Source organism: Moritella sp. JT01, assembly GCF_001574435.1.
Classification (GTDB): domain Bacteria; phylum Pseudomonadota; class Gammaproteobacteria; order Enterobacterales; family Moritellaceae; genus Moritella.
On record NZ_LOCN01000001.1, the window covers coordinates 72,445 to 130,115 of the forward strand.

At 39.4% G+C, this 57,671-nt stretch carries 42 protein-coding genes and 1 pseudogene (2 of these 43 only partly in view); 24 read left to right on the plus strand and 19 right to left on the minus strand.

Going from position 1 to position 57,671, the window contains the following annotated elements:
• The 4 genes and pseudogenes from AKG98_RS00335 to AKG98_RS22615 form a co-directional block, all read right to left on the minus strand.
• Nucleotides 1-895, minus strand: the 5' end (the start) of a protein-coding gene (locus tag AKG98_RS00335; RefSeq protein WP_083543841.1) for a discoidin domain-containing protein. It extends 1,055 nt beyond the left edge of the window; the window shows 895 of its 1,950 coding nt (coding positions 1-895); it begins with the start codon at nt 893-895; its stop codon lies beyond the left edge, outside the window.
• A 250-nt stretch (nt 896-1,145) separates the two neighbouring features.
• Entirely contained in the window at nt 1,146-4,250 is a 3,105-nt protein-coding gene (locus AKG98_RS00340) for an efflux RND transporter permease subunit (protein ID WP_067039649.1), read from the minus strand.
• Complete coding sequence (locus AKG98_RS00345; RefSeq protein WP_067039652.1) at nt 4,250-5,413, minus strand: efflux RND transporter periplasmic adaptor subunit; 1,164 nt, start codon at nt 5,411-5,413, stop codon at nt 4,250-4,252. Before AKG98_RS00345 ends, AKG98_RS00340 begins: the two co-directional genes overlap by 1 nt.
• A 281-nt stretch (nt 5,414-5,694) precedes the next feature.
• A pseudogene (locus tag AKG98_RS22615) lies at nt 5,695-5,968 on the minus strand (thioredoxin-dependent thiol peroxidase); the annotation flags it as partial.
• 363 nt (nt 5,969-6,331) lie between these two features.
• Between AKG98_RS22615 and AKG98_RS00350 the strand changes: the two are divergent.
• From AKG98_RS00350 to AKG98_RS00360, 3 genes are all read left to right on the plus strand, one after another.
• The gene (locus AKG98_RS00350) at nt 6,332-6,808 is read left to right on the plus strand and encodes a response regulator (RefSeq protein ID WP_228140163.1); all 477 of its coding nucleotides are present in this window, start codon (nt 6,332-6,334) and stop codon (nt 6,806-6,808) included.
• A gap of 374 nt (nt 6,809-7,182) precedes the next feature.
• On the plus strand, nt 7,183-8,214 hold the full coding sequence (locus AKG98_RS00355) for an HD domain-containing phosphohydrolase (RefSeq protein ID WP_067039655.1): 1,032 nt from the start codon (nt 7,183-7,185) through the stop codon (nt 8,212-8,214).
• 23 nt (nt 8,215-8,237) lie between these two features.
• Nucleotides 8,238-11,453 (plus strand): hybrid sensor histidine kinase/response regulator, encoded by a 3,216-nt coding sequence (locus AKG98_RS00360; RefSeq protein ID WP_228140164.1) that lies wholly within the window; start codon nt 8,238-8,240, stop codon nt 11,451-11,453.
• A gap of 89 nt (nt 11,454-11,542) precedes the next feature.
• Here the strand turns inward: AKG98_RS00360 and bcp are convergent, their stop codons facing one another.
• A complete protein-coding gene (gene bcp / locus AKG98_RS00365; RefSeq protein WP_067039658.1) occupies nt 11,543-12,052 on the minus strand; it encodes a thioredoxin-dependent thiol peroxidase in 510 nt (169 codons plus the stop codon).
• A 144-nt stretch (nt 12,053-12,196) separates the two neighbouring features.
• Between bcp and AKG98_RS00370 the strand changes: the two genes are divergently transcribed.
• The 6 genes from AKG98_RS00370 (at nt 12,197) to AKG98_RS00395 (ending at nt 19,223) form a co-directional block, all read left to right on the plus strand.
• Entirely contained in the window at nt 12,197-12,682 is a 486-nt protein-coding gene (locus tag AKG98_RS00370) for a DUF6314 family protein (RefSeq protein WP_067039660.1), read from the plus strand.
• Between the two features lie 113 nt (nt 12,683-12,795).
• Entirely contained in the window at nt 12,796-13,689 is an 894-nt protein-coding gene (locus tag AKG98_RS00375) for a PLP-dependent cysteine synthase family protein (protein ID WP_067039663.1), read from the plus strand.
• Nucleotides 13,686-14,111: a M67 family metallopeptidase gene (locus tag AKG98_RS00380; protein WP_067039666.1), complete on the plus strand. Its 426-nt coding sequence runs from the start codon at nt 13,686-13,688 to the stop codon at nt 14,109-14,111. Before AKG98_RS00375 ends, AKG98_RS00380 begins: the two co-directional genes overlap by 4 nt.
• 1 nt (nt 14,112) lies before the next feature.
• Nucleotides 14,113-15,537, plus strand: a complete 1,425-nt coding sequence (gene moeB, locus AKG98_RS00385; RefSeq protein ID WP_228140165.1) for a molybdopterin-synthase adenylyltransferase MoeB — start codon at nt 14,113-14,115, stop codon at nt 15,535-15,537.
• A gap of 229 nt (nt 15,538-15,766) precedes the next feature.
• Complete coding sequence (locus tag AKG98_RS00390; RefSeq protein ID WP_067039669.1) at nt 15,767-18,286, plus strand: M9 family metallopeptidase; 2,520 nt, start codon at nt 15,767-15,769, stop codon at nt 18,284-18,286.
• Nucleotides 18,287-18,659: 373 nt separating this feature from the next.
• Nucleotides 18,660-19,223 carry a PepSY domain-containing protein gene (locus AKG98_RS00395; RefSeq protein WP_067039672.1) on the plus strand — a complete coding sequence of 188 codons (564 nt, stop codon included), beginning with the start codon at nt 18,660-18,662 and terminating at the stop codon, nt 19,221-19,223.
• A 70-nt stretch (nt 19,224-19,293) separates the two neighbouring features.
• Here AKG98_RS00395 and AKG98_RS00400 read toward each other — a convergent pair whose 3' ends face one another.
• Nucleotides 19,294-19,833, minus strand: coding sequence for a glycine cleavage system protein R (locus tag AKG98_RS00400; protein WP_067039675.1), 540 nt, complete (start codon nt 19,831-19,833; stop codon nt 19,294-19,296).
• A 189-nt stretch (nt 19,834-20,022) separates the two neighbouring features.
• Here AKG98_RS00400 and dapA point away from each other — a divergent pair, with 189 nt between their 5' ends.
• Complete coding sequence (gene dapA, locus AKG98_RS00405) at nt 20,023-20,901, plus strand: 4-hydroxy-tetrahydrodipicolinate synthase (RefSeq protein WP_067039678.1); 879 nt, start codon at nt 20,023-20,025, stop codon at nt 20,899-20,901.
• 27 nt (nt 20,902-20,928) lie between these two features.
• Nucleotides 20,929-22,053, plus strand: a complete 1,125-nt coding sequence (bamC, locus tag AKG98_RS00410) for an outer membrane protein assembly factor BamC (RefSeq protein ID WP_067039681.1) — start codon at nt 20,929-20,931, stop codon at nt 22,051-22,053.
• Nucleotides 22,054-22,184: 131 nt separating this feature from the next.
• Here bamC and AKG98_RS00415 read toward each other — a convergent pair whose 3' ends face one another.
• From AKG98_RS00415 to AKG98_RS00425, 3 genes are read right to left on the minus strand one after another with little or no spacing between them, the layout of a single operon-like run.
• The gene (locus AKG98_RS00415; protein WP_067039684.1) at nt 22,185-22,442 is read right to left on the minus strand and encodes a DUF2897 family protein; all 258 of its coding nucleotides are present in this window, start codon (nt 22,440-22,442) and stop codon (nt 22,185-22,187) included.
• A 59-nt stretch (nt 22,443-22,501) separates the two neighbouring features.
• Entirely contained in the window at nt 22,502-23,212 is a 711-nt protein-coding gene (locus AKG98_RS00420; RefSeq protein ID WP_083543843.1) for a M15 family metallopeptidase, read from the minus strand.
• A 3-nt stretch (nt 23,213-23,215) separates the two neighbouring features.
• Complete coding sequence (locus AKG98_RS00425; protein WP_067039687.1) at nt 23,216-23,503, minus strand: SelT/SelW/SelH family protein; 288 nt, start codon at nt 23,501-23,503, stop codon at nt 23,216-23,218.
• Between the two features lie 215 nt (nt 23,504-23,718).
• Between AKG98_RS00425 and AKG98_RS00430 the strand changes: the two genes are divergently transcribed.
• Nucleotides 23,719-24,399 (plus strand): TIGR01621 family pseudouridine synthase, encoded by a 681-nt coding sequence (locus tag AKG98_RS00430; RefSeq protein ID WP_067039690.1) that lies wholly within the window; start codon nt 23,719-23,721, stop codon nt 24,397-24,399.
• Nucleotides 24,400-24,596: 197 nt separating this feature from the next.
• Here AKG98_RS00430 and tal read toward each other — a convergent pair whose 3' ends face one another.
• Nucleotides 24,597-25,544, minus strand: a complete 948-nt coding sequence (gene tal / locus AKG98_RS00435; RefSeq protein WP_067039692.1) for a transaldolase — start codon at nt 25,542-25,544, stop codon at nt 24,597-24,599.
• Nucleotides 25,545-25,828: 284 nt separating this feature from the next.
• On the opposite strand from tal, the gene AKG98_RS00440 reads away from it, so the two are divergent.
• Both AKG98_RS00440 and tyrA read left to right on the plus strand, forming a co-directional pair.
• Nucleotides 25,829-26,896: a 3-deoxy-7-phosphoheptulonate synthase gene (locus tag AKG98_RS00440; RefSeq protein WP_067039695.1), complete on the plus strand. Its 1,068-nt coding sequence runs from the start codon at nt 25,829-25,831 to the stop codon at nt 26,894-26,896.
• Nucleotides 26,897-26,957: 61 nt separating this feature from the next.
• On the plus strand, nt 26,958-28,091 hold the full coding sequence (gene tyrA, locus AKG98_RS00445; RefSeq protein ID WP_067039698.1) for a bifunctional chorismate mutase/prephenate dehydrogenase: 1,134 nt from the start codon (nt 26,958-26,960) through the stop codon (nt 28,089-28,091).
• Between the two features lie 126 nt (nt 28,092-28,217).
• Here the strand turns inward: tyrA and AKG98_RS00450 are convergent, their stop codons facing one another.
• Nucleotides 28,218-29,384 (minus strand): chorismate mutase, encoded by a 1,167-nt coding sequence (locus tag AKG98_RS00450; RefSeq protein ID WP_067039701.1) that lies wholly within the window; start codon nt 29,382-29,384, stop codon nt 28,218-28,220.
• A 215-nt stretch (nt 29,385-29,599) separates the two neighbouring features.
• Nucleotides 29,600-29,986, minus strand: a complete 387-nt coding sequence (hpf, locus tag AKG98_RS00455) for a ribosome hibernation-promoting factor, HPF/YfiA family (protein ID WP_067039704.1) — start codon at nt 29,984-29,986, stop codon at nt 29,600-29,602.
• Nucleotides 29,987-30,238: 252 nt separating this feature from the next.
• Here hpf and AKG98_RS00460 point away from each other — a divergent pair, with 252 nt between their 5' ends.
• The 7 genes from AKG98_RS00460 to AKG98_RS00490 all read left to right on the plus strand — a co-directional run bounded on the left by AKG98_RS00460 (nt 30,239) and on the right by AKG98_RS00490 (nt 40,765).
• Nucleotides 30,239-32,086: a bifunctional diguanylate cyclase/phosphodiesterase gene (locus tag AKG98_RS00460; protein ID WP_228140166.1), complete on the plus strand. Its 1,848-nt coding sequence runs from the start codon at nt 30,239-30,241 to the stop codon at nt 32,084-32,086.
• A gap of 168 nt (nt 32,087-32,254) precedes the next feature.
• Complete coding sequence (locus tag AKG98_RS00465) at nt 32,255-34,078, plus strand: extracellular solute-binding protein (RefSeq protein ID WP_067039710.1); 1,824 nt, start codon at nt 32,255-32,257, stop codon at nt 34,076-34,078.
• A gap of 4 nt (nt 34,079-34,082) precedes the next feature.
• Nucleotides 34,083-35,174 (plus strand): microcin C ABC transporter permease YejB, encoded by a 1,092-nt coding sequence (locus AKG98_RS00470; RefSeq protein WP_067039713.1) that lies wholly within the window; start codon nt 34,083-34,085, stop codon nt 35,172-35,174.
• Nucleotides 35,174-36,223, plus strand: a complete 1,050-nt coding sequence (locus AKG98_RS00475) for an ABC transporter permease (RefSeq protein ID WP_067039721.1) — start codon at nt 35,174-35,176, stop codon at nt 36,221-36,223. The genes AKG98_RS00470 and AKG98_RS00475 overlap by 1 nt, the downstream gene beginning before the upstream one ends.
• Nucleotides 36,223-37,821, plus strand: a complete 1,599-nt coding sequence (locus tag AKG98_RS00480; RefSeq protein WP_067039723.1) for an ABC transporter ATP-binding protein — start codon at nt 36,223-36,225, stop codon at nt 37,819-37,821. The genes AKG98_RS00475 and AKG98_RS00480 overlap by 1 nt, the downstream gene beginning before the upstream one ends.
• Nucleotides 37,822-37,930: 109 nt before the next feature.
• Nucleotides 37,931-39,376: a methyl-accepting chemotaxis protein gene (locus AKG98_RS00485; RefSeq protein WP_067039725.1), complete on the plus strand. Its 1,446-nt coding sequence runs from the start codon at nt 37,931-37,933 to the stop codon at nt 39,374-39,376.
• Between the two features lie 417 nt (nt 39,377-39,793).
• Entirely contained in the window at nt 39,794-40,765 is a 972-nt protein-coding gene (locus AKG98_RS00490; RefSeq protein ID WP_067039727.1) for a hypothetical protein, read from the plus strand.
• Here AKG98_RS00490 and AKG98_RS00495 read toward each other — a convergent pair.
• The 7 genes from AKG98_RS00495 to gltB all read right to left on the minus strand — a co-directional run bounded on the left by AKG98_RS00495 (nt 40,702) and on the right by gltB (nt 52,247).
• Nucleotides 40,702-42,141 (minus strand): polysaccharide export protein, encoded by a 1,440-nt coding sequence (locus tag AKG98_RS00495; RefSeq protein WP_067039729.1) that lies wholly within the window; start codon nt 42,139-42,141, stop codon nt 40,702-40,704. The genes AKG98_RS00490 and AKG98_RS00495 overlap by 64 nt on opposite strands.
• A gap of 181 nt (nt 42,142-42,322) precedes the next feature.
• A complete protein-coding gene (locus tag AKG98_RS00500) occupies nt 42,323-43,189 on the minus strand; it encodes a cobalamin-binding protein (RefSeq protein ID WP_067039732.1) in 867 nt (288 codons plus the stop codon).
• A gap of 37 nt (nt 43,190-43,226) precedes the next feature.
• A complete protein-coding gene (locus AKG98_RS00505) occupies nt 43,227-44,138 on the minus strand; it encodes a cobalamin biosynthesis protein (RefSeq protein ID WP_228140167.1) in 912 nt (303 codons plus the stop codon).
• Nucleotides 44,139-44,166: 28 nt separating this feature from the next.
• Nucleotides 44,167-44,862, minus strand: a complete 696-nt coding sequence (gene mtnN, locus AKG98_RS00510; protein WP_067039749.1) for a 5'-methylthioadenosine/S-adenosylhomocysteine nucleosidase — start codon at nt 44,860-44,862, stop codon at nt 44,167-44,169.
• A 74-nt stretch (nt 44,863-44,936) separates the two neighbouring features.
• Nucleotides 44,937-46,106, minus strand: a complete 1,170-nt coding sequence (locus AKG98_RS00515; RefSeq protein ID WP_228140168.1) for a YdiY family protein — start codon at nt 46,104-46,106, stop codon at nt 44,937-44,939.
• A 256-nt stretch (nt 46,107-46,362) separates the two neighbouring features.
• A complete protein-coding gene (locus tag AKG98_RS00520) occupies nt 46,363-47,775 on the minus strand; it encodes an FAD-dependent oxidoreductase (RefSeq protein ID WP_067039751.1) in 1,413 nt (470 codons plus the stop codon).
• A gap of 8 nt (nt 47,776-47,783) precedes the next feature.
• Complete coding sequence (gene gltB / locus AKG98_RS00525; protein ID WP_067039753.1) at nt 47,784-52,247, minus strand: glutamate synthase large subunit; 4,464 nt, start codon at nt 52,245-52,247, stop codon at nt 47,784-47,786.
• A 521-nt stretch (nt 52,248-52,768) separates the two neighbouring features.
• Between gltB and AKG98_RS00530 the strand changes: the two genes are divergently transcribed.
• The 3 genes from AKG98_RS00530 to cls all read left to right on the plus strand — a co-directional run.
• Nucleotides 52,769-54,631: a diguanylate cyclase domain-containing protein gene (locus tag AKG98_RS00530; protein WP_067039755.1), complete on the plus strand. Its 1,863-nt coding sequence runs from the start codon at nt 52,769-52,771 to the stop codon at nt 54,629-54,631.
• A gap of 69 nt (nt 54,632-54,700) precedes the next feature.
• Nucleotides 54,701-57,049 carry an aerobic respiration two-component sensor histidine kinase ArcB gene (arcB, locus tag AKG98_RS00535; RefSeq protein ID WP_067039757.1) on the plus strand — a complete coding sequence of 783 codons (2,349 nt, stop codon included), beginning with the start codon at nt 54,701-54,703 and terminating at the stop codon, nt 57,047-57,049.
• Nucleotides 57,042-57,671, plus strand: the 5' portion of a protein-coding gene (cls, locus tag AKG98_RS00540) for a cardiolipin synthase (RefSeq protein ID WP_067039759.1). 843 nt of this gene lie beyond the right edge of the window; the window shows 630 of its 1,473 coding nt (coding positions 1-630); the start codon lies at nt 57,042-57,044; its stop codon lies off the right edge, out of view. Before arcB ends, cls begins: the two co-directional genes overlap by 8 nt.

Sequence of the window (57,671 nt, forward strand, 5' to 3'; positions counted from 1 at the left end):
TATAATACCAATACACTTTGGCATCTTCGAGTGGCATAACATCATCAACTATTTCGTTATTGGCTCTTAAGTCAATCACATAGTTCTGTACATAGTCATCCCAGCCATAAGCCATACCACTGCTATGACTAAAACCATTGGAGTGTGCGCGCTCGTGAGAAAGAATACGGTATACGCCAATTTGACTTCTATCTGCATTAAACCTAGGCAAAGGCCAGTTGATTGATAGCCAGGTATTACTCGCAACCCCAGCAGACCCTGATTGGTTAACCCTATATTCTAATTGTTCCTCGGTAGTCACGACTCTACGCCATTTATCATAAGCGGATTCAGGAGCCTCACCACGGATGTATTTGAAGTAACCAAAATAATCGTGTTTAGTTTGTTTTTTACTGTAAATTTTTCTTAAGCCCGTTTGCATCAAGGTATAGCTGTAAATATCTTCATCGGTAGCATCATCTGTATATCTAGACACATTTGGCTGATACAAAGTCACAGGGTCTAGAAAAACCACTACATCAGTTTGGCTTAGTTCGTCGAGTGCAACATCGATCGAATGAAACGGTAAAATTGTTTGTGAAATGGAGTTAGGCGTATCATTAATTAGCACGGCTAATTGCGTTAAACTGCGCGGAGTTGAGTTGTTAATACGCAAAAATGGAGTCGGATAAATTGCAGTGTCGGTAATAATCTCGACTGTAATGTCTGAAAATTTATATCCGTTTCGTGCAGTGAAAATTTCACTATTAGATAATGTCTGAAAGCTTACCGAGTCAATAACTTGGGTGTGTATTTCTCCTGCCACATCAAGCTTATTGGCTGAGTTAGCTAAGGCATCAAAACAGAAGAGTGGTAAGGTCAGTAACAGAGTTCCGACTTCAAATTTTTTCATCATTAAATTCCTTTTTTCATGATATAAATGAGTGACGTTTATATCGTCATGTATTCATATGGTAGTACCTATTATTGGATGTGGTTGTGTATTATTTCTAATTCACTAAAATAGAGATGCCTTGCCGTTGGTTTGTGATTAGTGTCACTTTAGTAGTACCTAACAGCGTGAAATATCACTTTACTTATACAAGCCCTGTGCATAAGAAATAAAAAAGGTCGCGAATGCGACCTTTTTTATTAAATTATTTCTTTTATTTTAACTGCTTTTTCCCACCAAAAAACCTGACGACTAGCACAAAAAACATAGGTACAAATAGTGTTCCTATGAATGTTGAAACCAGCATACCACCAAGTACAGCAGTACCAATTGAGTGCTGAGCAACAGAACCAACTCCAGAAGCAATAACCAGTGGCACAACCCCTAAACCAAATGCCATTGACGTCATAATAATCGGTCTTAATCTTAATTTAACCGCTTGCGCAACTGAAGCAATCAGATCGCCGTTTTCTTCATACTGTTGTTTCGCAAATTCAACAATCAAAATCGCATTTTTTGCCGTTAATGCCATTGTCGTTATAATGGCAACTTTGAAGAATAAGTCATCATTAATTCCCCTTAGCCATATTGCAACAAAAGCACCTAATACACCAAAAGGCACCGCTAATATAACTGAAAAAGGAATAGTCCAACTTTCATATAGCGCTGCTAATACAAGGAATACAAATAATCCAGAGAGTGCATAAAGCCATATAATTAAAGAACCAGACTCTTTTTCTTCTAAGGCACTCCCTGTCCACTGAACGTCATAGCCAGGTGGTAATTGAGCAAGTATATCTTCAACTGCTTTAATAGCCTCTCCGGAACTATATCCATCCCCAACCTGAGTTGATATTTCAAGTGCTAATTTACCATTAAAATTAACATAGGTTGATAGTGCACTGGTAAACTTACCTGAAGTAAACTCTTTAAAAGAAACCATTTCACCAAGGGTGTTTTTAACGTACCACTGCATGAGCCCATCGGGATCCATTCTATAATCGCTTTCTCCCATTACAATAACAGGACGTATTTGATTATGATCTAGATAGTCATTCACTCTCAAGCTAGCTTGTACAATATTAATCGTTGAATCAATACGACTTATCGGAATATTTAATGCGTTCAACTTATCTTGATCTAGAGTGATTTGATAAATATTATCTTTTTGGTCTCCACCACTACTCACTCGTAGATCCTGAAGCGCAGGATAATTAGCAGCCAGGTCAAAAAATTGCTGTTTAGCATCCAACAATCTGTCTGGCCCTTGTCCACTAGAATCAACTAATGCGAATTCAACACCATCAGATGATCCACCAAGGTCAAGTTCTGGGAGGGTAAATGCAAAAACATTGGCATTTTTAATCGATGCACCAAATGTCATAATCCGTTGTACTACAGCCTCCGCTTTTAGATCATCAGAGTTTCGCTGCTTAATATCTTTGAGCTTGATATAGGCTAATGCAGAAGTACCATTAAATCCCGTTAAATCCCCGAAGTCCGCTACCGCTGGATCTTGAGAAATGAATTCCCCCAGTTTTGCTGATACTTCTCGCGCTTGTGCTATCGTGGTGTTCGGTTTCATATTACCAATAGTAATAATGGTATCCGATTCTTCATTTTCGATGAGCGTACTTGGTATCGTATTAGCAAAATAAGCACTGAGTCCGATACACAATAAAAATAATAATGAAAAAACACCACTACGTTTAATCATTGTAATAGTCATTGCTTCATATTTTTTGCTTAACGTATTAAATCCTTTATTAAACCAACCGAAAAACCCTTTGCTATGATCACCTGTTGATGGTTTTAGTAAAGTTGCACACAATACGGGGGTCAATGTCATCGCAACAACCACGGATAAAAGCATCGCTGTTATCAACGTGATTGAAAATTGCTGAAAAATAACCCCGACACTACCGGGCATAAAGGCCATCGGCATAAATACGGCTGAAATAGATAAACCAATACCGATTAATGCTGAGGATATCTCGTCCATTGATTGTTTCGTTGCTTGATATGGTGTTAGCTGTTGTTCATGCATCAAACGTTCTACGTTTTCAACAACGACAATAGCATCATCAACTAACAAACCAATCGCAAGTATTAATGCATACATGGTAAAAGTGTTTATTGAGAAGCCCAATAAATAAATAATTGATAAAGTACCAAGTAATACGATTGGTACGGCAATCGATGGAATTAACGTTGCTCTTACACTTTGTAAGAAGAGGTACATGACTAGAAAAACTAAAACGACGGCTTCAACTAAGGTACTTAATACATTACCTAATTGCGCTTTAATTTTAGGCGAGTTCTGTTTAAGGAATGTAAGCTCCATCCCTTGGGGCAATTGAGGTTGTAATCGTTCGACTAAGACCTTAAGTTTAGCCTCCATATCTATAATATTGGTCCCATTTTCAGGATAAACCATCACGACACCCATAGGTTTACCCTTAGGTGTTGTTTTTCTAAATAAACGGAGCTGGTTAATGTAATTATCATAACCAACTTCGATACGAGCCACATCTTTAAGTTTTACTTGCCCACCTTTCTTATCATTTTTAACGACTATATTACCGAATTCAGCAGGCGTTTTTAATAAATTCCGAACATTCACTTTTATGAGTAACTGTTGATCTTTCTTTGCTGGTGACTCACCAAAATAACCCGATGCAACTTGGCTATTCTGTGTTTGTATATGGGACACAATATCAGATGGAGATAATTTGAAACGAGCAAGTTTTAAAGGGTCTAACCAAATGCGCATTGCATGCTTAGGAGATACTCCATGTACACGGGCAACACCCGGTACCCGACTAATATCGTCGATGAGCACTGTATTGATGTACTTACCAATATCACCATAGCTATTTTCTGTGGTTGATGTTAATGCTAATAGAGTAGAAAAAGATTTACCCGTTTGACTAACATTAATCCCTTCACTTCTGACACTATCAGGTAGCTGATATGCAATACCTTGGACTTTATTCTGTATGTCCATATAGGCTTTTTCGGGCTCAACGCCAACGTTAAAATAAACTGCAATGTTTACATTACCATCATTAGTAGAGGAGGAACTAAAATATCGCATTCCCTCAATACCCGTTAAGTTCTGCTCTATTTTTGACGTGACACTATTTTTAACCGCATCCGCAGAAGCACCGCGATATTGGGTTGATATAGTGATAACTGGCGGGTTTAGTGACGGATAAAGAGTAACCGCCAGCTTATTAAAGGCTAATAGGCCAAGTAACATTATAAGTATGGAAATAACCCAAGCAAATACCGGTCTGTCTAAGAAAAAACGAGCCATTATTTAGCCTCTTCTTTTTCTGTTGTGGCTGTATTTTGGGGTAGTTCACTAATAACCACCTTTGAACCGGACCTAATTTTGACAAGGCCATTCACAATTACTTTATCATTTTCTTTCAATCCTGATGTTACCCGCCAATGATTATTGATCGATTGCGCGACTGTAATCACTCGCTGTTCAGCTTCGGATGCATCGTTAACAACATACACTGCCGGTCGGCTCTGAGAATCAAAAAATACGGCTTTCTGTGGTACTAAAATCGCTTGGGGATCTGTACCCACATTTAATAATGTATGGACAAACATACCCGGAAGAATATTTTTATTGGGGTTATCAAACTTAGCTTTTAAGTGAACAGTACCTGTATTTTGATCGACGAATATATCAGAGAAAAGTAGCACTCCTTTTTCCATATAAGGGGTGCCGTCACTGAGTACAATGTCAACGGTGGCATTTTTATTTAATTTTAATTTACCACTCGCAATCTCGCGCTTAAACTTTAAAAATTCATCACTCGATTGACTCATTGTTACTTTAATTGGATCGATTTGTTGAATAATAGCTAAAGGTTGCGCCTGATTAAGCTGAACTAGTGCCCCTTCAGTAAAATAAGATTCTCCAATAATGCCTGATATTGGCGCTTTAACTTGCGTATAAGCCAGCTGTATTTGTGCTCTATTCACATTGGCTTTTTGTACATCAACATTCGCCTGCGCTTTTTTATAATTAAGTAATGCTGAATCGTAATCTTTTTTACTTGTGACGCTTTTCGTTAGCAACAATTTTTGCCGCTTGTATTCATTGAACGCAGTGTTCATCGATGCTGTCGCACTTTCTAAATTAGCATTTGCACTGGTTAATTCTGCTTGATAAATACCGGAGCGAATAGTATATAAAGAATCACCTGCTGTGACCTTACCACCTTCTTTAAAGTTCACAGATTCAATAATGCCACCGACTTGGGGGCGAACTTCTGAAATCTTATTCGCTTGGCTACGGCCAGGTAATTGAACTTGAATAGCTTGTTCTGTCGGCTTAATTGTAATGATATCGACCGCGATAGGTGGCGGTGTAGACTGATCTGGAGATCGCGTCTTATCATTACAGCCTAAAACAAAAATGCTAAGCACTAACGCTGCTAATAGGTTACGCGTTTTAGTCACTATGTACTCCAGTTATTTTTTATTATGTATTAAATTACGAGGTTGAAAATGAGCGGTAAACGATTAAACCTGCTACAGCGGTATCCATACCTTCAAGGCTGGTTGGATAGTATTAAAGGCAATTAGTTCAGGAGCTGATAGAATTTAGTACCTTAGTTAGGTAATAACGTAAGGTTAAGTATACCTAAATGATAAAAAGCCAATAAACAGGAGTCATTATATCCTCAATATCTATTGGCTTTGTATTGTTTTGTAAACTAACCGTAGATTAGATTAACCGATTATTTAGCGGCTAAATAATCCAATACTACTTGGTGATGGTCTTTAGTCTTAAATTTGCTGTAGTCACCTTCTAATGGTACAGCTTTTAGCGATGCAGAAGTGAATACATGTTCAATAACACCTTGTTCATCGATTAAGAAAGACAGTGAATACCATCAAATACCTGACCCATTAATTTTTTCAGGCCCCCAGATACCAAATTCATCACGGGGCACTGAATTTAGTTAGGCGAACCACTTCATCTGGGCTGATGCTAAGTGCTTCTACATTTAAGGCATATGATATGCTCACGTAATTTTTGCGCTTGTTTAATGAAGCCTGGTATTTGGTATAGATTAGAGGGAAGCTGTCTGCGACTATTTTCTTATAAGTAAAGTATTGATCTTATAAACATACTTAGTTTAGTGTTACCGTTTCCTTCCTTTTTTCTAGTTAATATAGGCTGAACCTTTTCGGATTTCGGGGGGATTTGAATTGTAGCGGGTAATCATTCATGTTATTTATGTAGGCAGTTGGATTCATCTGTCTGGGCATGATCTAGTCGATAAATTAATTTTTACTGTGGATTTAAAGTCGAACGGTATCAGATTATTCTGATTATTGACTTTAATGAAGCTTAGCTAAAGCCAAAAATATATGAATATAACACCCCCATTACGTTCTATCTTACTCGTAGACGATATAGCAGAAAACATTCACATTTTGAAAGGTGTTCTTAATGAAGAATATAAGATATTTGCCGTAACAAGTGGTCATAAAGTATTAGCTATTGCAAGGCAAGCCCCTCAGCCAGATATGATTTTACTTGATGTAATTATGCCTGAAATAGATGGGTTTGAAGTTTGTCGTTTACTAAAAAAAGATCCTGTAACTAAGCATATCCCTATAATATTTGTGACCTCAAAAAATGAAGCTGTAGACGAGTTATTAGGGTTTGAATTAGGTGCCGTCGATTATATAACTAAACCTTATAACCCTGCTATTGTAAGATCAAGAATTAAAGCCCATTTATCTTTATCGGTACAGAATAATAATCTAGAAGACTTAGCTAAAATGAATCACGATAATATTATTAGTCGTGAGGAAATGATAGCCTTAAATAATATATTTTAGGGTGGTGCTAGTTGTAGATATATGTTGAATACACTCCAAAGCTACGCTCATAAAAATAATACTAATGTGAACGATGATGTCGCATCTATAATAATACAAAAATTTTCATCATTGAATAATACAGATAAACAGTAAGTGACTCATATCATCGAAATACTCAATATTGGAAATGACGATGAAAATTAACAATATCGGATTTTTTCGGTTTAAATTATATAAAATGAGTATATTTTAATATACAAACTTAATGGCATGAGAGTCTTGCACATATGGTGCTATAGAGCTATTAATCTAAATCAAAGGCTCTTTTCAGCAATACATTTAAGATTATAATCGCTAATCTTAAATTAAAGTGACTACAATAAGAAGATTTTATGCATATAGAAACCCCATTACGTTCTATTTTGATTGTGGATGATATAGCTTGTAACATCCAAATATTAAAAGATATTCTGAATGTAGAATATAAAGTTTTCGCAGCAAAAAATGCTAATAAAGCATTAGCTATTGCACTGCAGTATCCCCAGCCAGATATGATTCTACTTGATGTTATGATGCCTGAAATAGATGGGTTTGAAGCTTGTCGATTACTAAAAAACAATCCTGAAACTAATCATATCCCTATCATTTTTGTTACCGCTAAAAGTGAAATTGTAGATGAATCATTAGGGTTTGAGTTGGGCGCTGTTGACTACATAACTAAACCATTTAACCCCGCTATTGTAAAAACTAGAATTAGATCACAACTTTCTTTTTCGGATCAAAATCATCACCTTGAAAATTTAGTTAAAGTAAGAACACATGAGCTAGAGAGTACTAGGAAAACAATTATAAATATGCTAGGTAGAGCGGCCGAATATAAAGATAATGATACAGGTATGCATATTGTGAGAATGGCTTTATATAGTAAATTACTTGCAGAACAAACCAGTGGTGATAAAGAATGGGCTGATTTATTATATAATGCCGCACCTATGCATGATGTGGGTAAAATTGGCATTCCAGATGCTATTTTATGTAAAGGAGGGAAACTTGATGCGCAAGAATGGGAAATAATGAAAACTCATGCGGTGATCGGTGCGAGTATATTAGGCGGAGAAGACAGCAGCTTATTATTATTAGCAAAAGAGGTAGCCTTGAATCATCACGAGAAATGGAATGGCTCCGGTTATCCCAATGGCTTATCTAGAGAAAAAATCCCCCTGTCTGCTCGTATAGTGGCTCTCGCCGATGTTTTTGATGCTTTAACTAGTGATCGCCCCTATAAAAAAGCTTGGCCAATTGAAAAGGCTGTTAAATTTATTCAAGAGGAATCTGGAGAACACTTTGATCCGAGTTTAGTTGTTCAATTTTTAAAGTTGCTACCCAAATTTGAAGAAATAGCAAAAAACCATCGTAACTTATAATATATTTATTAGAGGCCATTAAAGTGCCTAAATTATTAATAGAATCAAATAACAGTCGCATTATGCTCGGTTTTTTAATAACCATTTGTCTTCTTGTTGCTATTGGTTTAGCGAGCGGTTTCAATTTTATAAAATTAGTTACCGACGAGGAACGCTTCTCAGAAGCAGGACAGTTATTGATTGAACTCGATAAAACTCGTATTGCAGAGCTTATTTATGTTCGAGATGGCTTAGAGAATCATGAAAAAAAAGTGATTGCTCAGACTGAAGTTGTAAAATCATTAATTAAAAAACTCATTAATAATTCTGGACGATTATATATTGGTGGATTGTTAAAAATATTTCATCAATATCAAGTATTTTTTGAGCGTTATGTCTTGCTGAATGAAGAATTGCATAAAAAATACAAGGATATGAAAAATTCAGAAATATTAACAAATGATAGTGTCGAAGCTTTGAAGGTATTGCAAAAAAAGCATATCGACTACGATAAGCAGATAATGATGAAATTTAGGTTAGAAGCAGATGAGATAGTAGGAAATATAAAAAAAATACATCAGTTAGAAAGCGTCCTTAAAGAAATCGCAAGTATTAAAAAACGACCACATATAAATCGTAATTTAGTCCCTTTTGGGGAATATTCTCATAAAATCACCTATCTGAGCAAAGCTTTTAAAATATCCACTAAAACCCCTGAAAACGTAAATAAACTAATGAAGTTAGAGTTTCAAGTAGTAAAATTGAAAGCTCTTTTTAAACGATTAGAAAATCTAAATAACGATGATGATCTAACAAGTAATACTCCATTAGTTATTGATATGGAGAGACAAGCGTTACTGCTTAGAACGTTGATTTTTGATTTACGTACTAGCGAGCTAAAATCCCTTGATGCAATTATTGCACTGCGTGAAAAATCTCAACAATTAATGTCGATAAGAGCAGAGTTTCATGAACACATTGATACTTTATTAGATGATATAAGTACTGTTAGGGGATTTGACCATGAGCTTTCGTCAGTGCAAGAGCAAAAAAAATGGTATTTATTGTTTAGTAAAATTCAACAGTTACTAGTTTTAACAAAAGCCGAAGCTAAAAATATTCCGCCTTCACTTGTAGGAAAAAATAATAAAAGTGCTTTCAATGAACTTTTATCAAATCTTGATCTTTACCTCAATAACCTTTTATCAGTAGCGAATTTAAAAGAACAAAGGTTGCTGCTTAGAAATGAACTGAATGATACGGCTATGAATGCTGATGATATTTTGTCTAGTTTTCGTGAGTATCGATTTAAAGACATGGCTGAATCACGTCGTTTAGCTAACGACATGTTTATGCTTTTTACTTTTTTTTTAATTAGTATCGTATTACTTAGCTACTTTATTTACCGCTCGCAAACATTGCTTACAAATTTAATTCGGCGATTAGGTATTGCAGTAGAGCAAGTAAAAAGTGCAGACCAAGCCAAATTGGATTTCTTAGCTAATATGAGTCATGAAATAAGAACCCCGATGAATGCTATTATCGGCATGAGCTATTTAGCGCTAGACACAGAATTAAATCCTAAACAGCACAACTATATTAGTAAAGTAAACCGCTCTGCTAATGATCTATTAAGAATAGCTAATGACATTTTAGATGTCTCTAAAATGCAAGCCGGTAAACTATTGATTGAAAAAATTGAATTTAATATTTTGGAAGTGTTAGATGAAGTTCGCGATATTATTGGCCTAAAAGCAGAAGAACAGGGCTTAGCATTACTATTTGATATTGATAGTGATTTACCGCTTAATTTCGTTGGTGACCCATTAAGGCTGAAGCAAGTACTCGTCAATTTAGGTAGTAATGCGATTAAATTTACTAGAGAAGGAGAGATCAAATTAAGCTTCAGATGCAAAATACTCGAAGAAGATAAAATTGAACTGATGTGTGAGGTTCGAGATACGGGGATAGGCATGTCACAAGAACAAATGGAACACTTATTTTCTGCATTTTATCAAGCGGACACCTCAACGACACGAAAATATGGTGGTACAGGTTTAGGTTTGGCAATTTGTAAACAATTAACGCAATTAATGCAAGGTGACATATCAGTAACCAGCGATCTTGATGTCGGTAGCTGTTTTTCATTTTACGTGACACTTGACCGTGAAAGACACAGTTCAAATAATGCGCGAGAAACCTTAGACTTTGATGTAATGATGCCATCAGAATATAAATTAGTAGTTGAACGGCAATTACGTGGAGCTAATTTTTTATTAGTTGAAGATAATGAGATTAACCAAGAGCTTGTTTATGAAATATTAACAAATAAAGGTGCTCACGTAACCATTGCCAATCATGGAAAGGAGGCTATTGAATACTTAGATCATCAAACTTTCGATTGTGTACTTATGGACTGTCAAATGCCAATAATGGGTGGTTATGAAGCTACAGCAATAATAAGAATGGATGAACGATTACAGCGGTTACCTATTATTGCAATGACGGCTAATCTCATGGAAAAAGATTTGGAAAGAGTTAAAGAGAGTGGCATGAATGACATCATAGGAAAACCAATCAATATTGTTCATATGATGAACACACTTGCGAAGTGGGTCGATATAAAACAGCCCCGTATACTGAATGAATCGGAGCTGGTACTTAGTACTCCACCTGCTAAAATTCATATAGCAAGCACGATTAATATTGCAGGTCTAGATGATGCGATGGGTTTATCTTGTACTAATAATGACCTCGTACTTTATTATAAATTACTAGGTAGATTTTATAAACGATATATGAAAAAAAATAATGCTTTAATTTTATCTGAGCTAAATTTAGAAGAGAAAAATTTCTTTGTTCATACTTTAAAAGGCCTAGCTGGAAATTTAGGTTTTTTAGATATTTACAAACTTTGTCATACTATCGAAAAGAGTACTGTAAAATCAACGAATAATGATCTGTTGCAGTTACTTGAGCAAATGCTAGCAGATGCATGTGTAGCATTAGAACAATACTTTCAAGCAAGTGATGTTAATGTTACAGGTGATCCCACTAATCAAGTTGGACACCAAACTAAGATCCTGTCGGTTGTAGAAAGCATAAAACAAGCGTTAATGCATTCAGATACCGCTGTTGTCGATTTAATAGAAAAATATTCAGCGAATGAAATCGGCTTATCTATGTCTGATTATGAAATAGTAATAGAACATGTGAATAATTTTGATTTTGATGAAGCATTAACTTTTTTTGATGGCTAATTATTGTTTCACAACAAAAAGCCAACAAACCTGAGTCATTAAATACTTAAACATGTTGGCTTTGTTTTTCTTAAATAAATAAGAAACGATTATTTATTGGCTAAATAATCCAATACTACTTGGTGATGGTCTTTAGTCTTAAATTTGCTGTAGTCACCTTCTAATGGTACAGCTTTTAGCGATGCAGAAGTGAATACATGTTCAATAACACCTTGTTCATCGATTAAGAAAGACAGACGGTGAATACCATCAAATTCCTTACCCATGAATTTTTTAAGGCCCCAAACGCCGAATCCGTCTGCGACTGCATGGTCTGGATCTGAAAGTAGGCTAAAGTTTAATTCATCACGGTCACTGAATTTAGTTAGGCGAACCACTTCATCTGGGCTGATGCCAACGACTTCTACATTTAGCGCTGTTAATGCTGTGATATGATCACGTAGTTTTTGTGCTTGTGTTGTGCAACCCGGCGTCATTGCTTTTGGATAGAAATAAGCTAAGACTTTTTTGCCTGCGAATGAATCAAAAGAAATGCTTTCATTATGTTGGTTAAGCAGAGTAAACGATGGTGCTTTATCACCAGACTTTAAAGTTTGCATGAATATGAGTCCTAACTATGAATAAATCGTATGTGGCTATTGTGCGGGAGTTTTTGCATCTCGACAAGGGACTATTAGCAATTGACATTAATGGACATGAGTACATTAATAAAACAGTGATAAATATTATTTAAAGAGGTAACAGTGCAAACATTGACGCAATTGTGGGATCTGCTTAATCGTTTGAACCGGTTTAGTTTTAAAGTTAACGCTGACAATGAATCTGTCACTGGCTGGCAAGGTGAAGGGCTAGGCTTAATTAAGCGTCGCGCTAGTTGTACTGAAATAGATGTTAGTCAGCCGGAATCGGGAGCCATTGTTGAAACTATCGAACGTGGACATTACTATGTATCAGCCAATCGTAACGTACCTATGCACAATCAATATTTGTGGCAGTTCGGAGGCGATCATATTCGTTTAACCCATTTACGCTTTGGCTGGGATAAACCGGTATTTTTGTTTGATATTATTGAAGATGGCCAAGGTGAATTAGTCACGCGTCAGTCACATCAATGCGCGGCAGATAATTACGATGCCTCGTTTGTATTATCCCCAGACAGTCTTGTGATGCAGTGGCGTATTCAGGGGCCTAAGAAGCGTGAAGTCTTAGATTATATTTATTCGGTATAATGCGCATTGGCGCGTTTTTTGTTCTTAGGTCTATCGTCAACTATACTACCACCTACTTATAAGCACTATTCCGCACAGATAACTTTGACGTTAAATACGTTATTTGGAACGCCATGGAACTGCTGGATTTAATTGGAAATACGCCGTTAATTAACCTGAGCTTTCTAAGCCCACAGCCTGAACGTGTCAGTTTGTTTGCTAAAGCCGAGTGGCTGAATCCCGGCGGCTCGCTTAAAGACCGCTCGGTGAAACTGATCCTAACAAGCGCGATCGAAGATGGCCTGTTACAGCCAGGTAAAATAATTCTCGATTCCAGTAGCGGTAATGCGGGTATTTCTTACAGCATGATTGGCGCAGCGCTCGGCTATGCGGTCACCATCGTGATCCCCGACAATGCGAGTAATGAAAGAAAAATGCGTCTGCGAGCCCACGGTGCGCAGCTGATCGAGACCGATGCGTTAGAAGGTTACGATCAAGCCATCCGTCATGTGCATGAGTTATATGCCAACTCACCAGATAAATATTTCTTTGCCGACCAATACAGTAATCAAGCCAATGTGCTTGCGCATTATCACGGCACCGCCGCGGAGCTAATTGCGCAGGTATCCGGCCCCATCACCCATTTTGTCTGTGGTGTAGGTACTGGCGGCTCCTTAACGGGTATTGCGCAACGACTAAAAGCTAAGTATCCGGGGGTCGTTATCGTGGGGATCCGCCCCGAGCGTTGGCCGGGTATTGAAGGCCTGAAACCCTTGGGCGAAAAAGATGATATTTTACCGAAAATTTTTGATGCCTCTTTGGTTGACCGTTGGCTTGATGTGAGCGCCGATGAAGCCAAAAATATGTGTCTTACTATGGCTGGTCATGGTTATTTTGTGGGGCAATCTTCGGGTGCATACCTTGCTGGTTGCTGCAAATTAATGGCTGAGCTGTCAGAAGGGGTGGTGGCCACCTTAATGTGTGACAGTGGCGAACGTTATTTCAGTACGGGGTTATGGCAATCATGACAATTGAAATTAATGACGCGATTAAGTCGGCGATGCTAGCGCAGGCAGAGTCTTGTTTTCCAAATGAGAGCTGTGGTTTCATTATCGGTTCAAGCAACGCAGACGTGGCCAAGGGGGATTATTATATACCCTGTAACAATGATCACGGACACAATCAGCAGCGCCGTTTTCTCATTGACCCCATAGCCTATCAATTAGCTGAAGATGAGGCGGATACCAACGGGCAAAGTATCATCAGCATTGTCCATTCTCACCCTGATCATCCGGATCTCCCTTCTGAATTTGATCGGTTACATGCCTGGCCTGGAGTCAGTTACATTATTATTGCTGTGTTTGCAGGTAAGGTACGCAGTTATCGATCGTGGCAATTGAGCGATGATCGCAATAAATTCCATCAGGAAGTCATTAATCCGGGAGATTAATATGATGACAGTGACGCTAAAAATCCCATCCCCGCTGCGGCGTTTTACCGATCATAGTCGTACCGTAGACGTTGACGCTGATAGTGTTGCAATGGCACTTGAACAGCTATTTATTCTGTATCCAGATCTGAAATTACAAGTCATGGATGAAAACGGACAGCTACGTAATTTCGTTAATTTATTTCACGACAAGGTCGATATTCGTCAGCAGCAAGGATTAAATACTCGCTTACACCAAGGCAGTGAACTGCGTATCGTCCCGGCAATCGCGGGAGGCTCTGACCCTAAACGTCGTTTGTCTGCTTTGGAGTTGGGTCGTTATAGCCGCCATATCATGTTGCCCGAAATGGGAATTGAAGGACAAGAGTCACTAAAATCTGCCAGTATTTTGATCATCGGTGCGGGTGGGTTAGGCTGCCCGTTGGGTTTGTATCTTGCCGCCGCAGGAGTTGGTCATTTAGGTATAGTGGATAATGACGTTGTCGACGAATCTAATTTGCAACGGCAAGTCTTGTATACCGTCGATGATATCGGTAAGCCGAAAGTCGATTGTGCTGCGGCGCGTCTGCGTCAGCTCAATCCTTATATTGAAATTAGCTGTTATCCCGAGTTACTGACCAGTGCCAATGCCATGCAGTTGATTGAACCCTATGATCTGGTGATTGATGGTACCGATAATTTTCCTACCCGTTATCTGGTGAATGATGCTTGTGTATTACTCAATAAACCGAATATTTACGGTAGTATCTTTCGTTTTGACGGTCAGGCAACTGTGTTTAATTATCAACAAGGGCCCTGTTATCGCTGCCTTTATCCAACTCCACCACCGCCAGGATTAGTACCGTCTTGTGCCGAAGGTGGCGTGCTTGGGGTATTACCGGCTGTGATAGCCTCAATTCAGGCTACCGAAGCGATTAAAATGCTGACCCAAATGGGTGATAGCTTATCCGGTAAGCTGCTGCTATATGATGCGCTGCAAATGGAATTTGAATATTTACAGATCGATAAAAATCCAGATTGCCCGTTATGTGGTAAGCATCCGTCTATTCATGCATTGATCGATTATCAGCAATTTTGTGGTATTACAACCAGTGCTGAACCACGCAGTTATCAGGACATAAGCCCGCAAGAGCTGAAACAGTGGTTGGATACTAAGGAGCCCTTAGTTTTAATCGACGTAAGAGAACTTTATGAGCGCGAAATTTGTAAGATAATGGAGAGCCAGCATATCCCTATGGCTCAAATTGATGCGCATATGGCGGAGTTCAAACCCGAGCAAGTACTGGTGGTTCACTGTAAGTTAGGGGGGCGCTCTGCGAAAGTGTGTCAACAGTTTACTGCTCAGGGTTATAAGCATGTTTTTAATCTCACTGGAGGCATTTTAGCCTGGACGGATGCCATCGATAATACGTTGATCCGTTATTAGTTACAGTCTATAAGAATGCACATCATTTACAATGAAACTGCCTGTCACGTATCATAAATTGAAAAAAATTATAAAATCCAATCATGCCAACACCCCTAAAGTGGTAAGTGCTATCTTTGGGGTGTATTTTAATGCTGCCGCATAACTAAATAACAAGATATTAATAACAAATTAGTTTGTTTATGTGGTTTTTTATTTTGAATTAACAGCGTTATAAATGGAGTTTGTAATGAAAAAACATTTCTTGCTAATTGTTGGTAGTTTGATGGCTGTCGGGTTTGCTCAGGCAGACGGTATAGCATCAAAAAGCCAATTATCTAGGGTCAATCATCAGCATCCACAGCTATCACAGATACAGGATGTAACCGAACGTCCCCCAATGACATTACCTGAGCTGACAACCTATCCTCGCCTAAAGCGGTTTACTATGTTGTCGGATGCAGCAATACCAAATATTAATGAAAGTTGTTCCGTAACTGAATTTACTAGCCGAACAGGCAGGAGTTTGACCGATTACGTGACTGGTGTTTCCAGCGGCTGTATCAATAAACAATTTTCTGTCACTAGCGCTGATGCTGCTAACATTTTTAATGAAAATAATATGCTCACGATTACGGACTCTTTCCGCTCAGCGAGTCGTCGTTACAAGGGTAATAAGGATGATAACATTCTTAATTTAGTACTGTTTTTAAGAGCTGGTTATTATACCCAATTTTATCAACGAGATGCTGTAGGTGAGTACTCTGATGCGATTAAACAGTCGTCCTTGATCGCATTAGATGAATTTTTCAAAAATGAACATTTTACTGATGTAACAGATGAACACGGTAAAGTGCTTTCTGAGGTATTAACGTTAGTGGACAGTTCCGGTCACAATGCCGATTTTATTTATATTGTGAAAGATATGCTGGCGCGTTTTGATAATAGCTGGAATGATTCACGCAATATGAGTGCGTCGATTAACTCGGTATTTACTATCCTATGGCGAGGCCAATGGGCAGATGATTTTGCTGAACATCTTGCAAAAGATAATAGTATTGTTGATGCCCTCAAAGTGTTTATTGATAAGCAGGATTATCTTATCGGTACAGATAATGAGTATTTAATCAACAATGCAGCGAAAGAGCTGGGGCGTATGCTTAACTATGCGCCTTCAGTACAAAATAAGGTAAAACCTTACTTACTTGAATTACTTCGTGATTATAGTATGAGTGGTCGGGGAACCGGTATCTGGTTAGCGGCTGCAGAAATGGTGGACTATTACAGTAATTGTGAAGAATACAATATCTGTGGTTATAAAAAAAAATTAGAGCAACAAGTCCTTCCTATAAGTTATACATGTAGTCCGACAATTCAGATCCGTGCTCAGTCTATGACTCAGGGTGAGCTAAAGCAGTCATGTGAGAAAATGGCGAAGGAAGAGATTTACTTCCACGCAAAACTTAATACGGGTTATCAACCAGTGACGGATGATCATAATTCGGCTCTGGAAGTCGTGATCTTCAATGATGCCACTAATTATAAACAGTACGCGGGTACTTTTTTTGGTATTAGTACTGATAACGGTGGCATGTATCTGGAAGGTGAGCCTTCTGTGCCTAATAATCAAGCGCGTTTTATTGCCCATGAAGCGGATTGGATCACAGATCGCTTTGAGGTTTGGAACCTTAAGCATGAGTATATTCATTATCTTGATGGGCGATACAATATCAAAGGTAATTTTAACGACTCAACAAAAGAATCGACGATCTGGTGGATTGAAGGACTTGCTGAGTATATATCGCACGGTGATGATAATAGTGATGCAATTGAAGTTGGTAAGAACAATAATTATCAATTAAATAAATTATTTATGAATGACTATAACAGTGGTCAAGAACGCGTTTACCGTGGTGGTTATCTAGCCGTTCGCTATATGTTTGAAAAACATGCAGCGGAAGTTAACAATATTCTGAATGAATTACGTCAAGGTAATTTCAGTAACTACGCCAGTTATATGTTATCTATGGGTGATATTTATAATGCAGATTTCAGTTATTGGTTGACTGAACTTGGTAATGATAATAACGGTGGGAATAACATCGGTGAATGTATGACTCCGGAAGAAGCGAATGGCGCTTTAAGTCTTAATACACCTATCTGTGGTCTCTCAGGTACTGATGTAGCTTATTATTACTATTATGTAGAAGAAGCTGGCACTTTGTATTTTTCTATACAGGGTGGTCGTGGTAATGCAGACCTTTATTTTAGTAACAGTGGGTGGCCAACGGATTACCGTTTTACTTTAACGTCGCAACAACAAGGGAATAACGAGTTGATCATGGCTGATGTTGCAATTGGTTGGGTATACTTGATGGTCAAAGGCGAACCTGATTTTTCAGATATAAAACTAATGGTTAGTAATATTACCCCTCAGTTACCGGATAACACTTGCATCGCTAGCGAAGACTTTGACGGTACATTAACGGCAGGCCAGGCGGTTTGCGTTACCTCTGAACACCCCGAATACTTTGCTTACTATGTCGAAGATGATTCAACGTTGTTCTTTAGTACTGAGGGCGGTGAAGGTGATGTAAATCTTTATTATAGTGGCGCTACTTGGGCATCAAAAGATAGCTATCAACAATCCTCAACCAATAGTGGTAATCGTGAAGATATTACAGTACATGCCAGTAAAGGCTGGGTATATCTCACTTTAGATGCTGTGGAAGCATACCGGAATGTGAGAGTAAAGGTTTCAACCTATTAGCATAGTCTGAGTTTTTATGTTTATGACTCCTCGATGTAATGAAGAGGAGTCTGCACATATTTTGAATATGTTTAGCCGTATGAATGATAAATTGGGAATTAAAGGTTAGGCAGATTTAAGAAATAGTTTTTTGGTGGATAAATAAGCAGGTCTAAATTTCGTATTGAGAGTATGTAGTGGTCGATATTTATATTTAAACTGAAATAAATGGTTATTTATTTTGGTAAATGTCCATTATGTAGATTTAGTTCTTTAAGTTGTGGTCTCTACCAGTCTTTCATAATACATATCTCATTGTTGTAAATAACAATGATTATCATTACACTCCTTGTTGTTTGGCATTTTAGCCTAAATCAGATAACAAGGAACGGTTATGAAAAAAGTAAATTGGAAACGAGTCAATCGTAAAACCCACTATTGGGGCGCGGCAATTATCGCGCTACCTATACTTGTTGTGCTTATTAGTGGATTATTACTGCAAGTCAAAAAAGAATTTACTTGGGTTCAACCCGCGAGTATGAAAGGTGAAGGGAAAGTGCCGCAATTATCTTTTCAACAAATATTAGATATCGCTAGCACAGTACCTGAAGCAGAGATTAATGGTTGGAAAAACGTAAGTCGTATCGATGTTAGGCCTTCGAAAGGGATTGTGAAAGTAAAGGCTAAAAACAAAATTGAAATTCAAATTGATAATATCAGCGGAAAAATATTACAAGTGGAATATCGACGTTCAGATCTAATTGAATCGTTACACGATGGTTCATTTTTTCATGAGCATGCTAAATTATGGTTATTTTTACCTGCCGCAGTGATTTTACTGATGCTGTGGATAACGGGGATATATATGTTCTTAATGCCTTATATATTAAGACGTAAAAACCGTAAGAAGTTGGAATTAAGGGACGTTAATCTGCACTTGTCATCATCGATGAATTAATATGTGATACAGGCTGAGATAATAAGATTAGGCGCGGTTAGTATATTTGCTATTAACCGCGTTTTTTCATTTAAGATGTGGTTGTCTTACTTTCAACAATGAATTGATAATCGGCATCTAAATGCTGGCATAGACTTGCAAGTTCAGCTTCTAATTGTACGAGATCGCAGCCATGTGTGGTATTTAAAGTGAAATTAGCTTTTAACACGTCCGAATTTTTATCACTGCTTAATACTTCTGAGCGTAATCCCGCTAAATTAAGATCATGCTTGGTAAAGAATAAGGTGAACTGTTCGATAAGTCCTGTTGAATCAGGAATCGTCACTTCTACTTCAATGGTATGAGCGTAACTAATCGGTTCGTGATGCTCGGTGCGTTTCATCATGGTGATTAAATCAAGCTCTTGGCTCTTTAATGGCAAGCTGGATTCAAGTTGGATCATGGCGTTCCATTCGCCAGACAGAAGCATGATTAAGGTAAATTCATTACCAAAAATAGCCAATTTGCTATCAACGATATTACAGCCGCAATTACTTACGTGTCCAATCAGTTTATGTACGATACCGGGACTGTTGCTGCCAAGGGCGGTGATAACTAAATTTTGCGTCATTTTCTTCCTGATAAATTAAGGTAAACAAGTAGAGCATGATATACCCAAGCAACTTCAAGATGCAACAATCCGTAAGCTTATCAACCAGCATATTGATGTTGTCATGCATATAGCCAAAATATGCTTGCGGCAACCGACTGGTACTATTACTATGCCACGTGTTTTATAGTTAGTTATCACAAGGCCAATATGTTAACAGGTAATATCGTCGCACTTATTACTCCTATGCTCGACAACGGAGACGTCGATCTTTGCTCTTTACAAGGTTTAGTTGAATATCATATCCAGAGCAATACTTCAGCGCTTGCAGTGTTAGGTACCACTGGCGAGTCGTGCACATTTACCCAAGATGAGCACCTTTCCGTGGTTAAAGAAGTACTGGACATGGCGCAAGGTCGTATCGCTATTATTGCTGGTTCAGGGTCAAACAGTACCCGAAACGCCATTACATTAAGTCAAGAATTACACAAACTAGGCGTAACTGCCGGACTTTGTGTCACGCCTTATTATAATAAGCCAACTCAAGAAGGCTTATACCAGCATTACAAAGCGATAACAGAAGCCTGTGATTTACCTCAGATTTTGTATAATGTACCGAGTCGTACAGGTTGTGACATTAGTGATGAGATCGTGGTTAGATTAGCGGAACTTAATGCTATTATAGGTATCAAAGATGCTACCGGTGATTTAACGCGTTTGACTCAGCTTAAGCCTTTCCTGCCGGATGATTTTTTACTATATAGTGGGGATGATGCAACGGGCTGTGAGTTTATGTTGCAAGGTGGTAACGGGGTTATTTCTGTTACCAGTAATGTGGCTGCGGATGCCATGAGCCGTATGTGCGGGTTTGCATTAGCGGGACGGCGCGAAGAAGCGACTGAAATTAATAATAAATTAATGCGTTTACACCAAGATTTATTTGTCGAAGCTAACCCAATCCCGGTAAAATGGGCGTGCAAACAGTTATCTTTGACGACAACGGCTAATTTACGGTTACCATTAATTGAATTAGATCAGCAATATCATGCTCAAGTGAGTGCGGCACTCGCGCTTGCAGTGGACGCATAAATTTTTGAATTAGGGAATATTAATACTATGACTATGTCATCAACAGGTCACCGCTTGACTGCTGCGAAGCGTTATAGCGTTATCGCGTGTGCTATTTTAGTCAGTGCTTGTTCAGGAACAGATACAAGACGTCAGGCAAATCAAGAATTTGAATATTTAAATCAAACAGTCAAACCAGAGTTGGTGATTGCAGACGGACTTGATGCGCCTTTGTATACACAGCGTTTTGATGTGCCTGAATTAGCCGAAGGGACTGAAGACTATCCTGTGGGTAGGGCTGTTGATGTGCGTTCTCCGGTACAAATATTGGCGTTATCACCATTAGTACGTGTTCAAGAAGGCAGTGAAAATGTCACGGTTTGGTTTAATAGCCGTAGTTCACAAGATGATATTTCTGCGCAGGTCTGGACATTGTTAGCGAACTTTTTAGCCGATAAAAAAGTCGCTATTGCTAAACTCGATGACGTGAATCATACGCTAGAAACGGATTGGTTAATTAACCAAGAAACGTTTGATGAATTTAGAGAAGTATCAGAATACGAATTAAAGCAGCGTTATAAGTTCACGCTATTAGCGGGGGAAAATAAACGTACTGTTGGTCTGCAAGTGGACTTGATTGACCATGAAGAACGTTTAGAAGGTACTAAGGTTGATAATGAATTAAGTAAAGGCGATAGCCGTCGTTTTGCTGTTCAAATGTTAAACTTACTTAATATCTATTACGAAATTGATCGTATTGAAGGTAACAACAAAGAGACTGAACAACAAAAAGCATCGAAACTTAAAATTGATTTTGTTGATCAGAAACACCCTGTTATTACATTGAATATTCCGTTTGATGATGCTTGGAAATTATTGCCTATGGTATTAAACAAAGTAGGGATGACGGTTGAAGATGAAGATAAACTGGCAGCCTCGATGTTAATAAGCTTTGACGAACAAACGGATGATTATTGGATTGACAATAAGATCACGCGCGTGACATTAGCGGAAGATGATTACCGCATTCAAGTCGGTGAAATTAATGGTCATACTTCAATTGCCTTCTTTGGTGAAGACAAGCAACCTTTGTCAGCTGAAGTGATGAGCCAATTATTCATTAGTTTGAAAGATGCGGCAGATGTATTACGTGCCGAGAAAGCGGCTGAATAATCGCAATGACACACCTTGCGTGGTTAGTCATGGAATAAAAAAGGGCCTATGTATCAGTACATAGGCCCTTTTTATTGCGTTTTATATTGCGACGTTATTATAGGTAATCGTGAAATAGCCGTTATTGAATGTTATTTGTCTGTGTCTTTCTTGTCGTCATCTGCCATTGGGTTTTTATCGTATTCGTTACGGTATTCATTGTTATATTCTTGCTGCTCGTCGTCATCAGTCAATGCTTTGGCATTTTTACCTGCATCAAGATGTAAGCTCTTGTTAAATTGGTGTTCAATTTCTTCTGGTATCTTCATTTTCATGTTTGCGGTGTATTTTAACGCCATGATTGACCCTATAATAAAACCTAAGGCCACTAGAATAATGAGCCAAACCATAAATCCTCCTATTGTTATGCGAGCGTTATCTAATCGTAATTGAGCATTGTTGCTCGATATTAATTAGGTGTTGAAACGTTACTTATATACTGGGTATAAATATGTTCTATATTCGTCAAAATAGCGGTTTTACCTTGAATGTCCGCATTGCGGATAGTGTCGATGACTAGCGCTAATGTGTATTCTTTTTGTGCTTCTACTGCGATGGGTAAGTAACTTAAATGCCAAGGCTCGCGTGATACGCCACCGAGATCTTGTCGATAGGGGCGATAGAAACCACAGTCGGCAATATTGTCATCTAGCCAAGCAGAAAATGACGCTAAATAGCCCCCTTCGTCATATTCTTGTGGGACCAGTTGTAATTGATAACCCTGAGGTAACGCGCTGTAGTCACACACATCTATTTCAGTACCCCAATGATGGCGACTTGCGCCGGGTAGCATCGACCAACGTAATATCGCGAAGACTTTTTCTTCTTCACTAAGTATAGCTGGATCTAATGGCTGACTGTCATGACCCAGAATGGGTCTTAGGCCACTAAATTTATTATTCCAAATATGCAGTTGTTGTTCAAAAGAGCGAAAACTCGATACTACATCGAGATTGAATCCGGCGTGTTTTGCCCGCGCTTGTAACTGTTGAAATGCCGCTAATACTTGCTGGTGGATAAGCTTAGGTTGTGACGGTAGTTCAATTACATGGCTTTGCACTTGTCCTGTTAATTCAAGTTCAGTCAATGGGGGGACGATTATTGATGGCGGTGTTGTCATTGATTATACCGTTCGGTCACTGTGGCCGAGATCGCGTTCTGGGGCGATAATGTCACGCACTCGTTGTTTTAATACTTTGGCTTCGGGGAAACCGCCGTCTTGTTTACGTTCCCAAATCAGTTGCTGATTGCAATGGATCTCAAAGCGACCGCCTGTGTCTGGGTGTAAGCTTATTTTACTTATCTCTTCACCAAAGGTATGCAGGAGCTCTTGTGTTAGCCAGGTAGAGCGCAACATCCAGTTACACTGTCGGCAATAGTAAATATCAATTTCAGCTTTGATCTCTGACACAAGTAAGGTCCTCTTTTATTAATATTACTTATCCTAGCGTACTATTACTTATCTTAACGTCAATAGTTGCTGGTGGATATGATTTTTATACCCAAGTTACTTCATGTCTTGAAGATACTCTTCATTCGATTTTCTGGTTGTGCATCTTGAAGTCGCTTGGGTATATTGCTTATTTAGGGTACACTTCGGCCTCATTTTCAGCATCGGTTTTTTTAATGTATAGCATTTTATTTCAGAATAACGATTTCTTGGTTATCAACAAAGCAGCGGGCATTGGTTTTCACGATGAAGACGGCGTTGATGGTATTTGTTCTATTGTCAGAAAGGATATTGGCAGATTAGTTTTTCCAGTACACCGTCTAGACAAAGTGACATCAGGATTGTTGTTACTGGCTAAATCATCAGAAGCGGCTGCTAAATTAGCGAAGTTATTTGAATTGCACGAGATCCAAAAGTATTACTTGGGTGTTATCGATAGCAAGCCAAAGAAAAAACAAGGTTTAGTGAAAGGCGATATGGAACGTTCACGTCGCAGCATGTGGCGTTTAACAAAAACGCTAACTAGCCCTGCTGTTACGCAGTTCTTCACGCAAAGCATCGGTGATGGTAAGCGTTTAGTAGTATTAAAACCGCATACAGGTAAGACACACCAGCTACGTGTTGCATTAAACAGCCTAGGTAGCCCTATCTGTGGCGATCCGCTATATCAAAGTGCTGATGCTTGGAAATACGATCGCGCCTACCTACACGCGTATTGCTTACAGTTTACCCTTGATGGTGAAGACTTTAGCTTTGTGGCTGACGAGTTTAGCGGTAAAGAATTTGAGACTGCTGCATGTAAAGAAGCATTAGTTGCTTATGCACAGCCAGAGACATTGGCTTGGCCAAAAGTATAATCGTTATATAACCAAGTTACAGTACAGTTGTTTGATTAAATAATAGCTTGGTTAAATAATGCATAAAAAAACGCCCAACGTAGTACTCTTTTGAGTAATGCGTTGGGCGTTTTTGTTAACGACGATACTATTTATTCAAATCAGAACAAATTATAGCCCAAGCGACTTCAAGCCGTTTGGGTATAGCCTTATTCAAATTAGAATAAGTCAGCAATCATCGTTTCTAGTTTGTTTTGGTCAATCGCGAAGTTACGGATACCTTCAGCTAGTTTTTCAACTGCCATTGGATCTTGGCTGTGATCCCAACGGAATGCTGCTTCAGTTAGTTTCGCTTTTGGTGCGACTTGTTCTGCTTCTGAGAATAGAGCTTGTGCTACAGGCTCTGAAGAGTTTTGTAGTTCTTCTAATAGCTGTGGTGCGATTGTTAGACGGTCACAACCAGCAAGGGCTAGGATCTCACCTGTGTTACGGAAGCTTGCGCCCATAACAACCGTGTTATAACCCGATGCTTTGTAGTAGTTGTAAATAGTGCTTACCGAGATAACGCCTGGATCGTTAGCGCCTTCATATGTTTCGCCCGTTTTCGCTTTGTGCCAATCCATGATACGGCCAACGAAAGGAGAGATTAGGAATACGCCTGCTTCTGCACATGCTTGCGCTTGTGCGAAAGAGAATAGTAACGTTAAGTTACAGTTGATGCCCATTGCTTCAAGTTGTTCTGCAGCGCGGATACCTTCCCAAGTCGAAGCCAGTTTGATCAGGATGTTTTCTTTTTCAATGCCCACTGCTTTATATAGCTCGATCAGTAGTAACGCTTGCTTCACACTTGCTTCAGTGTCATAAGAAAGACGCGCATCAACTTCTGTCGAGATACGACCTGGAATTGTCGTTAAGATCTCTTTACCAATTAATACAGCTAGTTTGTCACATGCAAGTGCTACTTGTGTTTCTGGTGTTGCATTTTCTTTAGCATACGCAATTGCTTGTGCTACTAATGGTTGATAAGTCGGTAATGCAGCTGCTTTTAAGATAAGTGATGGATTCGTCGTCGCATCTTGAGGCTGGTATAATTTAATTGCGTCCACATCGCCTGTATCTGCAACAATAGTGGTTAATTTACTTAGCTGTTCTAACTGGTTACTCATTATTTTACTTCCACAATTATATATTGATCGGTGTAAGGGCTACCATCACTATCATTAATATTGATTATAATGTCAATACTATAAAACTAGACTGCTGCAAACCTGACTGCTTGGGAATCTTAGCTTTAATGAAATAGCGGTAATTTCTGAATTGTATCTTAGCACAGCTTTCATTCGAAAGTATGTAGGCTTTCATCACGTTTTATAGCAAAAATATTACTTGCAATCACATTCTGCTACGGTATGTTGTTTGTATATAATAAATAGGATATATGAGCAACGTAATGGAAAAAGACACCTTAAATAATGTGCATATTTGTTCTGAACAAGTATTGATGACGCCTTCCGAATTAAAAGTTAAATTACCTATTTCGAATCATGCCCTTGGCTATATACAAACCGCCCGTGAAACGATTGCTAATATTATCGCTGGTAAAGATACACGTTTACTTGTGGTGTGTGGTCCTTGCTCAATTCATGATGATAAATCCGCGTTAGAATATGCTCACAGATTAAAAGCCCTGCATGACGAATTAGGCGACCAGCTGTATATCGTGATGCGAGTGTACTTTGAAAAACCACGTACAACAGTTGGCTGGAAAGGCGCAATTAATGATCCGCATATGGATGGTTCATTTGATGTTGAAACGGGTTTAATCAATGCGCGTAAATTATTAATTACGCTTGCTGAAATGGAGATCCCAACAGCAACAGAAGCACTTGATCCAATTAGCCCACAATACCTTGCGGAGCTATTTTCTTGGTCTGCGATAGGCGCGCGTACTACTGAGTCACAAACTCACCGTGAAATGGCTTCTGGTCTGTCAATGCCTGTTGGTTTTAAAAATGGTACTGATGGCAACTTATCAACCGCAATCAATGCGATGAAGTCGGCGTCACATTCACATCGTTTCATGGGCATTAATCAAGACGGTCAAGTTGCATTGCTCCAAACTCAGGGTAATCCTGATGGTCACGTGATCTTACGTGGTGGTAAGCAACCAAATTATGATTCAGTTGCTGTTGCATTAGCAGAGCAAGACATGGTCAAAGCGGGTTTACGCCCAAGCTTGATGGTTGATTGCAGTCACGCTAACTCAAACAAAAACCACGAATTACAGCCATTAGTGGCGAAAAACGTGATTCACCAGATCCAAGAAGGCAATAAGTCGATTATCGGTGTCATGATTGAAAGTCACTTAAAGGGTGGTAATCAATCGTCAGAACAACCGATTGAGGATATGGTATACGGTGTCTCGGTGACGGATGCATGTATCGACTGGGATACGACTGACACATTATTACGTGAAACAGCAATTGAATTAAGTGGCTGTTTAGCTAAAAGAACATAGTCTGTAGGTCGTACATATCTAAGTAAATAGTACGGCAAGGACGTCATGAGGTGCATGGTCAGTGAAACTGGATCCGTTAGGTAAATTAAGAGATAAAATAGATGATGTTGACCAGCAGTTGGTCGACTTATTAGCACAACGATTAGCGTTAGTGGCTGAAGTTGGTGAAATAAAAAGTGAGCATGGCTTACCTATTTATGTACCTGAACGTGAAACCGCGATGTTGGGAAAACGACGTGAAGAAGCGGAGGAAAAAGGTGTGCCTGGAGATCTAATTGAAGATGTATTACGCCGTGTTATGCGTGAGTCGTATGCATCTGAAAAAGACTCAGGTTTCAAAACCGTAAAACCCGATTTGGGCCGTATTGTGGTTATCGGTGGTGCGGGTAAGTTGGGTATGCTGTTTGTGCGTATGTTCCGTCTGTCTGGTTATCAGGTTGATATTCTTGAGCAAGGTGATTGGGATAAGGCTGACACTTTATTTGCCAATGCAGGACTTGTGGTTGTCTCGGTACCCATTAATCTAACAGAAACTATTATCGCGAAGTTAGGCCGTTTACCCAAAGATTGCGTATTGGCTGATATCACCAGTATCAAGAATAAGCCGTTGCAAGCGATGCTGAATGCGCACGAAGGCCCTGTTGTCGGTTTACATCCAATGTTTGGCCCTGATGTTGGTAATTTGGCGAAGCAAGTTATTGTGTGTTGTGATGGCCGTGGTAAAGAGCAATATCAGTGGCTGTTAGATCAAATGCAGATCTGGGGCGCGCGTATTTATGATGTTGATGCTAAGCAACATGATGAAGCGATGACTTTGATCCAAGCCTTACGTCACTTTACAACGTTTGTATATGGTGCACATTTGGCTGAAGAAAATCCAGATTTACAGCAATTACTGGACCTGAGTTCGCCAATTTATCGTTTAGAATTAGCCATGGTAGGGCGTCTGTTTGCACAGGACCCAACGTTATATGCAGACATTATTTTAGCGTCAGATAATAATGTGGCGATGATCCGCCGTTATGCTGAGCGCTTCATGCAAGCCGCTGAGATGTTAGAGCGTAACGATAAAGAGGGCTTCATCCGTTCGTTCGAAATGGTATCAGATTGGTTTGGTGATTATTCAACGCAATTCTTGCAAGAAAGCCGCAATCTACTGTTACAAGCAAACGATAACCGTCAGTTCTTTGGGTAGATAATGACGCAATAGTTTAATTAATCCTTTTGAAGACAAATAAAAAGAGCATCTCGATGATGCTCTTTTTTTATGTGTCATTTAAACTACAATCATGAACTTATAAACTAATCATGAACTTATAAACTATAGTAGTTCTGCTGGTACATCTGTAGCGGCGACATCTTCACTCGGATAACAACCTAATACTTTTAATTGGTTGGTAATACGGGTGAGTTGTTTAATTACATTTTGCATTTTTTCGGATTGTAAATTAGCGGCGACATCAATATAGAACATTTCCTCCCAAGGGTTACCTTGGATAGGGCGTGATTCTAATTTCGTCATATTGATGCCTTGTTCGCGTAATACTAACAATGCTTCAACTAGGCAACCCGCTTGTTGGCCTGTAGACATTGTGAAGGTGGTTTTTGCTGGTATTTGTACCGCCACATCAACGGGTTTACGTGCCACAACAATAAAGCGGCTGTAGTTTTCAGTTTGATTTGCTAAACCGGTGCGAATAGGTTGTAAACCGTACAGTTCACCACCGGTAATACTGCCAATTGCAGCGGCATTTTCGCTGTTAAGCTCTTTTACTTTCGCCATTGCTGCTGATGAGCTGTCCACAAATTCAATTTTAATGTGTGGGTGTGCACTTAAAAACAATGAACACTGCGCAAATGGTTGTGGATGGGCATAGATAGTTTTAATTTTTGACAAATCAGTATCACAAGTCGTGATTAAACTGTGTTCAATTGGCTGTGTTAGTTCGCCAACAATCGATAACGTTGTGTGTTGTAATAGATCGTAAACATCATTAATGCTGCCTGAAGAGGTATTTTCAATAGGTAGCATGCCGTAGTCAGCTTGACCTTTTTCTACTGCAGTGATGATTTTTTGGAATGTCGGGAAGCCTAATTCTACTAAGCGGTCATCTTGACGCGCAAAGTATTTTTTACACGCGAGGTTTGAATAAGAGCCTTTGTCACCTAGAAAAGCAACGCGTGCGACCGATACCGCTGCATTTGGATTTTTAATTTCTTGTAAAAAGGCTTGTTGTAATAGTACTGAATCTTCAAGAACCGTATGGTAAATGTTCATGATGTAATTGCTATCTAGACCAAGTTCACGACCTTGATTAATTAAACGCACTAGTAGTTGTTGTTCACGATCTTGATCGCGTACAGGTTTACTCGTCGATTGCTTGCTTTTTGCCACTTCAATGGCTAATTCTCTGCGTTCGGATAATAGTTTTAATAAATTATTATCAAGCGTGGTAATGCGAGTTCTAATATCGTTGAGGTCTGCCATGAAATAGGATCCTTGTGCGTACTCTATAAGGTTATATGGATATATATGCCTAATGGTGCACATTTATTTATAATTGATTGTTTAATTTATTTATCTAGCGGGTCAAAGTCAAGGTGTCTGGAGAAAACTGCAGAAATAAAAAAAGCGCAGTCCTATGCTGCGCTTTTTTGTTGTTCCTCAAATAAAGAGAGAATCAGGAAATTTTAGTCTTCGTGTTAATATTCTGCGAGCTCTAACTCATCGTCAGAAATTTTTTCAACAGGGAGTTCTTCACCACTAATTACACCTGCGCGACACTGCTCTTTACCGCTTTTATGCGCGGAGTGTTTCTCGCTGTATTTATTTAATTGACGCTCTAGCTTTTGGCCTAAAATCGTAATAGCAGCGTAAAGATCTTCTCCTTCAGAAACTGCGAGTAATTGGCCTTGAGGAAGATGAATGCTAGCCTCAATTTTTTTAACGTTATTCTTGTCTTTCGTAATCGTTACGTGCGGATTAATCATTGGAATATTGAAGCGTTCTAACTTCGCATATTTCATCGCAAGTTTTTCTTGCATAGGAGCCGTAACTTTAATTTCTTTACTGGTTATTTCAAATGTCATAGACATCTCCTTGTGTAATACCCTTAAATTGGTTCAACTTCAGAATACGACTTTCAGGTTTAAATAAAGTGATCTGGATCACATTTAATAATTTAGTTTTTGAAAGCCCTTAAAAGTGTGACGCATTAAACATTTATAAGCATTTATGTTAAATTCGTTGTCTTCGACTCCATGCTTAGGCATTATGTCTAGTCCTATTGATAATAAAATTAAATAATTACTGATACCAATACTATGATTAATAAATGTAATATGACGACTTTACGTGATGAGCTTGTTGCAGATGCTACACACCTTGACCACGTGTTATTACAGTTAAGTGTTATAGATTGGTGTGGTCACGATGAGTTTATTTTCTTTGTTGATAACCTTGTCAATGAAACCCAAAAAACCTTAAATATTGCTGATGTCAAGATCCATTTATTTACGGATATTTTTGCTGGCGTGATGCCATTATTACCACGGTACATATCAATACTCGACCTTGATACAGGGTTTAGTATTGAAGATGTTGCACAGCTTAAGTCCGGCTTAATTGTTTTTCAACATACTGATATTAGTGACTATAAATCAAGCGTGGTCAATTTGGTGTCGCCCTTATTTAAAGGCGAGAAATTAATTGGTGCGATTAATTTTAATGGTATGCAAGCACGCGATAGTACGTCGGTATTCATCTCCTCTTTTTGTCAATCTATTGCAAACTTAGTCCAACGTAATTTACGGTTAATGGATAACGAATTACAGTGTGCATTATCGGTAGAAACGGCGAGTAAATCGCAACAACAATTCCACAGCTTGGCCTTTTTTGATGCGCTAACAGGGTTAGCTAATCGCCGCTTACTGAATCAAAAAATTGATATGCATTATGAAGCTGCAATCAATAACCAGGTAATTGGTGCATTATTATTTATTGATCTGGATTATTTTAAAGCCATTAATGATTCGCTAGGTCATGCCGTTGGTGATGAAATATTAGTCGAAGTCGCTCAGCGATTAAGAGAAATACAAGGAGATCAAGATTTAATTTCTCGCTTAGGAGGGGATGAGTTTGTCATCTTGTTACCTGATTTGTCTGAAAATCCAATGCATGCCGAGCAACACGCCAATCTATTCGCTGAACAATTAATCGAGCGCATTTCCCAGCCTTATCTATATAAGGGGCAAGCTTTGTATATCGGAGCAAGTATTGGTGTAACGCTATTTCCAAGTAAAGACCAAGAAACGGCTGATTTGTTAAAACAAGCGGATACGGCAATGTATCAAGCTAAATCAAATGGACGCAAAAAAGTCACTTTCTTTGATGTGAAAATGCAGCGTAAAGCAGATAAGCGTTTGCATATTTACAATTGCCTGAAAAGTGCAATTGCTAAGAATGAATTGTTTTTGCATTACCAACCGCAACATATGGTGCAAAGTGGCGAGATTATTGGTGTTGAAGCGTTAGTGCGTTGGCATTTAGGCGGTAAACAACAAATATCTCCTGCCGAATTTATTCCGATTGCTGAGGAAACCGATCTTATTATTGAAATCGGTATATGGGTATTACAGGCCGCATGTCGTCAATTTGTTGAATGGCAATTACAAGGTGTTAATGTACCGCAATTATCCGTCAATGTGAGCACCCGACAATTTCATGATCATAATTTTGTTGATTCGGTATTGATGGTATTGGATGAGACCGGTATGGATCCGATGCAACTCAACTTAGAGATCACCGAATCTGTGGTTATTGAGCATGCGGAAGACGCTATCCGTAAAATGACCGACTTAAAAAATATCGGTGTGAGTTTTGCTGTGGATGATTTTGGTGTGGGTTATTCGTCGCTAAGTTACTTAAAACGTTTGCCAGCGAATGAGCTAAAAATTGATCGCTCATTTATTCAAGGGATACCTTATAACGTGTCCGATATGGCGATAGTGGAAGCCGTATTGGCGATGGCAAAACACATGGGCTTTAATGTGACAGCTGAAGGGGTTGAAAGCCGCCAGCAGCTTGAATTTTTACAACGCCAGCAATGCAGTTTTTACCAAGGTTTTTATGCGAGTAAGCCACTCACTGGCGAAAACCTCGCGCTTTATGTTCGACGCCAGCAAGGATAGCTTGGTGTCATTTACAACGTGTAGGTTATAACCCTAATGTAATAAATATGGATATAAGGTGAACATTTTTGTCTCTTTCGCATCTATATCCTTGTTAATTACAGTTAAATGCTATTATTTTAGTAAGTAAATTGAATGAGTACTTTTATCGGGCGGAGGGACCTAGCCATGAATAAATCGCTTAGTGCTGCATTATTATTTCTTACATCTTTATTATCTACCCAAGTCGCTACCGCGAGCACCGCTGTTACGACCGCGTCTCTACGCTCTGCAATTGCAATGCATGGCGAGCCTAATTATGCTGAAGACTTTACCCATTTCGATTATGTTAACTTAACGGCGCCGCGCGAAGGTACGCTACGACGTGCTGCTATGGGCAGTTTTGATAACTTTAATGGTTATATCGTTAAAGGCATCTCAGGAAGTGGTACCGGATACTTATTTGATACCTTGATGCAGCAAAGCAGCGATGAAGCATTTACTTTATATGGTCTGGTAGCTGAATACATCGAAGTGCCAGAAGATCGTAGTTGGGTTCGTTTTCATTTAAATCCCAAGGCTCGATTTTCTGATGGGTCTGAGTTAACCGCAGCGGATGTGAAATTTACCTTTGATGTATTGATAGAGAAAGGTGTACCGCAATTACGCGCGCAATACAAAGATGTCACCAGTGTTGAAGTCGAAAGTAAATCCGTTATTAAATTTAATTTAAAAGACAACAAGAATAAAGAGTTAGCCTTAATATTGGCAAAATTACCGGTGTTTTCTGAGAAAGACTGGCAAGGTAAAGATTTTGCGAAAGCGACATTTAATGTACCACTCGGTTCAGGGCCTTATACGATGAAGGCCTTTGATGCGGGTCGTAGTATTGAATATCTGCGTAATGATAATTATTGGGCGAAAGACTTACCGGTAAATCGAGGCCGTTATAACTTTAAACATATTATTTTTGATTATTACAAAGATGGCAGCATTGCTTTTGAAGCCTTCAAAGCGGGCTATATTGATTTCCGAGCTGAAAATATTTCTAAACAGTGGGCGACGGGTTATCAAGGTAATAAATTTACTTCCGGTAAAATCATTAAGGAAGAGATCCAACATCAGAATCCACAAGGCATGCAGGCATTTTGGTTTAATTTACGTAGAGACAAATTTAAAGATCCCAATGTACGTAAAGCATTGGGGTTAATGTTTGATTTTGAATGGACCAATCGAACGTTATTTTATGGTGCCTATAAGCGCTCGGATAGTTTCTTTAGTAATTCAGAACTCGCAGCAAGGGGCATCCCTAAAGGGGACGAATTAGCCCTGCTTACGCCTTTTAAAGCACAATTACCCGCAGAGCTGTTTACCCAAGTTTATACACTCGATAAAACTAAAGGTGATGGCCGAATTCGTAAGCAACAGCGCCAAGCGATTCACTTGTTGAAACAAGCGGGTTGGACGTTAAAATCAGGCAAGATGGTGGATGCTAGCGGTAAACAATTAAGTTTGGAGTTTTTAGTTTATAGCCCGTCGTTTGAACGCGTTATTCAGCCATTTCGTAAAAATTTACAACGAATTGGTATTGCTTCTGAAATTCGTATTGTTGATGTTTCACAATATGTGAACAGATTGAATAACTTTGATTTTGATATATGCACCCTGATACAAGGCCAAAGCCTATCGCCGGGTAATGAACAGCTAAGTATGTGGGGCAGTGAGTTTGCCAATGTACCTGGTACGCTCAATCGTATCGGCTTACAAGATCCTGTGGTTGATGCTCTGGTGAAAAAAGTGATTAATGCCGCAGATCGTGACAGTTTGATTACTGCGACGAAAGCGCTTGATCGGGTTTTATTGTGGAAAAATTTGGTGATCCCACAATGGCACATTAGCAGTTACCGCGTAGCATATTGGCAGCAAATACAGCGACCGACACAGTTACCTAAGTATGGTTTAGCCATTGATAGTTGGTGGCAAGAAGACAAACCTAGTAATAAAGGGAACTAGGTAAATGTGGAATTATATTCTGCGTCGTTGCTTACTCATGATCCCGACGCTGTTGGGCATTATCACTCTTAATTTTATTATCATTCAAGCGGCACCAGGTGGGCCTGTTGAGCAGTCTTTAGCTAAATTACAAGGAATTGAGTCGTCAGCAACCAGTCGCGTTGATGGTAATAGTCAGGGTGAAGTAAAAGTTAATTTAAATCATGATAGTGGTGGACAGTATCGTGGCGCACAAGGTATTGATCCTGAATATATAAAAGAGTTAGAGCGGCTATATGGATTTGATAAACCCTTATATGAACGTTATTGGTTGATGCTTAAAAGCTATTTACAATTTGATTTTGGCGATAGCTTTTTTCGCGATAGCTCTGTTATAGACCTGGTATTGGATAAGTTACCTGTGTCGATTTCGTTAGGGTTGTGGACCACGATCTTGGTGTATCTTATTTCGATTCCTTTGGGGATAAAGAAAGCCATCTCACACGGCTCATCATTTGATGTGTGGAGTTCGAGTGCCGTGGTAATTGGTTTCGCGATACCTAACTTTTTGTTTGCGCTATTACTGATTGTGGTATTTGCGGGCGGCAGCTATTTTGATTGGTTCCCTTTACGTGGGCTCACTTCTGCTAACTTCGATGAATTAACGACCTTCGAGCAAATTAAAGATTATTTCTGGCATTTAACCTTACCTATTTTGGCCTCAGTGATCAGCAGTTTTGCTACCTTAACCTTGCTGACCAAAAATACATTTTTAGATGAAATTAATAAGCAATATGTGGTCACGGCGAGAGCCAAAGGATTGACCGAAAATCAGGTGTTATACGGACATGTATTTCGCAATGCCATGCTGTTAGTGATTGCGGGATTACCGGCTGCGCTTATCAGTATTTTCTTTACGGGTTCTTTGATGATTGAAATTATTTTCTCGTTAGATGGGCTTGGGTTATTGGGTTTTGAGTCGGTGATTAATCGTGATTATCCGGTGGTGTTTGGTACCTTGTATATCTTTACGCTAATGGGACTGATTATTAAATTAATCAGTGATGTTACCTATATGATCATTGACCCACGCATTAACTTTGAGGCGCAATCATAATGGGGTGGATCGTAACGTGGCACCGCATTAAACAAAATCCGATGAACTTAAATCGTTGGCAAACCTTTAAACATAATAAACGCGGTTATTGGTCGTTGTGGTTGTTCAGTGGGTTATTTTTATTGAGCTTATGTGCCGATATTATTGCGAATGATAAGCCGTTATTAGTACGCTATAACGAAAGTTATTACTTACCTATTTTATATGATTATAGCGAGTTGGAATTTGGTGGTGAACTCGATATTCCCGCTGATTATCGCGATGAATATATTCAAGATATTATTTTAGAGCAAGGGGAAATGTGGTGGCCTTTGATCCCGTTTAGCTATGATACGTTTAATTATAATTTAACAGTACCTGCGCCGTCTGCACCGGACAGTCAAAATTTATTAGGCACAGATGATCAGAGTCGCGATGTATTAGCGCGGCTTATCTATGGCTTCCGTATCTCAGTGTTGTTTGCGATTACCCTGACCATATTTAGTACGATCATAGGTGTAGCCGTGGGCGCGACACAAGGGTACTTTGGTGGTCGTATCGATCTTTATGGCCAGCGCTTTATTGAGATCTGGTCCGGCTTACCTATGCTATTTTTGTTAATTATTTTAGCCAGTTTAGTGCAACCTAACTTTTGGTGGTTGTTAGGTATTATGCTGTTATTTAGCTGGATGGCATTGGTGGATGTGGTTCGTGCTGAATTTTTACGTGGTCGTCATCTCGAATATGTCATTGCAGCGAAAGCGTTGGGGCAATCTCACCGAGCCATTATGTTTAAACATATTCTGCCTAACGCCATGGTTGCCACGATGACTTTTATGCCGTTTATTTTTACGGGTGCATTAACCACATTAACCTCGTTAGACTTTCTTGGTTTTGGTTTAGAAGTGGGGTCACCGTCGCTAGGTGAGTTAATTAAGCAAGGTAAAAATAATTTACAAGCGCCTTGGTTGGGGATTACTGCATTTGTGTCGATGTCGGTAATTTTGGTGTTATTAGTCTTTATTGGAGAGGCGGCGCGTGATGCGTTTGATCCTCGTAAGGGGGCGTGATGAATAACGCTGAAGCGAAACCGCTGGTACTTGAAGTTAACGACTTATCGATTAGTTTTGGTCAACTACAAGTCGTTGAGCACGTCTCGTTTAATATTGAGAAAGGTAAAACATTTGCGCTGGTGGGTGAAAGTGGTTCAGGTAAATCAGTGACTGCATTATCTATTCTGCAGTTATTACCGTTTCCTGCGGCGAACTATCCCGCGGGCAGTATTAAGTTGATGGGTAAAGAAGTGATAGGAAAAGATCGAGCCGTGATGCAATCGCTACGTGGTAATATGGCGAGTATGATCTTCCAAGAACCGATGACCTCGCTTAATCCTCTGCATACCATTGAAAAACAGATATCAGAAATACTCTTCTTACATCAGGGACTCAATAAAAAGGCAGCCCAGTTACGTTGTCTTGAATTGCTTGATTTAGTCGCGATACCTGAACCAAAAAAACGATTAGACTCTTACCCGCATGAATTATCGGGCGGTCAACGTCAACGCGTGATGATTGCCATGGCATTAGCGAATGAACCGGATTTATTGATTGCAGATGAGCCGACAACTGCGCTCGATGTTACTGTGCAATTACAAATTTTGGAATTGTTAAAATCATTACAAGCTAAATTGGGAATGGCGATATTAATGATCACCCATGATCTGAATATCGTTAAACATTTGGCCGATGATGTGGCGGTGATGAAACAGGGTGAGATTGTGGAAATGGGTGCTGTAGAGCGCATTTTTTCAGATCCTCAGCACACTTACACCAAAACCTTACTGGATGCTGAACCACAACGTGACATACGCGCGTTGCTATCCACAAGACCGTTATTACAGATAAAAAATCTCAAAGTTTGGTTCCCACTAAAAAAAGGGCTTTGGCAGCGTACTTACGATCATGTTAAAGCCATTGACGGTGTGTCGTTGCAATTAAATGAAGGTGAAACGCTTGGTATTGTTGGCGAAAGTGGCTCTGGTAAAAGCACCTTGGTACGCGGTTTATTGAGGTTGATTGAGAGTGAAGGCGATATTTATTTTAACGGTACTAATCTGCAAGGACTAAATTTGACTGCTATGCGCGTTTATCGTCAGTCGTTACAAATCGTCTTTCAAGACCCGTTTGGTAGTTTAAGCCCACGCATGTCGGTACGTCAGATTATCAGTGAGGGTTTAGAGGTGCAGGGCAAGCACAGTGATGCTGAAATCGAAATAGCGGTTAAGCAAGCCTTGATTGATGTTGCACTACCTGCGGATGCCTTAGTACGCTACCCACATCAATTTTCGGGTGGACAACGTCAACGTATTGCAATCGCACGTGCTTTAGTACTCAAGCCAAAAATATTAATTTTAGATGAGCCTACATCTGCATTAGATCGGACGGTGCAAAAACAGATCTTAGATTTATTGTGTCAATTACAGCGACAGCATCAATTAAGTTATATATTTATCACCCATGATTTAAGTGTTGTACGGGCTGTGAGTCATCGTATATTAGTGTTGAAAGCGGGTAAGGTTGTTGAAGAAGGTGAAACTGAATCTGTCTTCAATCAACCGCAACATGCCTATACGCAAGCATTATTGTCGGCTGCAATGTGTTTTAACTAAACTGTCCGAGGTGTAACACTTTAGTGATAGTGACATGGTGTTCGAGTATGAAGCATGTTAGTTTCTTAAATGCTGTTTTATTCTATGTTATTTAAATAAAGGATTATAGATGTCATCATTTTTAAGCCACTTTTACCAGTTTCTGCTACGCGATCAACAAACTGACGATGATAAAATTAAAAGCATGGGGGTGATCACTTTTGCTTTAGTCGGGATCATTGTTGGTGGCTATAGCGCGATCAAATGGAACAATTTAGAGGTGGCAGCGCTCGTGACGACGTCGGTTATTATGCTGTTCGGCTTCTTAGGCAGTATTAGCTTAGTTAAACTGGCGGTTAATCCTATTGTTACGGGTAACGTCATGCTGTTTGGTGGCATGATTCATTTATCCAATCTGATGTTTCAAACTGGTGGGGCTGCTTCTCATTCAATTATGTGGGTTGCTGCGATGACGATTTTTGCTTATCTATTAATTAATGCTAAATCAGGTTTTTTCTGGTCGGTGATCATGGTCGCCGTTTATGTGGTGATGGTGGTGATGGATTATACGGGCTATGAACTACCACAATTGGTTTTATCGGCCAAAGATGCCAAGGTTGAGCATTATTCTGCTTTGCTTTTACCACCTTTGGCTATTTGGTTCGCTAACCACTACAACAGTAAGTTACGTGACAAGGCCATTAGTAGTAATAATACGGCGCTTGAAGCGGCCGAATCAGCCTCTCATTCTGCGGAACAAAGTCGTGAAGAATTACAGCAATTATTTAATCAAGTGAGTGAGACTGTTACTCAATTGGTGCAGACATCAAATGACTTAACCTGCCATTTAACAGAAATGTCGAAATACGCAAAAGACATTGATGATGGTGTCGGAGAGCAGGTATCAGCAACTGGGCATATTAATGAATTACTGCAAAATACAGCATTACTCGTTGGTGATGCCAGTGACATAATTCAAACGGTAAGTAATGATTCGCAACGAGTTGAAGAGCAAGCTGATAATAGTTCGGTGGCGATGACTGCCACGATTACTTCTATGTCAGATATTAAAGACAGTAATGACGCGATTGAAAAGGCAATTATGGTGATCACCGATATCGCTAATCAAACTAATTTACTTGCGCTCAATGCGGCGATTGAAGCGGCGAGAGCGGGCGAACTCGGCCGTGGATTTGCGGTTGTGGCAGATGAAGTGCGTAATCTATCAAAACGCAGTACAGAATCAGCCAATGAAATTAAGCTGTTAATTGAAAAAAGCGCATCAGATGTAAATAATGGTTATGAAGCCGTTGAAACGAATGCTGAAACATTCGCTGAAATTATTGATGCGGTAACGAATATGAGTGGTCAAATTGCATGTGTAACAAGCAATGTTGTGAATACCAATGAAAATATTACGGGTGTATTGTCTGCAAGTGAAAAAGTAACATTGGTCACTAAGACGAATGAGTTGAGCGTAAAAGCAATGAATAAGAGTATTGGTGAGTTGCAGCAAGTCGGTGATGAATTAAGCGGCATGTCGATACGACTTGTTGCTATGGTAAACAGCCATTAGCGATATTCGTTATTGATATTATGTTACAAACACAAAAAAGCTCACTGCTAGTAGTGAGCTTTTTTGTAATTCTGAATGCTGTTTTTCTAAAGCGCTAACCCTAAGTTAGAGTGAGATAACCAAGCACGCCGGCATTGAAAAGTCAAATACGATGTATCACACCTGCTTGACCAATAAAGTGGTCGGCTGTTTCGATTTCTAATTTTAATATAGCGTATTAATCTTAATATGCAACTATTGATAATGCATTTTAAGGTGTTTATTTTTATTGATTGTTAATATAGTGACCTTGATCGTTAAGATTAGTGTAAATTGCTGTTAAATTAAACCCACTAACAAGGCGATAAGTTTAGAGTTTAAATGGATATTTTCTCTAATTTTATCATGTTTGAAATAATTGCAAGATAAGGATATCAAATGCAGTTACTTAAAATAATCGTGATTATGACGGCATTATTACCAGCATTAGCGATAGCGAATAATTGTGCCATTTTAGTAAAACTTACGTCACCTTATTTACAAAATAAACCAATTTATCTGGATGAAATATTATCACAGCCCATCGTTAATAATCAGTTATGCCTTAATAACAGTGATATTGCGAATAGCACTGAAGCCTATTATTTGGAACTCTTTTCAAGTAATGGTTTAAGCCTCGAATCTTTACTTATCTTTCCTGAATATATACAGCGAAATATGATTACAATTACCACCGCGGATTTGCTGACTAATTTTTGTCGTCAATGTAATGACCTCCGTCATTATAGCCAGTTTGTTCATTCACCTCGGGTTAAAACTATCGCCACTGAGATGGATGCGATTGCCGCTAAACAGCCCAATATGATCATACTTGATGTCATTAAACAGGTATTTCAACAGGCATTATTAGATCTGTATAACGAAGATATTTTTCTGGGTTTGGATGAGGTGTCTGTAGCGAAGTATCAGACTCAGAAAACGGATGCTGTTGATAAAGACAGACAGGATAAAATAGAAAATAAAGATAATAACTTACCATTACCACCCCATTTCTTACCCGTTTATGATGGCGCAGCATTACAAAATTTTGTCCCAGAAGGTTTGCATCTTAATCGTATCGAAAGTTTACCATTAGCCAGTTATAGTGTGGATGCAAGTGCTGCTTCTGTACTTGAATTCTATCAGTCCTATTATCCTGATTATGAACGTATAGGTTTTGGTAATTTTGTTCTTTTAGTGAAAGAGAAATTACCATTTGAAGGATATAGTCCTAAGTATATGGCGATACCACACATTGTTATCTCTGAAGATCCGTTAGGAAAAGGTAAAACGATTTTACAGATCACTTATCGACCTGATGATGGTGAAATTAAAGGGAGACGCGCAATAGTTTTTAAACCCGTTACGTGAGCAATTCGACTTTCATGCCATAAGGTATCTTGCGTTATCGACAGGGTTAAGCTAATCGCCATTCCTTGTATTATCCCGAGTAATAATCCCAACAAAATATAAGTTGGTAGAGATAAATTTATCGTTTGTTCGGGAATGAAAGGCGGTGTAATTATTTTAACTGTATTTGTTGACTCGAATTCGCTGAGGTCATAACTAATTGATACCATTTCATAGCGCGTGAGTAGATTCTGATAAAATGTATTTGTTGTCGTGAAATTACGTTGTAATTGTAGTAACTCTTGTTCAACTATCGAATACTTATGTTGATTTTTTTTGAAATATTCATGCTGTTTTTCTAATGTTTTCAATTCTAATTTTATTTTTATGATGGTGTTTCTATAGTGCTCATAATCATCGAGTTCATTCAGTAATAACGGTGTTACTTGGGTTGTTAAAGCTTGACGTGTAAGTCGTGTAATACGATTTAACAGTAAATCTAACGCTTGTTGGTTTTTTATTTTCGATTGCAGCTCTTGCCTTTGATCTTGTAAGCGAGATATCTGTAGGTTTGTTGACTTAACTTGCGAGTGTTGTTCTGTGTAATGTGCTGATTTTTGTATTTTTAATGTTTCGAGCTGTCTCATTTTATTATCAATAAACTGAGCGGCGGGATTGGTTAGGATTAGTTTCTTTGTTAATAGCGTTAACTTAGATTGTAGTAAGGCTAATGCTTGCTCTTTATCTTTTATACTACTTGCGATGTAAATCTGTGCCGATTCTCTGGCAGTATATAACTCAGGAATGATGTCGGCATGTTTAAATTTATAGTCAAAAAGGGATTTTTCAGCTTGTAATAATACTTCATGTTGTTGCTTGAGTTGCTCTGCAAGAAAAATTTTACTGTTTAATGCGACATCTTGGTTGGGCTTAGTTAATCGTAAAATAAATTGATTACTGACCACGTCGAGTATCACGCTTAATTGTTGCGCATCCGGCCATACCATTTCAATAGTGACTAAGTCTGTTCCCGTGAGAGATAGCGTTAATGACGCTTTTATTTGCTCAACGATTGCTTGCTGCTGTTCTGTTGAATCACTTGATTTAATTAACCCAACTTGTCTTGCTACCTCTAATAATACTGACTTACGTTTAGCGAGAATATTAATGGTTTTAAATCGGGACTGAATATTAAGGGGCAGTGATAATTCGGCTAAGAACGGGTTTAGCAGGTTGCGCTCTTGCAGTAAAATGGTGGTATGAGAGTGATAGCTATCTGGAATACTACGGCCAACTTGATAGCCAATCAGGGGCATCGTTAATATTGGGATCAGCACGTAAATGCGTTTACGCCAGAAAATATCACAACAGCGATATAACCATGCCCACGCACTCATCTGTTACTGTTGCTTGCTATTAGTTGATACGGTGCGATTAATAATGTTGTAAACGGTGCCATAAGTGATTGCCATCGATAAGAACTAAAATAGTAACAATACCAAAGTTGGTATTGTTAACTGTAGTTAGCTGTTTGAATTATGGCAATATTCATGCTCATCATGGAAAAATAAAATCTTTTTATTTTGGATTTTTTTGCGCTTGAAGGGCTATATCACAGAGTGTTTTTATTCCTGTCAGTACGCGGGGAGAAAAACGGTGAGATACATCTGGGTTAATTCTAAATATATTACCACTTTTAACCGCAGGGATGCTTTGCCAAGTTTGCCACTGTTGTAATTCACTGTCGTTGACTGTACCTGCGATGATCACCGCGGGCTGCTTCACGAGTACTTGCTCAATGTTGATCACTGGATAGGGAACTGGACTGTCACTGAATACATTATTAAACCCACAAAGGGCGAATTGTTCTTGTAACCAAGGATCACTGGCTACTGTCATTAATGGCGTTGCCCACACTTGATAAAACAGATCTTGTTTGGGATTATTCTTATAATCTTCACGTAGTTGATCTAAGGCTTTACGGTATCTATCACTGACTGGGTTAGCAATGGCTTGTGTACCAAAGACTTCGCCAAGCTTTTGTATTTGTGTGGCAACATCGTCTAATCCCCCCGTTTTTGACGCATAGACAGGGATCCCAAATTTTTTGAGTTGGTTGATATCGGCCGCTGAATTACCTTGTTGCCAGTAAATAATCATGTCGGGATCAAGCGCGAGTATCGTTTCGATATTTATTTGTTGCGAGCTAGCGACAATGGGTAATGCTTTGGCCTCTTCAGGATAATCAGAGTAAGCACTGACACCGATCAGTCTATCTCCCGCACCAGCGGCGAAAACAAGTTCTGTGGTATGCGGTGAGAGCGACACGATACGCTGTGGGTACTTTTCTTGCACTGGTAAAGGTAATGATTGAACGGGTAATGATTGTACTATCACTGAAAATGCAATGATGAAGAACGTAGCGAACCGCGTGGAAAAAGACATAAAAACTCATTGTTGTGACAGGTTAAAGTGAACTTTTTTATTTAATCGAAATAAGCAAGTAGATAGCACTGATAAAACATAACCAAATGATGAGTGCCAAGGTCAATTTTTGTTGTGCGCGTTTGATATCATCACGCTGTGCTGGCTGGGTATGACCAAGTTGGCTAAAGCGCCGCATCGACCCTTGGTATTTTCGTGGCCCCCCTAATTGAATCGCAAGACTATAGGCAAAGCTTGATAATAAAAAACCAGTGCTAAAGTGATGCCATTGTTTGGCTTGTTGGTTTAAATTTGACAATGGGCTTGTCGCGCGCTGTAAGCTGCGTAATGTGCATGCAAGTATAAGATGAGCTGGTGACGCTAATAGCTGTAATAGGGCCGCTGCAGGGCGACCAAATTGATGATTAACCGGTAGTTTACTATTCCAGTTATGTGCCATTAATTGAATTGCGCGATAAATAATCGCGGCCCAGATACCAACGCTGATATACCAGAATATAACGGTAAACCACTGATAGCTATTACGTAGACACAGGTTTTCAATACTGGCTTTATGCACACCGAGTAAGGATAACTGGTCTAAATCGCGTAATGTCCGAGGTTGTATTTGGCTTATGATGGTTTTTTTTTCGAGGTTACCTAAATTAACTTTAGGCAAATTTATTTTTTCCCATTGCAATAAACACAGTAATAATACGAACTCAAATAAGATGGGTTCAATCACAATAAATTGAATGACGGCTGTGATCATTAAGATAAACCCAAGCATGGTGATGAGCGCAAGATTACCTGCAATATATTGTTGCTGCTGGCTGCGCTGTGCGTTATTCACTTTATCCGCAATGGCGCTAAAAAATAAGTTTAAAAGTTGCGTAGGATGAAAGCGAGGTGGGCATAGTGGTAAGCGTGCGATGAGGATTGCAGTCAGTAAGATAAATACTGACTGCATACTGGTCCAATCCATGGCCAAGTTCATGTTATTTTAACTCGTGTAACATGTTTACTACCATTGCTGATGAGTTTTTCGCTGCAACAACTAGGTATTCTTCAAATGATGTTGGAGACTCTTTTCCTGCGATATCTGATAATGAACGGATCACAACAAAAGGTACGTCAAACTGGTGACATGTTTGCGCAATTGCTGCAGCTTCCATTTCTACTGCTGCCATTGTAGGGAAGTTATTACGTGCTTCTTCTACTTTTTTAGGATCGGCCATGAAGCTATCACCAGTACAAATTAAACCTTCAATCGTTTTAATTTCGCTGTCTGCTGAGATCGCTTTTTTAGCGGCTTCAACAAGACGTGGATCAGGAATATAAGCAGCAGGTTTTTGTGCACATTGACCCATTTCGTAGCCAAATACGGTTAAGTCAACGTCGTGGTGACGCACTTCACTTGAGATCACTACATCGCCAACTTTAAGCGTTTTATCGTAACCGCCTGCGGAACCTGTATTGATGATGCAATCAGGTTTGTAATGTTCAAGCAGTAGTGTTGTCGCTACGGCTGCAGCAACTTTACCAATACCTGATTTACTTAAAATTACATCATGACCTGCAAGTGACCCGCTGTAGTATTCACAGCCAGCTTGAGTAAATGTTGTTACGTTATCTAGTTGCTCGCGCAGGATCTCAACTTCCTGCTCCATTGCACCAATAATACCAATTTTCATCGTTGTCTCTAATCTATCTCGAAAAATGTTATGCTAGCACAGTTTCGTTGCGGTATGAATTGGTCGCCAAGGTATTAATTAAAAGAAACACCTAAGCCAAACGTAAGTCGAAAGTCATTTTTTTCTAGTGTGTCGCCATCAGCATTGGATAAGGGATTACTTCTTCTGTCCCAGAAAAATGAAATGTCGAAATCAAGTATATCAGTGAGCTCAATATCAAAGTTTAATTTCGTAATTTGTAGGTATCCACCAAGGTTGGATTCTGTTGCAGTCAATTTATAATTTAATCCCAAATCAATCTTGTCATGAATTTCACGTTTATAATCGAGTTCGAAGTCTACAGCGAGACTGGCATCACTTTTATTGAGCTGTGCGTCAGTATATTCATATTTGGTATATAAATAAGAGGGACCTAAGATCATTTTCAATTCTTGTTCACTATTATCAATGAACTGATAACCAAGACCGATACCTAAATTTACCTGGCTGTTTACATTTTGTAGCGGATCGCGATATAAGTTCAACTTAATCGGTCGGAAAAACAGGTCTTTGTCGATATAAACACCATAAACATCGTAGGTCACTAAAAAACGGTGGTTTTCATCGGTTTTTACATTATCTGTTTTGCCAATGGTCGAGGTATATGAGGTTTTAATTCGTGATGTAGTGGTGTCACGAGAAAGCTCTGCATTGGTGTTATACTCGAGCTTATTGGTATTACCCGAGCTTAGGTTTGCTCCGAAGGTTACCTTTCCTTTCCAGATATTAGTACCCGTTTCGGGGCCGGCGATCAGGGTCATAAGGTCTTTTTGATTAACTTTATGTTGACGGTTGTTACTGATCGTCATTACACCATTTTCAAGTGCAATCGTACCTGTGATAACCCCCCCGTTAACGGTTAAAATGGTAAATAATTGGCGGCTATTAATACGGCTAATGTCTTTCCATTTAATTTTTAAATCGCCGAGGTCATCGCTATCAAAAGCAAGTTTGTCATTATAGAGATCTTCGATTTTCCCAATTAAGAATTCTCCCGACTTTAACCAGACCCAGTCTTCATCTATACCTAAACTATCCGCGAGGATGATTTCTTGACTATTTTCAGTGGTGGTAACCGCGTCTGTATTCAGGGCGATATTGGTTTCAATGCTTGTCGGCTCGGTAACTGGGAGGGGGAATTCTGTTTTAATATAATCGCCTAAAACTATCTCTTGCGCAGAAAAACTCGGTACGCTAATTAGCATACTTAAAAAAATTAAAGTGATTCTGAGTATAATCAACTTTAATTTCGTTGTTGTGAGGGCGTTAAGCGAATTTATTATTACCAAGTGTTAAGCCATTGATGCCTTTAAATTGACGGATATAATACAAAAAATCAGTCGATAATTAAATATATTATCGATTTTTTTAGCTTAAAATAAAGAAGAAAAAAACGCTAGCATTATTAATGCTAGCGTTTTTAATTAGATATGTAATTTCAAACGTTTAACTCTTTAATCTTTAAACGTCTAAATAGTCGAGCATTGCCTCGGCAGCGCGGCGACCTTCATCAATCGCTGTTACGACTAAATCTGACCCTCGAACGGCATCACCGCCAGCAAAGATCTTTGGATTTTCAGTTTGGAATGGGAAGTCACTTTTTTCTGGCGCAATAATACCATTCCAGCTATTCGTTGTTACACCTTCATCCAATAACCATTGTGCCGGATCTGGCTGGAAACCAAATGCTTGAATAACCGCATCGGCTTTTAGCACATGTTCAGAGCCAATCACTTGTTCGGCACGACGACGACCTTTCTCATCTGGGTTACCTAAACGAGTTTTCACCATTTTAACGCCAGTGGCTTTATCGCCAGCCACTTCAATATCAAGCGGTTGTAAATTCCATAAGAATTTAACCCCTTCTTCTTTGGCGTTTTTAACTTCACGCTTAGAACCAGGCATACTTATTTCATCACGACGGTAAGCACAATAGACGTCTTTAGCGCCTTGACGTATTGCGGTTCGTACGCAGTCCATCGCGGTATCACCGCCACCCAGTACTACAACCGTTTTTCCTTTTAAATTAATGAAATCATCAGCGTTCTTTTCAAAGCCAAGTTCATGATTAACATTAGCAACAAGGTAAGGGAGGGCATCATAAACGCCTTGTGCAGAAGCGTTATCAAAACCACCATTTATGTATTTGTAGGTACCAACACCGACAAAAACTGCATCGTATTCTGCAACTAATTCACTGAATTGAATATCTTTACCAATCTCAGTGTTAAGGCGGAATTCTATGCCCATTTCCGTGAAGACTTCACGGCGATGACTCATCACGCTTTTATCCAGTTTGAACGCGGGAATACCAAACGTTAATAGACCACCAATTTCTGGATTTCGGTCAAAGACGACGGGTGTTACCCCATTACGCACTAAGATATCGGCCGCGCCAAGACCGGCAGGTCCTGCGCCAATAATAGCCACTTTTTTATTGTTACGAACGACTTTTGACATGTCTGGACGCCAGCCCATTTTAAAGGCTTCGTCGGTAATGTATTTTTCAACATTACCAATAGTCACCGCACCAAAATCATCATTGAGAGTACAAGAACCTTCACATAAACGATCTTGTGGGCAAACTCGGCCACAAACTTCAGGCAAGCTGTTGGTTTCATGACAAAGCTCTGCAGCCTCAATAATACGACCTTCTTCAACCAGCTTTAGCCAGTTTGGAATGTAGTTATGTACTGGGCATTTCCACTCACAGTACGGGTTACCACATTCTAAACAACGACCCGATTGCATTTTCGCTTGATTCGCCGTAAATGGTTTATAAATTTCGATAAAGTCCACTTTACGGATCTTTAACGCTTTTTTATCTGGATCAATGCGTTGTACATCGACAAATTGAAATACATTATTACTCATGATCCCTCCTATTGAGCCTGGACACGTAACTCTGCAGCAGAGCGTGATTTGTGGCCAAGTAATGCGTTCATATCAGCTGTTTTAGGCTTGATAATAAAGAATTTATTTATCACAGTATCAAATTCATTAAGCAGGTCTTGCGCATGCTGACTGCATGTTTGAGCAAGGTGTTCAATGATAATACCGCGAAGGTGTTCAACGTGCATTGGGTAATCCGTTACTGCATGTTGCTCCACCAGTTCATTGTTAAGTTTACTCGCTAATTGACCACTAAGGTCATAAAGATAAGCAAAACCACCTGTCATACCGGCACCAAAGTTAACACCCGTCTCACCGAGGACTGTCACAATACCACCCGTCATGTATTCACAACCGTTGTCACCAATACCTTCGATTACGGCATTGGCACCTGAGTTACGCACTGCAAAACGTTCGCCAGCTAAACCTGCCGCGTACAATTCGCCACCGGATGCGCCGTATAGACAAGTATTACCTGCGATAACCGCTTCGTTTGATTTAAACGCTGAACCCGGTTCAGGACGAATAACGATCTTACCGCCAGCCATACCTTTACCAACGTAATCGTTGGCATCGCCAGTGAGGATGAGGTGTAAGCCACCGGCATTCCAGACACCGAAACTTTGTCCAGCAGTACCGGTAAAGTTTACGGTGATTGGATCTGATGCCATACCTTGGTTACCGTGCTGTTTCGCAATTTCACCAGACAGACGCGCCCCAACAGAACGATCGGTATTTTTAATTGGGAAGCTACTTGATAACCCTGATTTCTCAGTGATTGATTCTAAGTAATGCGCAATTAATGCTTCGTTAAGTTCTGCTTTATCATACGGTTCGTTGGTTGCCTGACAGTAAATACCTAAGCCTTCTTTTGGCTGGGGCTTGTAGATGATGCCAGATAAATCAATTTTACGTTGCTTGTCAGTTAAGCCGTCTAATTGCACCAGTAAATCGGTACGGCCAATTAAATCAGTTAACTGAGTTACGCCAAGTGATGCCATGATTTCACGGGTTTCTTGGGCAATAAACTTGAAGTAGTTCATGACCATTTCCGGCAGACCATGGAAGTGATCTTGACGTAATTTTTCGTCTTGTGTTGCAACACCTGTTGCACAGTTATTTAGGTGACAAATTCGGAGGAATTTACAACCTAACGCCACCATAGGACCAGTACCAAAACCGAAGCTCTCGGCACCAAGGATCGCACCTTTAACCACATCAAGGCCGGTTTTTAGGCCGCCATCAACTTGTAGACGGATACGATGACGTAAACCATTTTCAACAAGTGCTTGTTGTGTTTCTGCTAAGCCAAGCTCCCAAGGGCTACCTGCATATTTAACAGAGGTAATCGGACTTGCTGCGGTACCACCGTCGTAACCCGAAATGGTAATTAAATCGGCGTACGCTTTTGCTACACCGGTAGCAATGGTACCAACACCCGGTTCAGATACTAACTTCACAGAGACCAAGGCCGATGGATTGATTTGTTTAATATCAAAAATCAGCTGTGATAAATCTTCAATAGAATAGATATCATGATGCGGTGGTGGTGAAATAAGGGTTACACCCGGTACGGCATTACGTAATTTAGCAATTTCAGTCGTTACTTTATGTCCGGGTAGTTGACCACCTTCACCTGGTTTTGCACCTTGCGCTACTTTTATTTGAATGATTTCTGCATTCATTAAGTAATGCGGTGTTACACCAAAGCGGCCAGAAGCGATTTGTTTAATTTTAGATACTTTTAAAGTACCAAAACGACGTGGATCTTCACCGCCTTCGCCCGAGTTAGAGTTACCACCTAAGGTGTTCATCGCAATCGCCAGTGCTTCATGGGCTTCAGGGCTTAATGCACCGATTGACATTGCTGCGGTATCAAAACGTTTGAATAGGTTATCTTCGTGCTCTACAGCATCCAGTGCAACCGGATTATCTGATTTTTTCAGCTGTAACATATCACGCAAGGTTGCAATAGGGCGCTCATTTACTTCGGTTGAATACTGCAGGTAGTCTTCGTATTTACCGCTTTGTACTGCTGTTTGTAATGTACTGACAACATCTGGATTATAAGCATGGTATTCACCACCGTGAACATATTTAAGTAGACCACCTTGTGAGGTCGGTTTACGTTTTGTCCATGCTAACTTACTTAATTTTTGCTGATCGATATGGAAATCGCTAAAGTCAGCACCTTTGATACGGCTGCTTGTGCCTCTAAAGCATAACTCGATAACTTCGTCGGCTAAACCAACGGCTTCAAACAGTTGTGAACAACGGTAACTGGCAATGGTAGATATACCCATTTTCGACATGATCTTGTACAGACCTTTATTAATGCCATTACGGTAGTTTAATAATGTTTTCGCAATATCTTGTTGGATGGTATCTATTTCAACCAGTTTACGCAGTGATTCATAAGCCAGGTACGGATAAACCGCAGTGGCACCAAACCCAATTAATACCGCAAAATGATGTGGGTCACGGGCACTTGCCGTTTCGATAATAATGTTAGTATCACAACGTAAGTTGGCGTCAACCAGTGCTTTTTGTACCGCTCCTACAGCCATTGCTGCTGGGATCGGTAAATTGTTTTTCGCTAATGTCCGGTCTGTTAGTACTAACAGCACAACCCCTGAAGCTGCAAGTTCAATCGCTTCGGCAGTAATACGGGCTACCGCGCGTGCTAAGGTTTCATCTTGACCGTTAAAGCAAAGGTTAATTTTTGCAGTTTTATAGTATTCGTTACTTAATTCAGTTACTTGCTTAAAGTCTGAGAATAGTAGTACTGGTGAATCAAATAGTACGCGGTGCGCATGACCATCTGTTTCATTAAATACATTGTGTTCGCGCCCGATGCAAGTTGCCAATGACATTACATGATTTTCACGTAATGGGTCAATTGGTGGGTTGGTTACTTGTGCGAATTTTTGACGGAAGTAGTCATACAGCGAACGTGTTTTAGTTGAAAGGACAGCCATCGGGGTATCATCACCCATAGAGCCTGTTGCTTCTTGCGCATTTTCACCTAACACACGAATAATCTGATCAAGTTCTTCTCTACTGTAATCAAATTGTTTTTGATACGTTGCTAATTGTTCGTCATTAAAAGTACGCATACCAATGGCTTCTTTTGGTAATGCTTCAAACGGTGTCAGTTTCGTTGAATTATTTGTTAACCATTCACGGTAAGGATTACGGCCTTTTAATTCTTGGTCAATGTCCCAAGATGTCCATAATTTACCTGTTTCAGTATCGATGACCAATAATTCGCCTGGACCTACACGGCCTTTTTCGATAACTTCATCTGCGGTGTAATCCCAAATGCCGACTTCAGAAGCAACGGTGATAAACCCGTCTGTAGTACGTACGTAACGTGCAGGGCGTAAACCATTACGGTCAAGACCACAGGCAGCATAACGACCATCACTCAGTACAATACCCGCTGGGCCATCCCAAGGTTCCATATGCATTGAGTTGAAGTCATAGAATGCACGTAGATCATCATCCATATTGGGATGATTCTGCCATGCTGGCGGCACGAGTAGACGGAAAGCGCGGAAAATATCCATACCACCGGCTAAAAAGAGTTCGAGCATGTTATCCATTGACGATGAGTCTGAACCTTTGGTATTAACAAACGGAGCAGCGTCGTGCATATCAGGGAGTAATGGCGAGCTAAATTTATAACTCCGTGCGCGAGCCCATTCTCGGTTACCTTCGATCGTGTTAATTTCACCATTGTGCGCCATAAAGCGGAATGGTTGTGCTAACGGCCATTTTGGCGATGTATTTGTTGAGAATCGTTGGTGGAATAAGCAAATTGCAGATTGCATACGAAGATCGGCAAGGTCTAAGAAGAACTTCGGCAGATCACCCGCCATACACAAACCTTTGTAGATCGTGACGAGGTTTGACAAGCTGGCAATATAAAAGTCGCTATCATCTATAATGCGCTTTTCGATACGGCGTTTAGTTAAATATAAACGACGCTCGATATCTTTAGGCGCCCAACCTGCGGGAGCATTGATAAAAACTTGTTGAATTTGAGGTAATGATGACATGGCTATTTCACCAAGTACGCTCGTATCAAGAGGGACTTCTCGCCAGCCGACAACATTCAGTGTTTCGCGTTCGAGTTCTTCTTTAATGATCTGCTTTGCAGCTGCTGATTTATCCGTATCTTGATTTAAGAACATCATACCAACGGCGTAATTACTTCCGAGATTCCAATCATTTTCTACCGCAATAGCACGGAAAAAACCGTCAGGCTTTTGCATTAGCAAACCACAGCCATCTCCTGTTTTTCCATCTGCCGCGATACCGCCCCTATGTTGCATACGGTCTAATGATGATATAGCGACGCGAACTAACTTGTGACTAGCTTCACCTTCTTGATGGGCAATTAAACCAAAACCACAGTTTTCTTTTTCCAGCGACGGGTCATAGACTGACATTGCACTTCTCCCTTGCATTCAATTCACTAAATTATAAACTATGTACACCCAATTGAGCTTCTACTTATGGGTACAAAATACATAAAAAAATAGATAAATCGTTAAAGTTTCCAAAAGCCGAAAATTGGCTAACCTGCCAAATTTACCAGAATTAATACTTAGGTCAATCTAAAAATGTATTCTGAGCTACTTATCACCTTTTCATGTAAATGGTCCATTTGTTTTGATATTGGATAATAAACTGGCCTAAATACTGATGATTATTTAAAAAATGGTTTTTTATTTTGACAATATGACATTGTGTAATTTTTTACCTCTGTTTTCATAGTCGTTCATGTTGTTGCGGAGTGTTTTCCTGCCTGTTTAATTGTAATGTACTGATTTGTTTAGTTTATGCTAGCTGGTACTAAAGTATGAAAACAAAAGTGGGCGATAGTGGTAGTTTTAATTATAACTGCTTTACAGTGATCTTATTTTGGTGTTGTATAGTTTATCAGTATGAGATGGATCTTAGGTAAAGTATGGATATAAATTATCAATTCTTGATGACTGCAATATTCAGTTGGTGGCAGGATATAACTGGACTTTCAACAAGTACAACGGTCGGTATGACGTTTTGGTTGGGTGTCACTGCCTTATTGATAAGTATCCTTGTTATTTTAACGCTATTGCGAAAACTCACGACGTGCCAATCATTACTGACTTTTTCGGCAAACCCGACACTTGTGCTTGATATTAAAAAAGGCACGATACTTTATTCTAATTCTGCAATCGCCACTATCTTTGATCAAGATAATAATACCAGTAATATTATCGCACAGTGTTGTTTCGAACGTTTATCCCATCGAGTTGATGAAAGCGCTGTCACTAATGATGTTTTTCATATTAAGCAGCTAAAAAAAACGTTACGCTTTAGCGCGGTACAAATCAAATATCAACGTCGCCGGGCTTGGTTGTGTCAGATCGATCATATTGGTACAAACTCTTCCGCTATTTCGCCTTGGGATATGGATGGGCAAATCATTAATAGCTTGTTCCTTTCCAACTCGGCTTTTATTCATATTAAAACCTTAGATGGATTAATTCTTAATTGTTCACCATCATGGGCAGCTCAATTCGACCAATCGATAGAGCAAGTGAATGGCCATTTTGAACACGATTTTTATAGCGCCTCTAAGCTGACACAAATTCATTCTTATGAGCAAACGGTCCTCACGGGTAAAGTTCAAGAATATGAAGAATGGAGCACTGTTGATGATAATAATATGTTATTAAAAACCATTAAATATCCCTTGTATGATGAACACAAAAAAGTGGTCGCTATCTTAACGGTATCTCATGATCTTACCGAAGTGATGGAACTGAATGAGAGATTACTTAATGAGAATAGTGAACACTTACGTATAGAAGCAGAGCTTAGCCGTAATAATAGCTTATTAAACTCAGTCATTAATGCGACACCGGACCCCGTTGCGTTTATGAATGGTAATGGAAAATTCGTGGGTGCGAACGAAGGGTATTGTGAAGTCGTTGGTGTTAAACATGCCGATTTGATTGGCATGGATAGACAGAGTTTGATTAGTATTGATAAAAAATCGTGGCTCTTAGAGCAAGAAAACCAATTATTACTGGATGGTAAATCTGTTCGCTATGAAGAGTTGTTGCATCTATCAGAGCAGAATCCGCGTTGGTATGAAATATGTAAGCAGCGCTATGTAAATAATACTAATGGTGAAAGTGGTATTTTAATTATCTATCGAGATTTAACTGAACGTAAGCGAATTGAGCATGATCTTGAGCAAGCGATTGAGAAATTTGATGAACTGAGTTCAACGGATGCTTTGACTAAAGTGGCTAATCGACGCACCTTTGATAATAAACTACAGCATTATTGGTTAACTCATCATCGAGAAGTGAAACAGATGTCTTTATTGTTCTGCGATGTCGATTGTTTCAAGTTATATAATGATAATTACGGTCATCCAATGGGCGATATTGTATTGACTAAATTAGCCCAAGTGATGAATGAGCAAGTACATCGTGGTGCTGATTTAGTCGCGCGTTATGGTGGCGAAGAGTTTGCTGTTATTTTGCCTAATACCGATGAAGAGGGGGCAATTCGCCTTGCGAGTAAGATCATTACTGCTGTTGAAGGTTTAGCCATTGAGCATGCTCACTCTAAAGCGGCAAAACATGTCACATTGAGTATCGGTATTGCAACGATGTGCCCAGTATCTGACAGTTCGGAAATACAATTACTTGAAAATGCGGATAAGGCATTATATATCGCGAAGGCTAATGGACGAAATCAGTATTCGGTGTATCAAGAGTTAAGTCATGATAATGACATACTGGAATTAGACTTTGATTTATTAAAACCTTAATTTTCCTGTGGTTTGCGTATAACCTATCGTATATTATGGATGGTCTAGATAATTTTATATGGATCGACCATGATGAAAATCAGAGCTTGGGCTCAATACTATGTTGATATGCTCACTAAGTTAGGTGTTATTCGGTTTAGTATTTTTTCTGCCGCCACGGTTATTTTCTTTTCTATTACGATCCAAGCAAGTATTAATTATATCCTACGTGGAGAAGTTAAACTTGACGATTTATATGCCGCAATTTTATTTGCGAGTGTCGTGACGCCTTGGGTGGTATTTTTCCTTTCGATTGTAGTGCAACAACTTGAGGACTCGCGCAAACGCCTGAGTAAAATGGTGTACAAACTGCAAGAGGTGCGTGCTCGAGACTTGCAGCTTCAGCAAGAATTACAAGTTAATCTAATTGAACTTAATGATGAATTTGAAGAACGTAAAAAAGCAGAAGCAGATAGAAACCAAGCCTTCAAAGACTTAGAGAATGAAGTCTTTCAGCGTGAACAAGCACAATTAGTTGTCGAGGAACGCTCGGCATTAGTGCGGTCATTCATTGATAGTTCTCCCGATCTGGTTTATTACAGTAATGAGCGTGGGCAGTTTTCTGGCTGTAATTTATCGATGGAAGCGTTAACGGGTAAAGTTGAAAAAGAGCTTATTGGTTTGACGCCGTTTGATGCTTTTGATACCGAGATTGCGGCGAAGTTCGCGGCAACAGATAAAGCTGTATTGAGCACTCAATTACCAGAAACCTATGAACAATGGTTAACATATCCTGATGGTCACAAAGCCTGCTTTGAATTGCGGAAAGTGCCCTTTTTTGGGCAACGAAATGAATATATCGGCGTACTTGGTTATGGCCGCGACATTACCGAACGTAAGAAATACCAAGATGCGTTAGAGAAAGCCAGCCGCGACAAAACCACGTTTATTTCGACTATTAGCCATGAATTACGTACCCCTTTAAACGGTGTTGTTGGTTTAAGCCGGATTTTACTTGATGGTTCGCTTAACGATGAGCAACGTCAGCATTTAAATACGATCTATGTGAGTGCCCAAACAATGGGTAATATTTTTAATGATATTATTGATTTGGACAAATTTGATCGTCGTAAGTTTGAAATCGTAAATCAACCGATTGAATTTAGAAGTTTTCTGAATGATATAAAAACGCTAGCCCTGCTTCAAGCCGAGCAAAAAGGCTTGGTTTTAGAGTTTGATGTATTTGGTGATATCCCAGACTTTATTAATGCTGACGGTACTCGATTACGTCAAGTCTTGTGGAACTTGGTGTCTAATGCGGTTAAATTTACCGATTCGGGCGAAGTGAGCATTCGGGTGTTTACCAGTGAGGAAGCAGGTAATAAAATTGGTTTGACCTTTGAAGTTGAGGATACCGGTATTGGTATTTCTTCAGAGGGGCAAGATAAAATATTTGCGATGTATTATCAGGAACAGGGAAGTAAACGGGCAACCGGTACGGGTATTGGCTTGTCTGTTGCAAAGAGCCTCATGACGGCGATGGGCGGGGATATTTGGGTGAGTAGTGAGCTAGGTCAAGGCTCCTGTTTTACGATTGAATTTGATGTCGATGGAGTGGAAAGCTTACAAAATAGCGCAGATGTTGAAAGTGAGCAAACTAAACTGTCCATATTACTGGTCGAAGATATCGAGCTGAATGTCACTGTATGTACGGCTATATTAAATAAATTAGGCCATACTGTTGAAGTTGCTGTTGATGGTCGCAGTGCGATCCAAATGGCGGAAAAAAACGCCTATGATTTAATTTTTCTTGATATTAATTTACCTGATATTTCTGGATTTGAAATTATTAAAATATTACGGAAAAATACCGCGTTGGAGTTACCTCCGGTTGTCGCGCTCACTGCAAATGTGATTAATAATCGTCAAGAATACATTGAAAAAGGTATGGACGACGCAATCAGTAAACCGCTGTCGATTAACGCGGTGACTGGTGTTATCACGCGCTTACTGCGCAGTGTCGATCAAGGTAAAAAACCGAAGGTTAACTATACGGCTGTCGCACTCGCTGATGAGCGAGAAATGCTTGAAGAATATCTTGATATTGACTTATTACAACAATATCTTGATACCTTAGGTAAGGAGATCTTATTACAAAGTGTCTGTTTATTTGAACAAACAATGCCTCATTATTTAGCGATATTGAACTCGAATTTAACCGCCAGAGACCAAGATGCAATTGTTGATGAAGCGCATAAAATTAAAGGTGCAGCAGGTTCAATTGGATTAGTGCGTATACAGCAGGTATCACAATTAGCACAATCACCAGAGCAGCCTACATGGTGGGAAAATATCGATGATTGGGTTGAACAAATCAATACCGAATACCTGCATGATGTTAAACGTTTGAAAAATTGGATTGAAAATCAAAATGTATAATTGGGATTCGTTCACTAATTTTATTACCTTATTGTTGGTTTTTTTGCATGCGGTAATTATTATGCTAGTGTCATTTCGGGTTATTACTAAACGACGTCCGGCGAGTATTTCGTTGGCATGGCTAGCTGTGATTTACACGTTACCGTTTGCTGGCGTTATTGTGTATGTTATTTTTGGTGAGTTATATTTAGGTAAAAAAAGAGTGCAAAGAGCGGAGGCGATGTTAGGGCCTTTTACGCAACGAATTAACCAGTGTGCAGCCCCATATAAAGTTAAAAGCGGCAGTAATACCAGCGCCTTGGTTACTCCGTTGCGTGAGCTGATTTATAGCCGCTTTCAAATGCCGAGCGTAACAGGCAATCAGTTGACGTTATTAACCAGTCCCCACTGTATTCTTGAACAGATAACGACAGATATAAATAGTGCTACTAACGTCGTGTATTTAGAGTTTTATATATGGGCGGTTGGTGGTAAAGCTGATCTGGTGGCGTTAGCTTTGATTAATGCCGCACAACGAGGTGTTGATTGTCGGGTCATGCTCGACTCTGTTGGTAGCTCAGCGTTCTTCAAAAGCCAGTGGCCTAAATGCTTTAAACAAGCAGGGATCCACCTTGTCGAAGTG

What these genes read in the sequence shown, in the direction of transcription:
- AKG98_RS00440 (WP_067039695.1), top strand. Translation starts at nt 25,829, where the DNA reads ATGGAAAAAGACACCTTAAATAATGTGCATATTTGTTCTGAACAAGTA.
- dapA (WP_067039678.1), top strand. Translation starts at nt 20,023, where the DNA reads ATGTTAACAGGTAATATCGTCGCACTTATTACTCCTATGCTCGACAAC.
- mtnN (WP_067039749.1), bottom strand. Translation starts at nt 44,862, where the DNA reads ATGAAAATTGGTATTATTGGTGCAATGGAGCAGGAAGTTGAGATCCTG.
- tal (WP_067039692.1), bottom strand. Translation starts at nt 25,544, where the DNA reads ATGAGTAACCAGTTAGAACAGCTAAGTAAATTAACCACTATTGTTGCA.
- AKG98_RS00420 (WP_083543843.1), bottom strand. Translation starts at nt 23,212, where the DNA reads ATGACAACACCGCCATCAATAATCGTCCCCCCATTGACTGAACTTGAA.
- AKG98_RS00400 (WP_067039675.1), bottom strand. Translation starts at nt 19,833, where the DNA reads ATGACGCAAAATTTAGTTATCACCGCCCTTGGCAGCAACAGTCCCGGT.
- AKG98_RS00465 (WP_067039710.1), top strand. Translation starts at nt 32,255, where the DNA reads ATGAATAAATCGCTTAGTGCTGCATTATTATTTCTTACATCTTTATTA.
- hpf (WP_067039704.1), bottom strand. Translation starts at nt 29,986, where the DNA reads ATGACATTTGAAATAACCAGTAAAGAAATTAAAGTTACGGCTCCTATG.
- arcB (WP_067039757.1), top strand. Translation starts at nt 54,701, where the DNA reads ATGATGAAAATCAGAGCTTGGGCTCAATACTATGTTGATATGCTCACT.
- AKG98_RS00395 (WP_067039672.1), top strand. Translation starts at nt 18,660, where the DNA reads ATGAAAAAAGTAAATTGGAAACGAGTCAATCGTAAAACCCACTATTGG.
- AKG98_RS00530 (WP_067039755.1), top strand. Translation starts at nt 52,769, where the DNA reads ATGGATATAAATTATCAATTCTTGATGACTGCAATATTCAGTTGGTGG.
- AKG98_RS00520 (WP_067039751.1), bottom strand. Translation starts at nt 47,775, where the DNA reads ATGAGTAATAATGTATTTCAATTTGTCGATGTACAACGCATTGATCCA.
- gltB (WP_067039753.1), bottom strand. Translation starts at nt 52,247, where the DNA reads ATGTCAGTCTATGACCCGTCGCTGGAAAAAGAAAACTGTGGTTTTGGT.
- AKG98_RS00500 (WP_067039732.1), bottom strand. Translation starts at nt 43,189, where the DNA reads ATGTCTTTTTCCACGCGGTTCGCTACGTTCTTCATCATTGCATTTTCA.
- AKG98_RS00350 (WP_228140163.1), top strand. Translation starts at nt 6,332, where the DNA reads ATGAATATAACACCCCCATTACGTTCTATCTTACTCGTAGACGATATA.
- moeB (WP_228140165.1), top strand. Translation starts at nt 14,113, where the DNA reads ATGATGACAGTGACGCTAAAAATCCCATCCCCGCTGCGGCGTTTTACC.
- AKG98_RS00390 (WP_067039669.1), top strand. Translation starts at nt 15,767, where the DNA reads ATGAAAAAACATTTCTTGCTAATTGTTGGTAGTTTGATGGCTGTCGGG.
- AKG98_RS00355 (WP_067039655.1), top strand. Translation starts at nt 7,183, where the DNA reads ATGCATATAGAAACCCCATTACGTTCTATTTTGATTGTGGATGATATA.
- AKG98_RS00415 (WP_067039684.1), bottom strand. Translation starts at nt 22,442, where the DNA reads ATGGTTTGGCTCATTATTCTAGTGGCCTTAGGTTTTATTATAGGGTCA.
- AKG98_RS00515 (WP_228140168.1), bottom strand. Translation starts at nt 46,106, where the DNA reads ATGCTAATTAGCGTACCGAGTTTTTCTGCGCAAGAGATAGTTTTAGGC.
- AKG98_RS00470 (WP_067039713.1), top strand. Translation starts at nt 34,083, where the DNA reads ATGTGGAATTATATTCTGCGTCGTTGCTTACTCATGATCCCGACGCTG.
- bamC (WP_067039681.1), top strand. Translation starts at nt 20,929, where the DNA reads ATGACTATGTCATCAACAGGTCACCGCTTGACTGCTGCGAAGCGTTAT.
- AKG98_RS00505 (WP_228140167.1), bottom strand. Translation starts at nt 44,138, where the DNA reads ATGCAGTCAGTATTTATCTTACTGACTGCAATCCTCATCGCACGCTTA.
- AKG98_RS00340 (WP_067039649.1), bottom strand. Translation starts at nt 4,250, where the DNA reads ATGGCTCGTTTTTTCTTAGACAGACCGGTATTTGCTTGGGTTATTTCC.
- AKG98_RS00490 (WP_067039727.1), top strand. Translation starts at nt 39,794, where the DNA reads ATGCAGTTACTTAAAATAATCGTGATTATGACGGCATTATTACCAGCA.
- AKG98_RS00430 (WP_067039690.1), top strand. Translation starts at nt 23,719, where the DNA reads ATGTATAGCATTTTATTTCAGAATAACGATTTCTTGGTTATCAACAAA.
- AKG98_RS00495 (WP_067039729.1), bottom strand. Translation starts at nt 42,141, where the DNA reads ATGAGTGCGTGGGCATGGTTATATCGCTGTTGTGATATTTTCTGGCGT.
- bcp (WP_067039658.1), bottom strand. Translation starts at nt 12,052, where the DNA reads ATGCAAACTTTAAAGTCTGGTGATAAAGCACCATCGTTTACTCTGCTT.
- AKG98_RS00485 (WP_067039725.1), top strand. Translation starts at nt 37,931, where the DNA reads ATGTCATCATTTTTAAGCCACTTTTACCAGTTTCTGCTACGCGATCAA.
- AKG98_RS00475 (WP_067039721.1), top strand. Translation starts at nt 35,174, where the DNA reads ATGGGGTGGATCGTAACGTGGCACCGCATTAAACAAAATCCGATGAAC.
- AKG98_RS00450 (WP_067039701.1), bottom strand. Translation starts at nt 29,384, where the DNA reads ATGGCAGACCTCAACGATATTAGAACTCGCATTACCACGCTTGATAAT.
- AKG98_RS00375 (WP_067039663.1), top strand. Translation starts at nt 12,796, where the DNA reads ATGGAACTGCTGGATTTAATTGGAAATACGCCGTTAATTAACCTGAGC.
- AKG98_RS00460 (WP_228140166.1), top strand. Translation starts at nt 30,239, where the DNA reads ATGACGACTTTACGTGATGAGCTTGTTGCAGATGCTACACACCTTGAC.
- AKG98_RS00480 (WP_067039723.1), top strand. Translation starts at nt 36,223, where the DNA reads ATGAATAACGCTGAAGCGAAACCGCTGGTACTTGAAGTTAACGACTTA.
- AKG98_RS00380 (WP_067039666.1), top strand. Translation starts at nt 13,686, where the DNA reads ATGACAATTGAAATTAATGACGCGATTAAGTCGGCGATGCTAGCGCAG.